The organism is Brevibacillus sp. HB1.3, from assembly GCF_013186635.1.
Lineage (GTDB): Bacteria > Bacillota > Bacilli > Brevibacillales > Brevibacillaceae > Brevibacillus > Brevibacillus brevis_D.
The window spans coordinates 286,670-344,340 of the sequence record NZ_JABMIT010000005.1; the positions used below are offsets into that span (position 1 = coordinate 286,670).

Here is a 57,671-nt window from a genome sequence, read left to right on the forward strand (position 1 = left end):
TTGCGCAAATCGAGGCCGCTTGTCTGCCAAATTTGGCGTAGCTCTTCTTTGGACGGTGGTGCATCCACGATCGGAATTTCTTCGAAGCCAATATTTTGATCCGTGAGCCATTTTTTCGCTTTGCGGCATGTATCACATTTGTTGTATAGGTAGGCTTTCATCGTCATATTCATTTCCTCACTTTTGGTTTATGTCGTCGTTTCTTTCATTGTAAAAGAAGTACACCTAGCGGACAACGTTTACCGTATTGTAAAACGTCACGCCAGATTCTGCAGTTTCCGGCACTTCAATCAGCAAGTAATGATTAAGTATGGAACGATCTGCCCCTTCTCCAAATTCATACGTTTGATAATGGACGAGCATTTCTTCCATCCAGATTCTAATTCCCTCAATCTCCACCGAATCTGTTTCGCTCTGGGATGTTTTGATCAGGAGATAGGTTTTGCCGTTTAGAGCGGTGTTAAATGACTGGCCCTGACTGTTTTGAATAAGCGGCTTCGCCCACGCTTGAATTTGCAAATCGGCTTCGGCTAGCTCCATCACACGATAGGTTGGATACATATCTTGTGGCAGCAGGTCTTGCTCTTGCTCCACATCCGTCCTATACCCAGCTGTCATGTTGTACCCTTCTACTGTCCACATTTGCCGATGATTACTCCTTTTTTTCATCGTCACCTCGAATAGCATGCCGTCTGTAGTCGCTACAAGGATTCTCCTGGGATTTAATTGACTGCCTATCGTTTGAAAGCTCTCGATTTCCGTTTTCAACTCACTCTGCACAAAACGACGGAGAACTTTTTTGTAGTTATGGTTGTCCGGATCTTTTTGCATTTGTAACAGCTCAGCTTCGTTATATACGAGGCCTGCACCCTTGTCGTCTGTCCAATCAAATGCTTCAACAACGGCGTCACGGTCCACCAACTTCTGACTCACTTGTGTGGAAGCAACCGTCGTTTCAAGTGCTGCTTTTTTCGTGTTCATATTTCCAATCTGCTTTGCCCCGATTTCGTACATCCCCCACATACAGCCGATCAGCACCATCGCTACCAAAAAAGAATGCAGCCAGACTCGCATACCTCTGCCTCCTTACGTATTCACCGTGCTAAACAAAAACGACAGCCATCACGTTCTTCTGGCTGTCGTTCATAAGTAAGCTGCTATTGCGGCAAGTTGCTTTCATTGCTCCTGCGATCCGCAGTCTCTACTTCATTGGTCTGAACATCAGGATTTACCTGCCACATTTGCGAAAGCGGCGAGAAGGGCACCCCTAGTTGCTTGACATCCTGATCTTCCACGGCCTCAGCCAGTGTCCCGGTTAAAGGCATGGTGTACTCAATGTGCTCATCCATCTGCCATCCTCCTTCACATGTCCTAGTGTGAGGAGTTTGCAGGGCATTATGCAGACGGTTTTGCTTTGATCTCGACTTGGTAGCCAGCGTGCTTCCTGACCTGGAATACACCTGTTTCAAAAATCAAATACTGTGCTTTCACACCGATCAATCGCCCGCCGAGTTGTTCTTCTTTATCGAGCGTCTTGGAATTAATTTTATCCAGTGACTCCAAGATCGGATAAGCAATATCTACCCATTCGTCCTCGCGATATTGGAATGCTTTAAACTGTTCAGGAAAATGACCGTACACTTCGTCACGCATGGCGAGCAAGTCGATTTCCTTCACATCTCCCTTGAGCATTTTGCGCCAGTTGGTCTTGTCCGGCAAAAACTGACTCAAGTGGAATTCAAGCTCCCCAGCCATCCGACGAGTAGGAACCTCCGCAATCGGAATCGCGCGAATTGCGCCTTGATCCACCCAGCGTCTCAATTCATTATGCTTGCGAGTCAATCCTACCTTTATATCACTCGACACTGCCAGATAGACAAAATGTGGAATCATGCAATATCTCTCGCCAAAGCTCTCGTCCCGGCAAGTCCCCAAGTCAAAATGACATTCATGCGGCTTGACGATGCATAAGTCATTTTCCGGCAGCTTGGTAAAACAGGGATAGCAATACCCGCTGTTAAACGTCTTGTTTGTCTTGCGGCCACAGGCAATACAGTTTTTTTCGCCTAAAAACGAAATCGTCAATTCACTGCCCAGCCATTCATTAAGCGGAAGGCGATCGTCACCGATATTCAAATAGTAGTCTACCGGCTTGTCCCCTCCATGGTACTCGTGTGTTAGTCCTTGCAACATACCGCGGAGTTCCACCAAACTCTCTCCTCTCCTATGTACGGTTCTTCCATTTTAACATAACCGCCACCTACTCTGACCGCTGTTTTCTTTTGGTAGCATGTTTTCCCTGGCAGGAGGTGAACCTAATCACATCCCAGAAGAAGGAGGCGATTGTTCATGCGCAACTACATACGGTACGCCTTGCTACTCGTCTGCCTTCTTGGCTACGGCACCCTACCTGCTTTTGCCCAGCAAACACTGCCTTCGTATGAGCCAATCCACAGAATCGACACAGAGAAAAAGGTCGTCGCTCTCACTTTTGATGATGGGCCAGATGCTATCTATACGCCCAAAATTCTTGAGGTGCTGCATCAGTACAACGTTCGGGCTACGTTTTTTGTCCTTGGCTCCCAAGTGGACAAGCATCCAAAGGTCATGCAGTGGATTTACAAGGCTGGGCACGAAATCGGAAACCACGGCTACCACCATTTTGATCTGAACAAGCTGACCGAGCATGAAGTGTACGAAGACATCAAGCATGCAGAACGCTCTATTTTGAAGACGACCGGCATTTTGGCGCAATACTACCGTCCACCCTACGGCATCCTGACACATGACGTCATGAGTGCGGTTCAATCCAGTGGCTACGACATCATTCACTGGTCGATTGATCCTCGTGATTGGTCTTTGGCACGCACGGCTAACGTCATTGCCAAAAGCGTCAAGAGCAATGTCTCCTCCGGGGATATCATCCTGTTTCATGACGGGGGCTTAAACCAACGGCAAACAGTCGCCGCTCTCCGGGAGCTTATCACTGATTTGCGTTCCCAGGGTTATCGATTTGTTACGGTCAGTCAATTGTTGGATGCAGCAAAATAATACGGCACCAGTGCCTCGTTTTCCTAATACGAAACGAAGCAACTGGTGCCTTTTTTCACGCCAATACTTTGCCCAAGAATGAACGCAAGCGGTCGTTGATTTTATTGCCAAAAACCTCACTGGGATGACCTTCTGCCATAATGATACCTTGATCCATAAAGATGATTCGGTCGCCCACTTCCTTGGCAAAATTCATTTCATGCGTCACGATCACCATTGTCATGCCTTCTTTGGCTAAATTTTTGATGACGGCAAGCACCTCTCCCACCAGCTCTGGGTCCAGGGCGGATGTCGGCTCGTCAAACAACATAACCTTTGGATTCATCGCGAGCGCCCTTGCGATTGCCACTCGTTGCATCTGCCCCCCAGAAAGCCGCTCGGGATACACATCGGCCTTGTCCTGAAGCCCTACCTTCTGCAAGAGAGCCAAGCCTTGCTTGCGGGCTTCTTCCTGAGACATCTTCTTTACTTTTACAGGGGCCAGCATGACGTTTTCCAGCACCGTTTTATGAGGAAAGAGATTAAAGCGCTGAAAGACCATCCCGACCTCTTCTCTCACTTTATTGATATCGGTCTTGGGGTCTGACAGATCATGTCCGTTGATGACAATCTTTCCGCTGCTCATTTCCTCCAGCTGATTCAAGCAACGTAGAAACGTGCTTTTGCCTGAGCCTGACGGACCAATGACACAGACTACTTCCTTTTCTGCTACCTGAGTCGTAATGCCCTTCAACACTTTCAGATCGCCGTAGTTCTTCGTCAAATTCGACACCTGTATAATCATTTGTCTGTCCCCCTATTGCGATAAAACAAGCTTGATTGTGGTTCATCCCCTCTCATTTTACCGCAATAGTCTAAAAATTGCATGAATTTGCTGTTTGGTGGGTGAACGCCAGCCTCATAGATGATCGACTCCATCCCATTTTTTCCAGTGCTTGTCGCATGCGTAACTATGCTCCCGGCGGCTCATGCTAAGTGTGAGGTGGTTTTCATGCATCGAAAAAAATGGGTCGCTCTTGTAATCGTACTGGCCGTTTTTCTATTAGGGCTTTTGGTGGAAGGTATTTACGGGACTTATACAGATCTCGTCGACCATCCTGGGTTCGCTTGGGAAGAAAATGTGGTATCCGGTTATGGGAACAGCAAAATTGTGCAGCTGTTTGTGAACGGCACTATTTCGGGGCAACAGAATAGTGCTGGGGTGCCTTCGATGACGGAGCTATTAACTGAACAGCTACGCCGAATTGAAGAGGATGAGCTGGTGAAAGCCGTGGTCCTTCGCATTGATAGTCCAGGTGGAGAGGTGGTCGCTACCGATGAACTACACAGACGCTTGCTACGGCTCAAGCAGGTTCGTAATCTTCCCATCGTTGTCAGCATGGGTTCCACAGCAGCCTCTGGCGGCTATTACCTGGCCACGACAGGCGATGCGATTTTTGCCAATCCCAACACACTAACTGGCAGTCTGGGCGTGATTTTCAATCTGTTTAACTATAGTGAAGCGGCGAACAAGCTGGGTGTGCATCAATACGCCATCAAAAGCGGACGCTTCAAAGACATCGGCAGTCCATCCCGGCCACTGACAGACCCAGAACGGCACATTTTCCAAACACTCGTCAACGAAAGCTACAACAATTTCGTCGACGTCATCGTTAAGGGTCGCAACCTCTCCCGTCAGCGCGTACTGGAAATAGCTGACGGCCGTGTCTATTCCGGTGAGCAAGCAAAACGCCTGGGACTCATCGATGAATTCGGTGATTTGGAGGAAGCGACACGCTACGCGCTCTCTTTGTCTGGAGAAAAAGAAGCTATGGTCATCCGCTATGCAGACCAGCTCTCCATCAGCAAGCTGTTATTCAGCATGAAGCAGTACTGGTCGAATCCTGATCCGCTTGGTCTCAATCGAATATGGGACCGCCAAAGCTCACCTCGCCTTCTGTATCAATTCATGCCTTAGCCTGTTATTACGGAAAGGAGTGGCTTATCATAAACCAGCTTCCCAACGAAGAAAAAGCACATGATCCTGATTCCTTTGATCCATATGCAGAAGCCCATCCACAACATTTGTATGCTGGCTTTTGGATTCGTGTGGTGGCATCGCTCCTTGATTCGATGTTCTTGATTGGGATTAGCTACCTCATTTTCAATCCGTTGCGCCGTGTTTTTGCCGTTCCTTACGCCTCTTTTCCATTCATTGATTTTTTGGAGGTGTTGTTTGATCTCCTCTATATGATCATACTGACCTGGTGGACTGGACAAACCTTGGGAAAGCTGATCACAGGTATCCGTGTCATCAGTGCCAGACAAGCGCGAGGCAATCTGACAGGCGGACAGGTATTATTGCGCGAAGTCATCGGTAAATTCCTCGCTTCACTCGTATTCGGACTGGGCTATCTATGGGTTGCCTGGCATCCACGCAAGCAAGGCTGGCATGATCTGATCGCCAAAACGTATGTCATCCGGGATCGTCGCCCGTAACCTCCGCTCTATAGCGGGGGTTTTATTTTTGCTTCCTTGGTCCCTATTTTTGTAGATGCTTCCTGCCGATACCATTACCAACAAGGCAGATTCTATCTCAACCGAGGAGGAAGATACATGCGTAAACACAAAGTAACCAGCATCCTCGCCCTGAGCCTTTCGCTGGCTCTGCTCGGCCACGTTGCCCCTGTCCTTCCTGTTTCAGCTGCAACGGCTGCCCCTCAAGCAGCAGCCGTTAAAACGAATAACGTCTATAATCTTCAACTAGGAATGAGCACAGCGCAGGTCGAACAAACATTAGGCAAGCCTGCCCGCATTGATCCTAGTCATACGGGTGTGGAATGGTGGATTTACAATCAAGATTTGAACAACTACATTCAAGTCGGCATCCAAAACGGCCAAGTTGTGACGTTGTTTACCAATGGAGCCAAGCTGAATTTGAAAGGCATCACGATTGGATCTACTACTAAAGACCTACAAAATAGCTGGGGTGCACCGCAAGACACGCTGACAATCATGCCGAGTCTGCGTATCCAAAAGAATACCCTTGCTCATCCGACCTATATCCAGAACAATCAAGCAATCACCTTCTCTATCGATCAACTGGGTGGAAACAAAGTCGCAGGAGTACGCATCTCTACTCCTGAGCATTTTGCCACCATTGCGATTGGCTTGATGTATCCCATTTCCTATACGAAATTACCGGAACTGCCGAAACTGACAGATGCACAGATGAAGCAGGCAACGCTTGCATACGAGAAACAAAATTTGGACTTGCTCAACGTGGCGAGACAACGTGCCAAACTGCCTGTTATCACTTGGGATGAACAAGTGGCAGCAGTAGCTAGAGCACACAGCCAAGACATGGGCCTACATAACTTTTTCAACCATACCTCCCCTTCTACGGGAAGTCCGTTTGATCGATTGAAGCAAGCCGGCATTCGTTACAGCACAGCTGGTGAAAATATTGCCTACGGACAGCTAGATGGGGTCGAAGCCCATATGAGCTGGATGAACTCCGCAGGCCATCGTCAAAACCTGCTCAATCCAAAATTCAAGCAGCTCGGTGTCGGTATCGTTATGAAAGATGGCCGCCCTTATTTCACGCAAAATTTTGTTACTCGCTAAGTTTCGCGGAACTGATACAAAAGACGACCCTGTCCTCAAATTTTTGGGATAGGGTCGTCTTTTGTATGTTTCACCCAATAGTTCTATCCAAGTACCTATAGATGCACGGTGCACTCGAGACTTTCTATCTATTGTTTGTGACCACTTCACATCCGATATCTCAATGCATGGGCATTATTCCCTTTATTTATATAGATTGGATATCAGTCATCATCTTTCAACACAAGCATCTTCCATCTGTATAGGAATCTGCCTGAGAGGAGGAGACTGCGTGCCCAATATTGAAGATATCACCGTCCAAAAGTCGAATGCAGAGCGCAAGAGTTACGTGGTTGTTGGTGCCATTCTATCATGTAGCAACGGCAGTAAGGTAAGTCGGTTAAAAATGCTATTCAGTCATGGTGTTTTTGTAAAAGGGAAGCCGCAAATGAATATTATGGATTTTATTCCCAACAAAAACATCATGCCCTTTGGAAATTGCAGTAGCTTGAAAAATCCCGCAGTCGCTTCTGCCACAGCAGCCAACAATGGTGTACTCACACCTATGCCGTGTACACCTCTGACGACAATGCCATGGATCGATGGCAAAGCAGACAAAGTGGTCGGCGGTCATCCGGCTTTGCTGAATAAATCAACCAATATGTGCTTCCATTGTGGACTGATCAAGATTGAAGATGACGGGCAAGATTTGGGTGGGGTAACGCTAGGAGTTCAGTCGCTAGCACAAAGTGGGCCGACAGAATCCGGTTTTGGACAAGGGCTAGCTTGCGAGAAGCCACAGGAAAAGCCAACTATGTGGGATAACTTCGTGAAAGGAATCTCCAAGTTGGGAGACGTTCCTGCTGCGATGCAAAAGGCGACAAGTGAGCTGCAGAGCGCTTTGGAGAAAGCGGCAGAGGATTTGCCCAAGGGTGTTGGAGTATTTGTAAGGGAAGGCTATATCGAGCCAATACAAGAGGACATCGATACGTTGCGGGATGATACTATCAATATCGCAGATGGAATTGCAATCGGTGGACTTGCCTTGCAAGCACTTACCTTGGGGAGAAGTAAAAACATAAAGGATTTAATCGATGCGGCAAAGAAAGGAAAGAAAGTACAGCCTAATATTCAACAAAATTTATACCGCCGAACCTCAAACACTGGAGAATTCAAAGACCTGTCTGAACCCATGCAATTAAGGCACGTTGAAAAAGTTGCAGAAGATGCAGGTATTGGATTAAAAGGAATTAAAATAGAAATAAATCGAGACGCTGAATTAGTTGGTAAGGACTTATATGGGTGGGCTGACCCAAAAGGAAACAGGATAATTTTATACCCTGATGCTTTTAGCAATAAGGAAAATTTAGTTAAAACATTAGGACACGAGAGGATTCATATTTACCAAACAAAAACTTTTGGGAAGCCCGAAGACCATGAAATGTTACTTGAATTTGAAAAAGGGGCATATGGTTCAGAAGACTCTTGGTGGGAGTATTATAAACGAAAGAGGAGATAGCAATTGAGTAACTCACAATTTAAGGATTGGATTAAGCTAACCACTATCATCGCTGAAATTGACCAAGAAGTTCCTGAAATGGAATGCCCTAATTGCCATCAATTAAAAATTGATTATCAATATGTCGGAGATTTAAAATCCAGAGCAGGATTTTTAGATATCTGGTGTAATTCTTGTCTGCACGGCATTCATTTATCTCGAACAAAAGCACCCGAAAATGTTAGCTTGCTTTCATTTGATGCTGCTGAAGAATACAAAAAGAAAGTGCCTAATTTTACTCCAATAGAACCATAATGAAAGATGTTTGCTTACTTTCACTTTGTTGAGACTATCCGGTATTGGATAAAATCTGAGGTAGGAAATTAATATTTATCCATCCAAATCGAATCAATCGCATTTTTTGTAAAGAAAAAGGTACAGTCTCCTCATCTTTTGCGAGTGACTGTACCTTTCTCAGATCAACGGTCTTTTTTGTAGCCTCTTTGTCAGTTGCTATGGCTGCGAAGTTGAATTTGTAGTAGCAGGTGCAGGTGCAGACGGTTTCGGAGCCTGGCCGTCATCTGAGAAAAACGGGATGATTACCAGACTGAGCACGAAAAATAAGATCCAGGCAATGCCTCTTCTGAAAATGCATGGTGTCAGCATCGGGTAACCCCTTCCAATCATGCTGTTCTACTTACTATTCATACGCTTCCCTCCTTGATGCCCGTTTATGCTTTTTTGGGCAAAAAATAAAAGCCTCGCCAAAAACTTGGCGAAGCTTATCCTCCTTGTTTTTACCCCTGTTTTTGCAGCGGCATTGAATACGTCTGTTCCTGGGTTGCTTTTTGCTTGAAAAACAGGCAAGCTGCCGCGAACACAATGAGCAGCGATCCCATCAGCCAGAAGATCGTCCACGGCTCCCACACGTCCATCAGCAGACCATTCACATTGGGAGCCAAAATGCTGGCGACACCAAAATTGACGCCCGCGATAATTCCTGCGGTAGGGACCATCGAGGCTGGTAATATATCTGCCGAAAAAGCCAAGCCCAGTGAGTAAAATGAGCCGACAGCCGCTCCTGCTATGGCCAACAACAGCATCATCAGCCATACGTTTTCGCCTGCAAACGGGAACAGAAAGAAGGCCAATCCCCCTACAAGCGCACACACGAGCATGACCTGCTTGCGTCCGACTCGGTCACTCAATGCCCCCAGCGGCATCTGCAAGATAATGCTTCCCACGACAAACGACGGAAGGATCAAGGAAACCCATTCAACGGACAAACCGGTACGCAAGGCGTAAACGGGAAAACTGCCGTTGAGTGACGTCTCCATGAATCCGTACAAAAACGAAGGAATCAGCGCCAGCCAGGCAAGTCGCAAGACAAATGCATATTTGTTTTGCTTCTTTTCCGTTTGTTCAATCTGTGCGGGGAATTCATTTTTGATTCGGGATAATAATAAGAAGGCAATCAGATACAGAACGAGCAAGCCGCCAAAAGGTACCCAAATCCCCAAATGCAGCACGCTTAAGCCTAGCGGACCAACACTAAAGCCCACTCCATATGCCAACCCGTAAATGGAAAGATCACGCCCACGATTCTCGGGAGCTGCAATTTTGGTCACCCACATTTGGCTGGCGTAATGTAAACCGCTATCGCCCACACCCATCAGCAAGCGTAATACGAACCAGACTGCCAAATGACTGAACATCGGGATGAGCGCTGTTGCGATCGTCACTAACAGCAATCCCCATAATATCGTGGATCGGTATCCAATGCGCCGCAGTGGGATTTCCAAAAATGGATTGACCATGACCATCCCAATATACAAGGCAGCAGCGTTGAGCCCGTTCATCACGGATGAAACCCCTTGTTTTTCCAATAAAACTGTCAGCATCGGGATCGTCAAGCCTTGGCTTACCCCCGCAATACCGACAGCCAAAATCAACACCCAAAAGGTGTAACGTGACTGTGACATGGTGTTGTTTCTCCTCCCTAGCCTCCTATTAAGCACTCTCTACGGAAGCACTCCCCTGCTGAAGCTGATACATTTTTTGATAAAGACCATTTTTCGCCATGAGTTCATCATGGGTACCTCGCTCCATGATCTCTCCTCGGGACAAGACAAGAATCTGGTCGGCGTGTTGAATCGTCGACAAGCGATGTGCAATGATGAATGTCGTCCTACCTTTTGATAGTACATGCAACGCTTCCTGAATGGCTAGCTCTGTTTCACTGTCAATGCTTGCCGTTGCTTCATCCAGGATCAGCATCGCAGGATCAGCAGCCAATGCCCGTGCAAAAGAGATCAATTGACGTTGACCTGCAGATAGTGTCATGCCTCGCTCGACGACTGGTTCGTCATATGCGCCCGGCAGTTTGGAAATGAATTCGTCAGCACGTACCGCTTTTGCAGCCCGCTTCACTTCTTCATCCGAAATCGTATCCTTGTACATACGAATGTTGAATCCAATGCTTCCCGTAAACAAGAACGGGTCCTGCAAAACGAGACCAATATGACTGCGCAAGGAGTGCGTATCAATCTGTCTCATATCTTGCCCGTCGATCAAAATGCTCCCTTTCGTCACCGGATAGAACCCGAGTAGCAAATTCATCAAGGAGCTTTTTCCCGATCCGGTGTGCCCTACCAGCGCAATCGTTTGACCAGGCTGCGCCGTAAAAGAGACGTTTTTCAAAACGTACTCATCACCCTGATAGGCAAAAGAAACGTTATCAAAGACAACCTCACCACGCGGGCGCTCGATTTGCGCACCAGCTTCTTTTTTCTCCGGCAGCTCATCCATAATTTCAAAGACGCGTCCCGCCGAAATAGTCGCCTGCTGCATTTGCGACAACCGATTCATGATCATGTTGATCGGTTCGAAAAAACGCCCCATATAATCGACAAATGCAAAAAGCGCACCGAAGGAAATCGCACTATGGAAAGATGTAGAGCTGTAATACCAGACGATCAGGGTCAAGGAAACTTTCCAGATCAAATCTACCGCTGGGCGCAAAAGCAAGGATTCCAGATTGATTTCTTTCATCCGCACCTTGAAGTAGTCCTCGTTTACATCAGCAAACTCCTTTTGTACACCTTTCTCCCGACGAAAAGCCTGCACAATCGTCATATTCTGGATCATTTCATTGATCGTTGTGTTCATATCACTGAGCTTCGCGCGAATCACTGCATAGTAGCGAGAGCTGTACCTTTGATACACATAGACTAACAGTACGAGCACTGGTACCGTCAAAAAGCAGAAGAAAGCGAGCTCAGGCTGCAAGAGGTAGAGCGCGATCAAGATTCCAATCAAATAAAGACCGTTCTGTACAAATGTGGCGAGCACACTTACATACAGCTCACGGATGGCTTCTGTATCATTGCTCACACGGGAGACAAGCGCACCTACTGGCGTTTTGTCAAAAAAGGCAACCGGGAGCTTTTGCAAATGGATAAACAGCTTCATCCGCATTTGCTGAATGATGCGCTGGGCGATCTTTTGCAGCCACAAAATCTGGACGTAGTTGAAACCAGCTGAGAGCAAGATCAGTGCCCCATAACCTACAGACAGCCAGACGATGGGCAGAACATCCCCTTGGTACATCGCCTTGACTTCCTCTGCGGTTAGCCGAATCCCTGTGGAGGTCATCTTTTGACCTGATTGATCCTTCGTTGTTACCGCGAAGCGTTCCCTGCCGTTTTCTGGCGCAATCGGGGTGAATTGCTTCTCCGTATTTGGATTCACCTTGCCTGATACCAAGTAATAAGTCGTGCCTTCTGTCAGCACAGTTACTTCTTTTTGATTGCTCCTGTCCAAAGCAAGGCCCGTCTTTGCAGCGACATCTTCACGAATATAACTCGTACCGTTCACTGTGGCGACTTGCCCCGCTGCTTGTGGTGGCACCTCGTCCAGTTGATACCACGGCTTTTGGATCGCCAGGATGTGATTATCAATCATGACCTTGGCTAAAAAAGGCCCTGCCAGCTCTGCACTCGTTCCCAGCAAGAGCAGGAACAATGCGCCTAGTATTTGCTTTTGAAATGGCCTGGCGTACTCGGTCAAACGCCCCCATACATTTTGTTTGCTCATGAAACGTTTTCCCCCTCTCTCAACCAGCCACATCCTGCTCCATTTGCTGACGACGGTACTGCTCTGCATACCAGCCGTTGCGCTGCATCAGCTCGTCATGTGTCCCCCGCTCGACGATCTGCCCCTCATCTAGCACGAGAATCAGTTGAGCGTGCTGGACCGCAGACAGACGATGAGCAGTAATAATGGTCGTTTTATCCGCGCGCTCCTGTCGCAGATGACGAAGGATACTCTCCTCCGTCCGCGCATCCACTGCCGATAGTGAATCGTCGAGAATCAGAATACCTGCATCCATTAAGAGAGCACGTGCAATGGAAATGCGCTGTTTTTGCCCCCCGGAGAGGGTGACCCCCTTCTCCCCAACCATGGTTTGCAATCCCTCTCTGAATTGGGCCAAATCTCTCTTCATCTCCGCAAGCTCCAGCGCATGCATCACTTCCTCGGTCGTCGCTTGTGGTTTCCCGAATGACACATTTTCGGCAATCGTCCGTGAAAACAGCAAATGCTCCTGAGGCACATAGCCGATTTTTTCCCGCAGCGTATCAAAAGCGAGTCCTTCGATTGGGATGCCCCCGATAAACAGGACTTGTTCCTTCATTTGATATTGATGCAACAAGGCACGGCACAACGTCGACTTGCCGCTTCCCGTCCTCCCGACAATCCCAAGCGTCTCTCCTTCACCCAAACGGAACGAGATGTCGGTGAGTGCTGGCTTGTCAGTGCCCGGATATGTAAAGGAAAAATGGCGTGCTTCTACGGTATTGGCGATTTGGCTCGTGACTGGATTCGCTGCTTCCGTCACATCTGGCTGCTCCACCATTAGCTCTGTAAAGCGTTTGTGGGATGCGCCACCCCGCTGCAACACATTAACCAGCCAACCAAAAGCGAACATCGGCCAAATTAAAAGTCCCAAGTACAAATTTAACGCAACCAAATCCCCTAAGGAGATAGCGCTAGTGAACACCAAATACGTGCCATAGCCCAGCCCGATCAAAAAGCTGAACCCAATAATAATCGCGATCGTCGGCTCAAACAGCGCGTCGATCCGCGAAACGCTCACATTTCGCTCCAACGTTTTTTCACTGACCCGGCGATATGCCTCGATATCGGCCTTTTCCTGAACAAATGCTCTCAACACCCGAACACCCGATACGGATTGTTGAACATGATCATTCATCTCTCCGAAGGCTTCCTGTGCCAAGTAAAAGCGCTCATGCAGCAGCTTTCCATAATACGCCGTTGACCAAGCCAAAAACGGCATCGGGATCAGCGCAGCCAGCGTCAGCTTCCAATCAATCGCGGTTACCATGACACCTAGCGTTAACACGGTCATGAACAACGCATCGACAAGCGTAAGCACCCCTGTACTCGCCGTTTGTTCAATGGCAGGGATGTCGTTGGTAGCCACGGCCATCAGATCACCACTGCGTTTGCGATGAAAAAACGACGGGGTCATTTTGGTCAAATGGGCAAATAGTCGCTCGCGTAGCGTTCGCTCCAGAATCAAGGCTCCCCCATTTAACAAGTACCGCCAGAGAAACCGCAATCCATACAAACTCACACCCAATACGAGCAAGATGACCACTGTTTGCGTCAAGTCGGCGTCCGTAAGGGAACTGTTACGAATTGAATCTACCGTGTCCCCGATTAATTTCGGCGGCCATAGCATGAGGACATCGATGACAAACAGCACAGAAATTCCAATGACGTATCGCTTCCAATAGGCACGAAAAAACCAAGATAATTGCCGAAGTGTCTGCATGTAAATCACCTCTATTTATTTAGACCTAACAGCACGACTAAAAAAGGGCTTGCGAATCACGCGCAGCCCTCTTGATCTGTCTTCACCATCGTAATTTACAGAATTTTCATTGTCAATCGAAGCATACAGTTCAATCTAAGATTTTTTATCGGTTTTCCAGTCAAGCCATTCCTCTTTTAGCAGGCTGTAAGTGGCATGATCCACGTAATGATCGTAAAGAAATTCATTCCGGCGCAGTACCCCTTCCAGTTGAAACCCTAATCGTTCCGGGATCGATCTGCTCTTGTGGTTTTCCGTAGCAGCCTGAATCGTTACTTTTTCCAAATCCCATGAACCGAAGATCAACACGTCCAAGTAGGTCGCCACTGCTTCTGTCATCAGGCCCTTTCCCTGAAATTGCGCACCCAGCCAATAGCCAATGGACGTCTTTTTGTTGATCCAATCCACTGTATGTACGCCGACTGTGCCAGCCAGACGTCCTTGGTACCAAATGCCGTAGTTAATGCCACGATTATCGTTGTACTGATGAATCGTCGCTTGGATGAATTGGCGAGAATCCTCTACCTTCTTCGTATAATTCAGCCACGGCAGCCATTCCATAAGATTCTCCCGGTTTGAATCCGTAAGCAAAAATAACTCCTCAGCATCAGCTAATTCTAATTGTTTCAGGTACGTATCTTCATTGATGGCTATCTGTTGGATCGTTTGCATTACGAATCTCCCCTTTTCTTGGATATGTTACTGGAAAACGCCAAAATGAGCAAAAAGCGCCCGCCAGCAACAATAGGCGAACGCATATAAAAGTATCTTTTATTTTTTGCTATTGCCGATCTCTTCCGGCTTAAAAATGCCAGTCTCCGTAACAATCGCAGTAATGTACTTCGCTGGCGTTACATCGAACGCAGGATTGTACACCTTGATATCGTCTGGAGCTACCTGTTTGCCCAAGCCATGGGTAATTTCCTCGGCTGGACGCTCTTCAATCGGAATATCTGCGCCTGTCGGTGTCTCCAAATCGACGGAGGACAAGGGAGCTGCCACGTAAAACGGAATGCCGTGAGCTTTTGCCAATACCGCTACCCCATACGTACCGATTTTGTTGGCGACATCGCCGTTCGCTGCTACGCGGTCTGTCCCCACGATGACAGCCTCTACTTTTCCTTGGGACATGACCATCGCCGCCATGTTGTCGCAGATCAGCGTCACATCAATTCCTGCTTGCTGCAATTCGAATGCAGTAAGACGAGCGCCTTGAAGAACAGGACGGGTTTCATCCGCGTACACCTTCAGGTTCCAACCGCGTTCCTTTGCCAAATAAAAGGGAGCAGTAGCCGTTCCGTACGCTGCTGTAGCCAATGCCCCTGGGTTACAGTGCGTGAGAATTCCCATACCGTCATGCAACAGAGTGAGCAGATGCTCCCCGATGGTCCGGCATACTTCAGCGTCTTCCTTTTGAATCGCCAATGCTTCATCGAGCACTGCCACCTTCAACTCGGCAATCGGCGCACCGCTTTCTTTTTCAACACGAGCCTTGATGCGATCCAACGCCCAGAACAGATTCACCGCTGTCGGACGGGAAGAGCCCAGGTAGTCTGCCTGCTGGTTCAGTTCCTGCCAAAACTCGTCGTAGTTACTCGCTTCACTACCACGAATGCCCAGGTAGAGCCCGTAAGCCGCCGCCATGCCAATGGCTGGTGCGCCACGTACTTCCAAGCGTCGGATGGAACCCCATACTTGCTCGGAGGTGGTCAAGTTTAAATAGATCGTTTCTACTGGCAGACGCGTCTGGTCAAGCAGGACCAATGCATCATTCTCCCACTTTACAGGTGCCAATTGAGTGCTGGTTGTCATACTGTTGTAGCCTCCTGGTAGTAGCGTTCAGTTACTGTGCGTACAATGTCCGTAATATCTGTCGATTCGTCGATGCCGCCGCGACCGAGAATCAGCGCTTCTCCAATCGAGAGAGCCAGACGCTCTGCTTCTGCGCGAGTCTGGTCGTCTTCGATAGCATTTAGGTCCGCTACGCCTGCCAAGCCAATGACGCGACGCAAAATTTTGCATCCGGCATAGCCTGCTGTATCCTGAATTAAGCGCTTCACGTAGCTTTGCCACAGTCCTTCGACATGGGCGCTGCGCTCTTTGGCGTGCTTGTGCCAGAGTTGAACGAATTGCGAAACGAATTCATTCCAGACATCCTCGACCGTTTCCAGTAAGTATTCGCGGTACGCTTCCCGTTCTCCTTGATCTTTTTGCAGACCGTGCTGTCCTGCGTAGTTGAGCAGCAGATTGGCTATAATCGCCCCAATGTCAAAGCCGATTGGACCGTAGTAAGCGAACTCTGGATCGATTGCTTTTAGGCTGTTTTCCGTGATAAAAATACTTCCGGTATGCAAGTCACCATGCAGCAACGCCTCCGAGCGCGTAAGGAAATCGTATTTCAGCTTGGCGATTTCCAGCTTCAGCGGCCTGTTGTTCCAGATCGCCTCGACTTCGCGGCGGATCAACGGGTTGAAGTCGTTGGTAGGCGCATTTTCATACGGATCGGTAAAGACGAGATCTTCTGTAATTTTGCATAATTCTGGATTTATGAATGTTCCGACTAGCGCTTTTTTATCGTATGGATGTGCGCCCAGATCGGATGTGAAGAACAACGTTTGCGCGAGAAAACGGCCAATTTGCTTCGCGAATAGTGGGTACCGCTTTCCTTCGATCAGCCCTTTGCGCATGATGATGTGGTCACCGACGTTTTCCATAACTGTCAAGGCAAGTTCCCCATCGAAATGATACACCTGTGGCACCAGGTCTGGAACGTATTTGTGCTGAATGCGGAGTGCCTCGCTCTCGATGCGAGCCCGATCAATCGTAAGCGGCCAAGATTCCCCCACAACGCGGGCAAAAGGCAGTGCTTGCTTGACAATGACGCTCTTACCGGTTGCTGGCTCTTGAATGTCAAAAACCAGATTGAGGTTGCCATCCCCGATTTCTCGGCTGGTCAGCTCTGCTCCTTCGCTAAAAAGACCCGGTATTCCCTTTACGTACTCCACTGCTTCCTGTTCAGTCAATGCGCGATATGCCATGATTCCAAAACTCCCCTCTACGTATTTTTCCTCTATCTCTACTTGTTTTGTTTGTGTCATGAGAGCAAAAAAGACCTCTTTTCCCGAAGAAAAGAGGTCGCTGTCGTCACGTGTAAGAAACGTGTTGATGTCCCCCTTATCTTCCAGACCACTTTTGTTTCTGCAGGAATTAGCACCGTGCATGTCGCCTGTCAATCGTTCGCTTCCTCGCGTCTGAATGGCGTCATGTCGGTTGCCGGGTATCATCGGGCCAGTCCCTCCACCTTCTCTGGATAAGGTATCCAAAACGTATTCGGTTTTTGATTTAGTTTGAATCATACAACCAACGCTTCCACGATGTCAACACCCTTTTGTGCAAAAATTCGCACCCTGCTATCAGTAGCTGTATTGTGTTCCGGATGCCGCAGGTCTCTCCCAATTCCACCAGTCTACCTTGCCTAAAAACGCTGCTGTTATCGACACCACGAAGGAATTGTAAAAAGGTTTCATCTTCGTCTCATTTTTCTAATAACCTGCTGCACATTCTCTGAAAAAACAAGATTGACTCCTGACAATGAACGTCATATCATGGGGGAAACGAATAACTCTTATCGCGAGCTGGCTGAGGGACTGGCCCTATGATGCCCGGCAACCGGCGCTATACCATGAATCGTACGCTCATCATGCGTACCTTGGATAGCGAAACGGTGCTAATTCCAACGGATAAGAGTCGAGATCGAGCACTTTTGGCTCGTTTCGGCTACTGACCCGAGAGATGAGAGGAGACGAGACGCTTTCATAGTCGACAACCGCCTCCCCGCTCAATGGGGAGGCTTTTTTTATTAATTCAAGGAGGATTTGACGTACCATGAGTGAACAACGTATCCTCGTCACCTATCTCACACAAGCAAAAGACTTGAACAAAAAAGCGCAAGCCATTGCTGTCGGCATGACAGTCGGTTCCTGGACGGACCTGCCGCTTGCCAAGCAAGCTGAGCTAGCGCCATATCTCGGTGAAGCTGTGAGCGCGACACCGATTACGACACTGGAAAACGGAGAAACACGCGGTCTGATTACCGTTAGCTATCCGACTCGCAATTTTACAGCGGACATTCCTTCCTTGTTAACCGGAATATTCGGCAAACTGTCGATGGACGGCAAAATCAAGCTCGTCGACATTGTTTTCCCTGAATCATTCCTCCAGGCTTTCCCTGGACCGAAGTTCGGCATTGATGGTCTGCGCGAACGTTTAGGTGCACATAACCGCCCGCTCTTGATGAGCATTTTCAAATCGTGTCTGGGTCTTCCTTTCGACGATCTGAAGACGCAATTCCGCGCACAAGCCTTGGGCGGAGTCGATCTCGTGAAAGATGACGAAATCTTCTTTGCAGATGACCGTGCTCCTTTTATCGAACGGATCAAAGCGTTCAAGCAGATCGCACAAGAGACCGAAGCCGAAACTGGCAAGCCCGTCCTCTATGCAGCCAACCTGACTGGACCTGTGCATGAGCTGAACGAAAAAGCGAAGCGTGCGGTAGAGGCGGGTGCTGACTGCCTCTTGTTCAACGTGCTGGCCTTTGGCTTCGATGCCCTGCACCGTTTGGCAGCCGATCCTGACGTACACGTACCAATCATGGCGCATCCAGCTTTAGCAGGCGCATACTATCCATCACCTGACTACGGCATCTCCACCCCGCTCCTACTCGGTACGTTGATGCGTGTAGCTGGGGCAGATTTGGTGCTCTTCCCATCCCCATATGGCAATGTCGCTCTGGACAAAACAGAAGCGTTGCAGCTCGCGAAGCATTTGACAGATCCACTGAATGGTGTACGCCGTTCCTTCCCGGTTCCGTCTGCCGGCATTCATCCGGGGCTGGTTCCACAGCTTTTTCAAGACTTCGGACTCGATCAAATCGTCAATGCAGGAGGCGGAATCCACGGTCATCCCGGTGGAGCAACCGCAGGAGCGAAAGCATTCGTTGCTGCGATTGATGCAGTCACCGCAGGCCGAACCTTGGAAGAAGCCGCCTCGGAATCACAAGAACTGGCGGTCGCCCTGGAAAAGTGGGGTGGCGCACGATGAGTAAGAAGCTCGTCCTGTTCTGCGATTTCGACGGAACGATTACCGAAAAAGACAACATTGTCGCGATTGTCCGCAAGTTCGCTCCCCCTGAGTGGGAAGCCTTGACGGAGCAAATCCTTTCGCAAAAAATAAGCGTTCAGGAAGGGGTTGGCAAGCTGTTTCAACTCTTGCCCTCCTCCTTGCGCCAGGACATTATTGATTTTATTGTCCATGAAGCGACCATTCGCCCGGGATTTGCTGACTTCGTGAGCTATTGCCGCGAAGAAGGCATCGAGCTGTTGATCACAAGTGGCGGCATCGACTTTTTCTTGGAGCCTATCCTGGCACCCTTCGATCTTACCGATGTACCGATCTACTGCAATGGCAGTGATTTCAGCGGAGAGCGCATCACCATTACGTGGCCAAACGCTTGCGATGAACATTGCACAAACGGCTGCGGCATGTGCAAGACGACCATCATCCGCCGTTACGATCCAGCAACCCATTTCCGAATCGTCATCGGCGACTCCATCACTGATTTGGCTGGAGCCAGAATTGCTGATTATGTGATTGCCCGTTCCTTCCTCGCTGACAAGTCGGAAGAGCTACAATTGCCACATAGCAAGTTTGCCACATTCCACGATGTGATTCGCATTTTACAGCAAGTCCAACAGGAGGTCGTCTAATTCATGACTGCAACACTCGAACAACGTCTGGATGCCTTTCGCCGTCTGGATGACGCCAAGCTGACATTTGCCCGCCGGGACTGGTTTCCCGGCACCAGTGGCAATCTCTCTATTAAAATACAAAACGATCCCTTGCAATTTGCCGTAACGGCAAGCGGCAAAGACAAAACAAAGCTGTCCCCCGAAGATTATCTGGTCGTGGATCAAGATTCGCGTCCAGTGGATGAAACTGCTCTCAAGCCTTCCGCGGAAACGCTCATCCACGCCGTCGTCTACAAAACGTTCCCGAAGGCAGGGGCTTGCTTCCACGTCCATACCGTATGGAACAATCTCATTTCCGAGCTGTACTTTGGACAACGCGCTTTCTCCATCCAAGGACAAGAGCTGATTAAGGGACTCGGAATCTGGGAAGAAAACGCGCGGATTACTGTTCCGATTGTTGAGAACTTTGCCGATATTCCGACCTTGGCTGCCGCCATTGAAAAAGTAATCACACCAGAAGTTCCCGGCGTACTCATCCGTAACCACGGTATCTACACGTGGGGCGGCAATGACTTCGAGGCCAAGCGCCATCTGGAAGCTTTTGAATTCCTATTCGAGTATCACGCCCGCTGGCTGCAATTGAGCCAAGCAGTCGTGTCCACTACAACCACCAATTAAGGAGGAATAAACGATGGCACAAATTCGTTTTCACGACAACAATGAGTACATCTCCGCACCCGAGGAAGTTGTCTCCTTCCTGGATACCCAAGAGATCATTTACGAAAAATGGGGCGTGGATCGCCTTGATCCCAAGCACCGTGATAACTACAGCCCGACAGACGAGGAAAAACAAGAGATTCTCGACACCTTTAAGCCGGAAATCGATGCGATTAGCCAACGTCGCGGTTACTTGACAGCGGACATTATCGTTCTCTCTGACAAAACGCCTAACCTCGACGAGCTGTTGGTAAAATTCAAGGGCGAGCATCATCACACCGACGATGAATGCCGCTTCTGCGTCGATGGTCATGGTATTTTCGCCATCAAGGGAAAAGACGGGCGCTACTTCGATGTCGAGCTGGAGCCAGGCGATCTGATCTCCGTACCACCGAACTACCGCCACTACTTCACCCTGATGGACGACCGCAAAATCAAGGCGATTCGCCTGTTCGTCACACCGGCAGGCTGGGAAGCGATCTATTAATAACGAACCCCCTTGGCATTTACTGATTGCCAGGGGGTTTTGTCTTTCTCCCTTCACTTTATGACGCCATTCCCCTTGATCGATACGTCTGGCTTGAGTTCAACTATGGCATTGGAAAACGCCTTCGTCCAATCATCCTCTACCTTTTTGTATTCCTTATATTCATAGGCACGCGCATAGAGACCAAACCCAAACGGGTCTACACCGATTTCCTGGCATTTCTTGATTAACCTCATGTAATCCTTCTGTAACTCGTCGCTGATCATTCGCTCCATCTTTTTGTAGTCCTTTTGCATGTCGTACGGAAACATTCGCTCTGATATGGACACTCGCAACCTGAAATGAACGTCAAAATGAAACCGACCGTTCTGATAGGATGTTTTTACTTTTTTTTGGACGCCCTTGATAAAAAAGCTGATCCTGTCTTTCGTAATTTGTTTTTGATCGTTCTGCTCCTTAATCGGGATGGTGACAGACAATTCCCCTTGTTTTTCATGGAGCAGCGTTTGCAAAAGAATCGTATCCCGCGGTTCTATCGAGCTTGCGTACGTTCCATTTTCTTTTAACAAAGCCGTCCCCATTACCTTGACTGCCCGCTTTTCTTTCTTCAACTCAGTCAAGCTAGGTGTCATCCCTTTTTCATACATTTGCCGATGGAGCTCCTGCGCCCTCGTCTTTACCGTCAGATTTCTTTTATTGGCTGTGTCAATCAGCGTTGTTACATGAATGGACAGACGAGGTTTGTCCTTTGGTTTATAATCAAACAGCTCATGCAACGGACCATCAAGCATAGCCATGCGGGCGTTGACACTGAACTTTGCATCCCGAAAAACGACATCCAGCAACCGAAACCAGTCCGGGTGAGCCAGCAGCTTTTTCCCGAACACAAGCACCTGGATTTTGCCTGCTTGGGTCAAGCCTGTTACTCGCTCATCAAAGCCCATTCTCGACTCTCTAATCGTAGATGACCGGATACCGTATTCCTCAGATTTTTCCTTTGCCTCCCGACTGAACACCGGGCTTGAGATATAAAAGAGAAGCTCGTTTTTTTCGCTCAAATCAATTCCGACCATCAGCGATAAAGTGGCATCTTCCAAATTGATTTGATCCTTGCAACCTGCCAACATGGTTACCAGCAAGCTCAATAACAGAATCTGAGCAAATGCCCTCATGCTTTTTTCCCCCCTGCTGCTCGTTTCGATAGCCTGATCGGCCCCCAAGCCAATAAAGGAAGTGCATAAGCAAATACCACGCCTGCATAGCTCCAAATTTGTATCGCTTTCTTCAGATCGATAAAGGATGGCGTATAAAACCATAGCGCCACTGGAATCAGAAGAAGGAACAGGCGCAAATGCTTGCGATGATCCTTCATGCCGAATAACTGACTGGATGAAAAGACACAGAAATAGATGTACGGTATTGCAGTCGTTGACAATATAAACATATAAGTAGAGAGAAAAAGAATATCGACACGTTCCAAAAAGCGGAACTCAATGGCTTTCCATAAATTGAGCGTAGGCCATGTATACTGCGTGATTTCATCGGGGCTAAAGTAAGCAAAGCAAACGATGATGACAGACATATACACGAGCATCGTCAATGTATTCGCAATGATAATGCCAAGAGGCGCATATTGCTTTTTTTGAAGAAAAGGGTAGGCGAAATAACCAAACTCAAATCCAAGAAAGGAGAGTACCGTGGATTTGCTCGCCTCCCAGATCGGATGCCAGCCCTCCTTGATTACTGGCAGCAAGTTTAACCAATGAACCTCTCGATAAGCCGTCGTGATAACAAAAGGTATCCAAAGTGTAAGATAGAATACAAGCTCGGCATACCTTCCTATTGCGCGAACCCCTCCCTGGAGAACAAAATAAGTCGGCAGCGTAAAAAGGAACACGACGACATAGGCGGGTGTTTGAGACAGGAGCCACACATTAATGATTCCCGTGGCATTCATCAGCAAAACGAACGCAGCAACCGCACAATAAATGGACATCAAAGCAATAGCAACACGACCGAGCCACTTGCCCAGGATCAATGGAAATATATCAATGATCGTCTTCTCCGGGTACTGCTTCATCATGTTCGTGATGACGAGACTGACTAGCGTTGCTACAAGCCATCCGATCAAAAGCGATATCCACCCGTCGGTGCTCGCTTTCTCCGCCAATTCTCTGGGAATCGTCAATACGCCGATCCCTACTTGTGCCCCATGAATGAGGAGAATGTACTGAAGGACGCTCAATTGGTTGTATGTATACTTTTTCATCACCCGTCCTCCCTCGGCCGATTATCTCCTTGTCTTTGGTCCTCAATCGTATGGGCTGACAGGGGACGCTCTTTCATTTTCCATAGTGGCAGGCGGATAAACAAATCTTTCCAGTCCCCGAAGCGCACAGGGGCAAGAGGACCTCCATAAGGAACGCCTAATGATTCCAGCGTAATCAAATGGCCGATCAATGCCATCAGCCCGACAATAATGCCAACAAAACCAAACATCGCAGCGAGGATCATCATGAGAAATCGAATAAGCCTGACGGCCGAGGCCATATCGTAGTTCGGAATAATAAAGGATGAGATCGCTGTAAATGCAACGACGATCACCATAATATTGCTCACAATCCCCGCTTGTACGACCGCTTGACCAATCACGATACCTCCCACGATACCAACTGTTTGTCCAATTGGAGCCGGCAAGCGAATTCCCGATTCCCGTAGCATCTCCAGTGTGAGCTCCATAATGAATGCCTCTAACAAGGGGGGAAATGGAACCCTTTCGCGGGACTCTCCGACTGACAAAATCAAATCGAGTGGGATAACCTCATAATTGAAAGAAATCAACGCAATATAAATCGCGGGTAAAAAAGTAGCTATCAAGAAAGCCAAGTACCGAAGCAAGCGAATAAACGTGGCAACAGGCCAACGCGTACCGTAATCGTCAACGTTTTGAAAAAAGGAAGCGAAAGTAGCCGGTCCGATTAATACACTTGGGGAGCGATCGACAACGACAGCAATCTTCCCTTGCAAGATGTGAGAGGAGACTGAATCTGGACGTTCTGAAGTCAAAAACTGCGGAAACATCGAGTAAGGATTATCCTCGATATACTCCTCCAGCTCAGACGCATTGAGAATCGAGTCAACCTTGATCATCTTGAGCCGATCTTCCAGCTCCTGTAATACTTCCGGATTCGCCACATCAGCCAAAAAGATGATCGAGAGCTTTGTAAGGCCTCGTTCTCCCAACCACATTTCTTTTATTTTCAATTCACGGTTGGGAATATAGCGGCGAATGAGGGCAATGTTCTGCGAGTCCGTTTCGACAAACCCTTGGTGTCCTCCCTTTAGCGCAGCCTCCATCTGCGGATCTTCTATCGCCCGCTGCGGCCATCCATTCGTTTGCATCACAAGCACTTCTTTTCGACCCTCGATAAACAAAAGACTACTTCCAAGCAAAATCTCGGTTTCTACTTTCCGAAAGTCGTAGGCAACGGATATCTTTCCCACAGATAACAGGTCCAAAATACTCGATTTCTCACCCTCTGGGTGTGACAAAAGCGGACGAAGCACATTGTTGTTAATCGAGTTTTTGTCAACCAAGCCATCCAGGTAGACGAGGGTAACCATGCCCTCTATATGCTGGCACGCAAACGTCCGAATGACCAAATCGGGTGTCAGCGTAAAGATTGCATTCAGCTCCGCAACGTTATCACTTAATCGCTCACTGATCTCACGGACACGGATAGGCTCACTTGAGTGGCTCATCCTGTCTTTGACAGATGTCTTTTTTCTTCTCAGCCACCCTCTCATCGCCATCTTCTACAGCTCCCGCCCTTTTCCGAAGTATCTTCCATTAGCGTTCGTGAGAGCTTCCCAAAATATGCATGGAACTTGGCACATTCTGCCGCTGAATCGAATAAATCCCAAAGCCTTCGCAAATCGCAAATATCCGCAAGAATGGAAACGTGCGTTACATGCAAAAGGAGCAAAGCTCAATGCTTTGCTCCTTTTCCCATCTACTGTTTGGAACTACACCACATATGCTCCCGCTTCGATCACACGGTCTGCAATCGAACGTTTGAGTGCCACTGTGTTGATCGGCGTGCGGCGGGTCAGCTTTTTCAAGATCGACAGGCGCAGACGAAGCTCGTCGCCCTCTTCCATCGCCGCCAATGCTTCCTTCGCCCAGCCTTCGATACGATCGAATGCCTCATGTACATAGACAGCGGTCATTTCCAGCTTTTGCTGCTCAGCTTCGATGCCATTTGCCTCCATTGCTTTCTCTGTCCGCTTCACGATGCTATCCATTGCGTAAAGCTCGATCAGCATGTCAGCCGCGAATGCCAAGAGTTCCTGTTCTTTGGACATTTCCTGTTGATATTTCATCAACGCAGAACCAGCCACCATCAAAATGATTTTGCGCGTGATGTTGATCAGATGCTTCTCCATAGCCAGGGGTGCATCCTCAATCTCTTCTGGATAATAGCTCATCAGATCTGCTTGCAAACTGCTTGCTGCTTGCATGAGCGGCAATTCACCTTTCATCGCCTTTTTCACGAGCGTATCCGGGATGAGCATGCGATTGATTTCGTTCGTTCCTTCAAAAATGCGGTTAATCCGCGAGTCACGGTACATATTCTCGATCTCATATTCGGACATAAAGCCGTATCCACCGTGGATTTGCACGCCTTCGTCCACGCAGTAATCCAAAACCTCAGTGGCAAATACTTTATTGATCGAGCATTCGATCGCATAATCTGCAATCGCTTTCGCAACCTCTGCGCCATCATCCGCTTTTTCACCCAAGCGAGTCAGCGCTGTATCGAACAGACCCACTGTGCGATAGACGGAGCTTTCAGCCGCATACGTTTTCACTGCCATGTTTGCCAGTTTGTTTTTGATTAAAGGAAAGTTGGCAATTGGCGTTTTGAACTGCTTGCGTTCTTTTGCGTAGTTCGTCGCGAGTTCCACTGCTTTTTTCGAGGAGCCGACTGCGCCCACCGCGAGCTTGTAACGACCAACGTTCAAGATGTTAAACGCGATCACGTGACCTCTTCCAGGCTCACCGAGCAGATTATTTACTGGCACAGGTACATCTTGCAAAATGACCGTGCGTGTCGAGGAGCATTTGATTCCCATCTTCTTCTCTTCCGGTCCAAACGAAACACCTGGGAATGTGCGTTCAACGATAAAGGCAGTAAATTTCTCGCCATCAATTTTCGCGTATACGATAAACACATCAGCAAAGCCAGCATTCGTGATCCATTGCTTCTCTCCGTTGAGAATATAGTGCGTGCCATCTGCGGAGAGAGTCGCTGTCGTTTTCGCACCCAACGCATCTGAGCCAGAGCCTGGCTCTGTCAGGCAGTAAGCTGCGATTCGTTTTCCAGATGCCAGATCAGGCAGGTAGCGCTGTTTTTGCTCCTCGTTTCCAAAGTACACGATCGGCAGTGAACCGATACCGACATGGGCGCCGTAGCTGAGCGCAAAGCCGCGAGCCAGCGAGAACTTCTCTGTTACGAGTGCCGTGCTGACTTTATCCAGCCCCAGTCCCTCGTACTTTTCAGGAACGTCTCCAGCCAACAGACCGAGCTCCCCTGCTTCCTTCAACAGACGAACCGAAATATCAAATTGATGGTTTTCAAGCTCTTCCAGATGAGGACGAACTTCCTTGTTGACGAAATCCTCTGTCGTCTTGGCAATCATCTTCTGCTCTTCGGTGTACTCTTCTGGCACGAATACATCATCAGCTGAACCTGCATCGATCAAAAAGCTTCCACCGCGGATCAAATCTTTTGTTTCTGCCATTACTATCCCTCTCCTTATATTAAAATTAGATCATTTCAAAAACGCCAGCGGCTCCCATTCCACCACCGATACACATCGTAACGACTCCGTATTTGCCGCCTCTGCGCTTCATTTCATTCAAAAGCTGAACGGTCAGCTTGGCACCACTGCAACCGAGTGGATGCCCTAATGCGATTGCCCCACCATTTACATTGACCTTTTCTGGATCGAGTCCCAGCTCGCGAATGACGGCAATCGATTGGGAGGCGAACGCTTCGTTTAACTCAAACAGATCGACATCCTCCAAGCTGATTCCCGCCAGCTTCAATGCTTTTGGAATCGCAACAACCGGACCAATCCCCATGACATCAGGGTCTACGCCGCCAACCGTAAAGGAACGGAACTTGGCAATCGGCTCGACACCCAGCTCGGCTGCCTTTTCGGCAGACATCACGAGAACTGCCGCCGCGCCATCGCTCGTTTGCGAGGAGTTTCCTGCTGTTACGCTGCCTTGCACATGGAAGACCGGTCTGAGCTTGGCGAGTGCCTCCATCGTCGTGTCCGAGCGCGCTCCTTCATCCTTGTCGAAAACACGTTCCTGGACGTGAACCTTGCCAGCTTCATCGACAAAATGCTGCTTAACTGTCAAAGGTACGATTTCATCTTGGAACTTCCCTGAAGCAATTGCCGCCGTCGCACGCTGATGGCTTTGCAGAGCAAAAGCATCCTGATCCTCACGAGAAATGTTGTACCTCTTCGCCACTTCCTCAGCCGTATGACCCATGCTCATGTAAGCTTCCGGCTTCGTTTCTACCAGAGTCGGATTGAGTGCGATTTTGTGACCGAGCATTGGCACCAGACTCATGCTCTCCACCCCGCCAGCGACAACTACATCGGAGCTGCCGACCATGATTTGCTGAGCAGCGTAAGCAATCGTCTGCAAACCGGAGGAGCAAAAGCGATTGATCGTGATCCCCGATACATTCGTCGGCAATCCGGCGCGCAGTCCGATCAAGCGAGCCATATTCATGCCTTGCTCAGCTTCCGGTACAGCTGTCCCTATGATGATATCCTCGATATCAGCCGGATCGAGTTGTGGTACGCGGCGCAACAGGTCGCTTACAACTGCAGCTCCCATATCGACTGGGTGAAAATCCTTGAGACTTCCTTTTTTTGATTTACCGATAGCGGTGCGGGCGCCCGCGACAATAACTGCTTCTCTCATCGTTATCCCTCCCTCTCCCTAGTTACGCAAAGGCTTGTTCTTGGTCAGCATGTGCTGCATCCGTTGCTGGCTTTTCGGCGTCTTGATCAGTTCGAGGAACGCTTGCTTTTCCAGCTCCAGAATGTAGTTCTCTGTCACTTCTGTACCCGCTGGCACGTTACCACCGGACATGACATAAGCCACTTTGCTTGCGATCAGCTCATCATGCTCGGAAATATATCCACTCTTCTTCATGGCATAAATATTTTGGCGGAGGTTCGCATAACCCGTTTCACCGATGACGCGAATTTTGCGTGGCGCTGGCGGCGTGTAGCCTTCTTTATCCATCGTAAGCACCAGCTGCTTCGCATCATATAGCTGATGATCAGCATTCACGCTGATGCGGTCAGTCGGTCTCAGGTACCCCAGATTGATGGCTTCCTGACCACTCGTAGATACCTTTGCCATGGCAATGGCTTCAAACGCCTTCGCAACGAATGGGAACGGATCAATCGGCACACTGCCTCCCTCTGGAACGTTTTCCATTGCTCGGAACAGCATCTCCTTCGTTCCACCGCCACCTGGCAGAAGTCCTACTCCCACCTCTACCAGTCCGAGGTACGTCTCTGCCGATACCTGCGCGCGATCCGCGAGATAGACCACCTCGACACCGCCGCCCAGCGTCATGCCGAATGGTGCTGCGACGACTGGACGATGCATGTAGCGTAGTGCCCGTGCTGTTTTGTGGAAGTTCGTGACGAGCATGTCGAGCTCGAGCCAGTTCTCATCCTGCGCTTCCATCAATGCCATTGCGAGATTCATCCCGACGCAGAAGTTCTTGCCTTGATTACCGATGACCAGACCTGCGAAATTCTTCTGTACTTCCTCTGCGGCCTGACTTGCCATGTGCAAGACATCCATCCCGAGTGCATTGTGCGGAGAGGTGAATTCCAGACATGCGACTCCATCACCCAAATCGATCAAGGCTGCACCCGCATTTTTCTTGATCAGCTTGCCTTGTTCCTTAAGGGCTGCCAGGTTGATGTTTTCCTTGCTCTCTTCAACGTCCTTGTATGTGCCTCCGATGGAAAACACGCTGCGCTTCCCTTGCTCTTTTTGATAAAAGGAGGTTTTCCCACTCGCGAGCAGCTCTTCGACGAGTGCCGGAATCTTCTCGTTTTCCTCACGCATTCTTGCCACTGACTTTTCGAGACCGATGGCATCCCATGTTTCGAATGGCCCCATCTCCCAGCCGAAACCCCACTTCATAGCCTGATCAACCGAGACGATATCGTCTGCGATCTCATGAGCCTTTTCCGCAGAGTAAAGCAGTACCTTTTTGAAAACACTCCAGACGAACTCACTGCCCTTGTCCTTGCCGTATGCGAGCGCTCTCAACTTCTCAGGCAATGTCTTGGCTGTTTTGGCTGCTTCGAGGGAAGCAAACTTCGGCCTCACACTTGGACGGTATTCCAGTGTGTCAACCGACAGTGCCAAAATCTCTTTGCCTTTCTCCGACTTCACCTGCTTGAAAAAACCTTGACCAGCTTTTTGCCCGATCCATCTTTTCTCCACCATTTGCAGAACGAACTCCGGCACTTCAAAAACAGAGCGCTCCTGCTCATCCGTGCTTTTGTTCCTGACGTTACCCGCCACATGCACGTACGTATCCAGTCCGACGACATCGAGTGTGCGGAACGTCGCGCTCTTCGGACGGCCGATAACCGGACCTGTCAACGCGTCTACTTCATCTACCCCAAGCCCCAGTCGCACCATTTCGTGGATCGACACCTGCAATCCATATGTACCGATGCGATTGGCGATGAAATTAGGTGTATCCTTGCAAACGACCATTCCTTTTCCGAGCACATGCTCACCAAAATGCTTCATGAAAGAGATGACCTGCGGGTCTGTATCAAGACCTGGGATCAGCTCCAACAGCTTCAAGTAGCGCGGTGGGTTAAAAAAGTGTGTGCCGAGGAAATGCTTGCGGAAGTCATCCGAGCGTCCCTCTGCCATTTCATTAATAGAAACCCCAGACGTATTGGAAGACACGATGGTCCCTGGCTTACGATGTGCTTCTACCATAGCGAAGACGCTTTTCTTCACTTCGATGTTCTCGACAACCACCTCAATAATCCAGTCGACCTCGCTCAAGCAAGAGAGATGATCCTCGAAGTTACCAACTGTAATCAAGTCAATGTTCTTTTTATCGTAGAGCGGCGCCGGCTTCTCCTTCAATAGTCGGTCACGGCCCGCTTGTGCTATCCGGTTTTTCACCACGCTATCAGACAAAGAAAGTCCTTTATTACTCTCATCTGCTGTCAATTCACGCGGCACGATGTCCAGTAAATAAGTGGGAATACCGACGTTGGCTAAATGTGCTGCGATCCCGGCGCCCATGACGCCTGAACCGAGAACTGCCGCCTTGCGAATTTTGCGTTCCATCTCCAAATCCTCCTTTTTAAAAAACCTAGTCATGACTGATCCATGGTCAAAAAGAATGGGCTCGCAACATTGAATACCTAATATTCAGACTAGCAGAGTATTTTTAAAACTTCTACTTTCTCCATAGATATTCCTGTGTGCGTCAGCACATGTCTTATGTTGAATGAATGCTCATTCAGTATGTGGGTTAAAAAATGACATCCCACGTTTTGGCTGTTTTACACGCCCGGAGATGCTACGCTCCCACCAACTGAATCACCGTTCAGTTTTTATTGTAATCGAAAATTCTGTCAGTTGCAATCGTCACTTCATGAAAGAAAAGAAAAGGGGCACACTGTTGTCCGGTCCCCCTTTTCTGAGCTATTTTTGTGTGTAAATCAGCGCAGTGATCTTGCGTCCATATGCGTTGGACGCGTCTTCTTCCAATCGGTATTCAATCTGGAAGTCTCCATTTTTCGGGTCTAGATAATGAGCAATCACCCAAAGGATTTTCGAATTGTTTTCGTCTGCCTTGACCGTTACTTTTACCGGCCCGTTGTACGTAGGCACTTGCTCCAGCTTGGCCATGCTTTTTATCGCATCGTCTGTAAAAAGCGCAGACAGCTGCTTTTGATTTTTTGTTTCGTACGCCAAATTCGCTGCTCGTAAATACACCTGCGCGATGTGCTGCTGATTCGCAGGTGAACCCCGGAACTGCGAAGCTACATCCATCCGGTAATAATCAATCAGTCGATCCATCACAACGATGTATTCTGCACGCGTCAGGATTTTGTTCGGAGAAAAGGTCTTATCTGCGCGAAACAGATTGAATTCCCGGATCGCCAGTGGATATGGTGAATATGTATCCCGATAGAATCGGTCGCGCTTCCATTCGTAATAGCTGTTAAAGAAAGAGACTGTATCTTGTGGTTTAATATTGGCCGTACGAAATTTTTGTGGGGCCATCATATGAAACAATATCAAGCTGGCCTCTTCTCTCGTCAATGGCCACTGCATCCCGGCACTGGACATCCACCACTCTGGATTTTCCTTTTCTTGCTTTTTCATCAAGTGCCCGGTTTCAGCCAAATATAGATAGTACAGCATCCGGTCTCCTGGATCGAACTTGCCCAGATCGTCTGTTTCGATTTTCATCATGGTCTTTAGGTTGCTCAGCAGTTGATCTACTTCCCCCCGGAGTAGATAGCGCTGATCCAGGTTTGGCTTGCGTTCTGGCTTTTCTATCGGTCCGTATATTGTCTCGAATACGCGATTCAGCATAACCAGAGCTTCGCCTCGAGTAACCGGCTTGTTTGGGTAAAAAGGCTGATATCCCGTTCTTTTTACGATGCCGAGATCCGCCATTTTTTCGATCTGCTCACTTGCCCAATGTCCCTGTATGTCGGTATACATGCCAGGCGCAGCCGCATTCGCACTCCCTGAAAAAACGCTTTGCACCACTAGCAGTGCCAAGAGAAAAACGATAGCAAAACGCTTTACCATGACTTACGATAACTCCTTTCTTTTCATGATCGTTTCCTTACTCCCTTTTTTTGGTAATTCTTCCCCAGTAGCATCCATTCCTGCCATATTGGTCTATTTTCCTGGGTCTGATCTCTCCCTTTCTTGTATCGGGATGAAAACGGAACTTTGTTATACTTTTTCAGAAGAAATGAAAAAGAGCCGCACTTTGTATGAGCGGCCCAATTATATCCTTCTTCTCTACGCGCTGACTATCCTTCAATCTGCTCTAACCAGCCTGGTCCCCTGGTCACAAGGATCCGATATAAGAAAATGTTGATGAGAGTGAACAGGACAATAACCCCAGATCGGTCCCTAACATGGATGTCCACAACGAAAAACTCGCTATAATTTCTAGGTCCTCCTGCCATAAGACCTAAACCCAACAAGAAAAGAAAAAGAGCCGTCGGATATCCCAACGGCTCTCATGATTAGTTTTGTGGCACAAAGCTGCCATCACGCAGCATCGTCAACTCGCCCATCATGAATGCTAAATCTTCGTTTCCGTCAAACTTTCCGCTTTCCTCCAAAGCTTCCAAACGACGCAGAAGCATGTTAGCAAAGTCTTGAATCTGTACTGGATGTCCCTCCGTATCCGCATCATCCAAAATGTCAAAACCAGTCAAGGCTTCCAAGTGGGTCACGATACGGAAACCGCCGATTTCCCCCAGGAACTCCGGCTTGTTCATTTTTGATTTCTCCAATTTTTGCAGCATGGACAAAATATCATTCGCTACCACGCTAGGAAAAGCAACCTGATAAAAGTTGCGAGTTTTCGCTTCATCGGTTTTGATAATCAACACATCAATCCCGTCTGGTTTTTTTGCTTTTTTGCCAAACCCAAACATATATTCCACCTCAATCGTTCGATCTGTCCAACTCTCTCCATGATAGACATAATCCGAGAGTCAGACAACCCCTATCCATATATTTACTGGGCTATTTGTCTTTTTTGACACACACGCTAACGTTAAACGACTGCTCCCAAGTGAGGTGCGCCATGAAGGTTAACTGGAAAAATTGGATGTTCATTCTCGCTCTCTCTTTGCTCGTTACAGGATGCATGACGCAAGTAAAGCAGGAGCATGCAAAAAACAAGGCCAAAACACAGAGTAAGCCTGCCACGCAGTCTGCCATCCAAAAGCTTGGGGATAACAAAGTGGATGTCGTCCTCTTTTTGAAACAAGCCGAGCATCAACTGGAAAATGTATATTACGCTGCCGCGGACAATGCGAAGGGCAAATCTGTAGTTGAGGATGGTCTCGTCTTTCGAGAATTGCCTAAGCGCTTCGACAGTAAAGACAAGATAACGGGGTACTTCAGTCGCTTTTGGAGCCGTCCACTGGCAGAAGCCATGTACGACAACATGACAACCAAGTTGGTGAAGGAAAAGGTATACGTAGCAATCCCACGCGTCGACTATCCGACTTTGATCTCGGTACGAAACACGACTGTTCAAAAAAACAATGGGGAACTCAATGTGACCGTGGAAGAGGTAACCGATTCCTCCTTTGCTTCTGACCGCACGCTGCGCTACCGACTCGTGCGCGATCAAAAGACGAAACGGTTCGAAATCAAATCACGGATGGGCGCTTATGGGAATGAACAATTTCAATAAGCCTCTTGACATTTCTTGCGGACCCAGCGAATAATAGTGAATTAATAAGCACATAGTGAGCGGCAATGACGGGGAATAGTAAAACCGCCCTTCAGGTCCAGAGAGCGAAATCCACCGGCTGAGAGGTTTCGTCCTTGAATCGGTTTGAACCCACCCCAGAGCATCCAGGGAAGACCTGGACAGGTTTCTTTCACCTGTTATCAAAGAAAGAGAGCCGGGCGTTTCTTGGCTGAAGTATGCCTTCAGTCCAAAACGTCAAATAAGGTGGTACCGCGTGAGGTTTCAAGCCCTTTCGTCCTTATCAAAGAGACGAGAGGGCTTTTTTCTGTGAAAAACGTCTCGACGTTTTTCATAAAGGTGGATGCGACCGCTTGCGGTCAACAAAAGGGTCATGACCGTTTTGTATGCAAGAAGGGGGTTTTGAGCATGAAAAAGGGTAAATTGCGTTTGGTAGTAAAGGTGGGGAGCAGTTCGATTGCAGCAGCTACAGGCGGTGTTGATCCGGCGAAAATGTCTCTGCTTGTCTCCGCTATCAGCCAATTGCGCGAAGCGGGTCATCAGGTTGTCCTAGTCTCCTCAGGAGCTGTCGCCAGTGGGTATCAAAGTCTCGGCTATCAGCAGCGACCGCGATCTTTGGCAGCCAAGCAAGCAGCAGCAGCCATCGGGCAAAGCCTGTTGATGCAAACCTATACACAAATGTTCGGCGCGCATAACTTCAGCGTGGCGCAAATCTTGCTCACACGCGGAGACTTTTCTCACAAGGAACGATATCAACACGCATTCTCCACGCTGTCACTGCTTTTAGATAAAAACATTTTGCCAATCATCAATGAAAACGACACGGTATCCGTAGCGGAATTGACCTTCGGAGACAATGATATGCTGGGCGCACTCGTCGCTGGTCTCATCCATGCCGATTTGTACATGATCCTGACTGATACGAATGGCCTGTATGACAAAGACCCGCGTTATCATGCTGATGCCAAACACATGGGCTGGCTCGAATGTGTGACGGACGAAATCGAGGCACTTGCAGGCGGAGCTTCCCAACTGGGAACAGGTGGTATGCGCTCCAAGCTGATCGCAGCAAAAACCGCCCAATCATTAGGAATTCCCGGCTTTATCGGAAAATTGACGAATCCCACTGATTTGCTCGATGTCCTTACTGGCAACGGGAATGGCACCTACGTCAACTATCATCCAGAAGCATCTGCAACAAACAGCGTTCCTACTCGCAAGCAATGGATTGCGCTTCACTCCCCTATCCGTGGAAAAATCATGGTTGATAGCGGTGCAGCGGAAGCGATTTTGGAAAACAGCAAAAGCTTGCTCCTGGCAGGTGTCCGCGATGTATCCGGCATGTTCGAGCAAGGTGAGGTTATCGAGGTTTACTGTGAGGGGACGTTGATCGGACGTGGTATCAGCAGATTTACTGCAGCACAGTTAAGTGATTTTCTTTCCCCTGACAACGTAACGCGACACAGCGGTACTGTTATACATCGAGATGAATGGGCGCCTGTCATCTAAACGAATCCATGTAAATAGAAAAAGGAGTTGGAGAAACCATGGAAAGCTTGAAAGAAAAAGTGCATACACAATTGAGCCTGGCCAAACAGGCTTCACGAAAAATGGCTATACTCTCACGCAAACAAAAAGACGAGGTGCTCGTCGCAATCGGCAACCAGCTGCTGGAAGATGAGGCTGTTATTCTCTCCGAAAACGCCAAAGACATCGCCATCGCGAGAGCAGACGGTCAGCCTGCCTCCTATCTAGATCGTCTCTTGTTGACGCCGGAGCGAATAACACAACTCGTGGATAGCCTTGCACAGCTGGTATCCCTCGATGATCCTGTAGGGGAACGGATCGACTCGTGGACACGGCCAAACGGACTTTTCATCGAACAAATCCGCGTCCCTCTCGGCGTCATTGGAATGGTGTATGAAGCCAGACCGAACGTCACCGTTGACGCAGCAGCAATCGCCATCAAAACGGGCAATGCGATCGTCTTGCGCGGCAGCCACAGCGCTGTTCATAGCAATCTCGCGTTGGTGACTAGCATTCGTCAAGCGCTCACTGCGACCGGACTTGACGCGGAAGCGGTGCAGTACTTGCCTTTTGCCGAACATGCTTCTGTCGATTACTTGTGCACCGCCAATGGTCTCGTCGATGTCATCATCCCACGGGGTGGCGCAGGACTGATCCAGCGCGTTCTGCAAATCGCAAGCGTTCCTGTACTCGAAACTGGCGTTGGCAATTGCCACATTTATGTAGATGAAGCGGCTCACTATGACATGGCTGAAAGCATCGTGATCAATGCCAAAACAAGTCGTCCTGCCGTATGCAATGCTGCCGAAACACTACTCGTGCACCGCAGTTGGCCACAGGAAAATCAACGTGCCTTGCTTCAAAAGCTCTTGGCGATGGGCGTTGAGCTCCGCGCTTGTGAGCGTACGATAGAGCTGCATACTGACCTCGCCGCTCAACTGCACCAAGCAACCTTAGAAGACTGGGATACAGAATACTCTGCCCTGATTCTGGCGGTTCGCACGGTCGATAGCCAGAGCGAGGCCATTGAACATATTACAGCGCATACTTCCGGCCATTCCGAGGCAATCGTAACGGAAGATGAAATCGCAGCCCGTCAGTTTTTGACTGCGATCGATGCCACAGCGGTTTATCACAACGCCTCTACCCGCTTTACCGATGGTGGAGAATTCGGCTTCGGTGCTGAAATCGGCATCAGCACGCAAAAATTACATGCTCGTGGGCCAATGGGCTTGCCAGCGCTCACTTCTTACAAGTATGTCGTACGCGGAAACGGTCAAATCCGATAGTCCAAAAGGGAGGGAATCATCATGAGCAACCAAGCAACAGCGATTACAGAAGGGCAGATCGGTTTTCTCGGTGCAGGCTCGATCGTGGAGGCTATGCTTTCCGGTATCGTAAAGAAAGGGTTACTCCCTTCTGAGCGTATTTCCGTCACGAACCGCAACAATATGGAGCGTTTGGAGCAGTTGGCAAATGACTACGGAGTAACCGCTACCCAGGACAAATTTGACATAGTCCGTTCTTCCGATATTTTGATTTTGGCTATCAAGCCGAAGGATGCCGCTGAGGCTTTGCTGGATTTGCGCGGGGTCGTTCGTTCTGACCAATTGATTATCTCGGTAATCGCTGGCGTCTCCACCAGCTTGATCGGCGAGTGGCTCGGTGCAGAGTGCCCGATCATCCGCACGATGCCCAATACATCGTCTGCGGTTGGTTTGTCTGCTACCGGACTGTGCGCGAATCCTTTTGTCCAGGAAGAGCACCGCGCGCTGGCTACCAAACTTTTCGAAGCAATTGGCACCGTATATGAAGTTGCCGAGGAAGAGCTGGACATCATTACTGGATTGTCTGGAAGCGGCCCTGCTTATATTTACTATTTGGTAGAGGCCATGATGGGGGCAGGTGCCACAGCGGGACTGGATCGGGAAATGGCGCGCCAATTAACGCTGCAAACCGTGATTGGCGCGGCACATATGCTGCTCGATACACGCGAAGAGCCTTCGATTCTCCGCCAAAAAGTAACGAGTCCGGGGGGAACGACCCAGGCAGGGCTGGAAGTATTGGAAGCCTATCAGTTTCAGGAGGCTGTCACGGCAGCCATCCTGCGTGCTGCCGAAAGATCGCGGGAGATGGGGGCACAATACCAGTAAAGTCGTTTTGTCCCTCCTTCTTGTCATGTATAATAAAAAAGATCAAGCATAGTCGAGAAAAATGACGAAGGAGGTCCCATGGAAATTTACGCCTTGTACGGCACCAGTGGAACAGGAAAAAGCACCAGTGCGTTAGAACTTGCTCACCGAATGAACATCGACGCCATTATTGATGATGGCATCCTGATTTACCAGGGACGCAAGGTGGCCGGAACCTCTGCCAAATATGAGAAGACAAAAATTCAGGCGGTAAAACGAGCTATTTTTCATTATAAGGAGCACGCTGAAGAAGTACGGCGAAGTCTTGGCGAGATTCAACCAAGCCGACTACTCGTGTTAGGAACTTCGCAACGGATGATCGGTCGTATTATCGAAGCGTTACATTTGCCTTTTCAGGTGGAATTCATCCCGATTGAATCCATCAAGCCTCCGCAGGAAATCGAGGCTGCCCGCTACGTGCGGGAAACAATGGGCAAGCACACGATACCGATTCCGCGTGTGGAGGTAGAAAAAGATTTCCTCCAGCGTCTCATTTCTTCAGCCCAACAGATTTTCAGCTCGAAAAAAGAAGTCATTGGGGAATCAACCGTGGTTCATCCTCCGTTTTCAGGTGGACGCATCATGATTCATCCCCAGGTGTTGCGAAAAATCGTGCAAGCGACCTGCGACCAGTTTGACGAGGTCCATCATGTTGTCAAGATCGTCTCCAGCTTTGAGGATTTGCCTCGGTTCCAGGTTTCGATTGCTCTTCAATTGCCTTACATGACAAATATTCCAGCACTTATCCATGCCCTTCAATCTACGTTGTACAAAGAAGCTCACTATTGTCTCAATATCGCTCCGGCCAGCATCGACATCGTCGTTTCATCTCTGGAGCTAACCTAATCCGGTCCTTTGCGACCGGATTTTTTTTGGCTGCAATCCTCAGGGGTTACATCCTGACTTGTTGCTCATCCTATACATGATTCCATCTGAAAGGAGCAACCTTATGCCATCCATCCTGTCTTCCAAGCCCTTTGCTCAAGCTCCGATTCCCGAACCGCCTAAGGTCATTTCTACAAAGGACTTGAGCTATCTCAAGGATGCTTTGTCATGGGAACTGATCGCTTTCAAAAAGCTGCATGCTTTTGCACAGCAAGCTACTGATCCCCAAGTCAAGCAATGTCTAGAACAGCAAGGACAGATGCACCAGCGACACTACCAAAAGCTGCTGAGTCACCTGCAAAACAACAACACCGCAGTGATGGCGACCATTCCTCAGATGCAGTCCCAGCAACAGCAATCACAACAGCAACATCAAATGCAGTAAGGGAGGAATCGGGATGCCAAACCAAAACCAGATCGCCAATCCGCAATCCGGTCAGCTGCCACAAGTAAAAGGGCCGCAAATGAATGATCGTGATTATCTCAACGATTGTTTAGCTACCTGCAAATACTTGACAGATAACTTTAACATCGCTGTTCGTGAAGCAAGCCACCAGCAGCTTTATGATGACATGCTGCAAATTTTGAATGAAACCCATCAATCAGCCCGCGATGCTTTCAATCTCATGTTCCAAAAGGGATGGTACAAGCTGGAGACTGCCGAGCAACAAAAACTCCAGCAAGCTTATCAGCAGTTTAGCGGGTACTCCACACAGTTCCCTTATCATTGATAGAGCAGTAGACACCTGACCCTAGCAGGTGTCTTCTTTTCGTTACCCCCTACCACGTAGGAGCTGCGCTATTACATATAACGCCTTTTCCATGTCGGCTTCTTCTGCATATACGTAGGACAAGCGAAGATGATGACTATCCGTCTGATCATAAACAAAACCCGGATTTAACAGGACCCCTTTTGCCAGTGCTTCCGTAAAAAGCTTGCGCATAGAGACTGCCTGATGCAGACGAAGCCAAATATAAAAACCGCCATGAGGAATACGCCAATCTGCCAAATCGCCAAACCAGCGAGTAAGGCATTCGCACATCCTGTCCCTCCTGTATCGCAGAGCTGCTCGAAGCTGATCCAGATGCCGGGAATATCTATCGCTTGTGAGCCATTCTGTCGCCACCCATTGGGAAATCGCACTCGCTCCGTAGTCCGTCTGCATTTTCACATCCGCGAGGCGTTCTATGACAGGCTCAGGACCTACAATCCAGCCGATCCGCAGCCCTGGACTGAGCGTTTTGGACAAGCTGCCCAAATATAAGACCAATCCGCTCTGATCCCTCGCCTTTAACGGCAATGGCCCCGGTTCGTCTAACCACAATTCTCCATAAACATCGTCTTCCAATACAGGCAGCCTCTCCCGCTCGCATGCAGCCAGCACTTGCTCCCTTCGGTTCTCTGACATACTAATCCCAGTCGGATTGTGGTAAGCCGAAATCGTATAAAGGAGTGCTGCGTTATGCGCCTGTTTTTGTCTCGTTAACACCTGGGGAGAGATTCCTTCCGCATCCATCGGTACACCAACCAGACGCATTCCCGATGATGGAAACAAAGGCAAAGAGAATAAATACGAAGGCTGCTCGAGCAAGATGGCAGATCCACGGTGAAGGATGCCAATCGATATCAACTGCAAGGCTTGAAGGGCCCCCGATACGACCAAAATAGACGCTGGTGAAGCCTCGATCCCCCTGCTCCGTAAATGATCGCTGATCGCCTGGCGCAAAGGCAACAGCCCTTTTGGCTCCGAATATCCGAGATGAGTCATTTTGCCCTGCAAGCTAGCCATGACCGCTTCCATCTCCGCAACAGGAATCAAGCTCGGCGACAGCTCACCCGTCCCTAAACGAATGTACCTCGGGTCTGGCTCATAACGATTGATATCCTGAATCGTTGGCGAATTGGGGAGATGCGCTCCTGCTTGCACGTAGCCCAGCCAATTGGGTGGTGGCGCGGTCGTCAATAAGGACCATGTATTGTTACTAACGACGGAGCCACTGCCTACGGTTGCTTCAATGAAACCATCCGCTTTTAGCTCTTCCAACGCCGTCACCACCGTACTGCGGTTTACCTCAAAGGCTTGCGCCAACGCTCTTTGTGTTGGCAATTTACTATTGATCGGCCACTCTCCCCCTGCGATTTTCCCCTTCATATAAGCTACGATCTGCGCGTAGATCGGTATGTCAGATGATTTGTCAGGCTTCCAGTCTATCGTTAGCACAGGCACATTCCTCCTCGTCTGATCATTGTACAAATTGGTTGGTTTGGCTGTAAACCAATTGGCTGGAGACAACGGATTCACAACCGTGAATAATGACAGTAATGCAAATGGCCTTTGCATCGAGAGAGAAATGGGGAGGAAACGATCATGCTGGAAGCGATTTTGCACGGTTTTGTGCTTGCTTTTGGACTTATTTTACCGCTCGGCGCACAAAATGTTTTCGTTTTTAATCAGGGGGCTCTACAACCTACATTACTTCGCGCCATGCCCGTCGTACTGACTGCGGCACTCTGCGATACTCTGCTCATTTTATTGGCGGTATTGGGAGTCTCTTTGGTTGTGTTGACAGTCACATGGCTGAAAACGGTGCTATATGTCGTCGGCTTCTTCTTTTTAGTGTACATGGGATATTTAACGTGGCGTAGCCGTCCAGATACTGAGGCTGGAGAGAAAGAGCGCTTTTCGGCCAAAAAGCAAATCATGTTTGCTGCCTCTGTCTCTTTGCTGAACCCGCATGCGATTCTCGACACGATCGGGGTGATCGGCACCAGCTCACTCAGCTATTCGGGAACAGAAAAGTGGGGCTTTACTGTTGCTTGCATCCTTGTATCCTGCTTCTGGTTTTTCGGCCTTTCTGTAGCTGGTCGTACAGCAGGACGATTGGACCGGTCCGGAAAATTGCAGCGTGGCCTGAATATGGTTTCGGCTGTGATTATGTGGGGAGTGGCCTTCTATATGGCAGCCCAATTACTCATCTCGTAAAGAGTTCATGAAAAAGTGAATAATCCCCATCCCCTCCACTCAAAATACTCCTATTCGGGTTTTCGAAGTGGAGGTTTGTTTAATGCTTTTTACCAAATCGGATGCACTCTTGGATGACTTGTATGAGATTGCGAAAAATGTGCATCAGACGGCGATCTATTTTAATGAATACAAAATCACTTCATTAGAGACAGTCAAAACCTTTGCTACAGAGATGAAGGAGTACGAAACAAAGGGCGACAAGCTCATCCATGAAATCATCGTGCAAATCAACAAGACATTTATTACCGCAATCGAGCGTGAGGACGTTCTGGACCTTGCCGTCAAGCTGGATGATGTGCTGGACGGATTGGAGTTTTGCGCTTCACGACTCTATATGTACGATATCATGGAACCAGATCAAACGATGGTGCGATTCGGTCAACTCATCGAAGAAGCTACCAAGCAAATTCTTCTCGCCATCGAACTGCTTCAAAAGCAAAAGTTGTCCGCCATGAAGGAGTACATCATCCGCATTAACGATTTGGAAAGCGAAGGGGATGAATTGGTGCGTAGCAGCATTCGGCAATTGTTCAAAACCTCAAGCGATCCCATTCACATTATGCAGCTCAAAGAGGTTTACGAAGTGCTCGAAGATGTCATGGATCATTGCGAGGATGTCGCGGATGCGATGGAATCCGTGATCATGGGCAATTCTTAAACAAGGAGACCTACTTTCATGTATACGAGCCTTCCCCTTGTGATTGCCGTTATCATTTTGGCTGTTTTCTTTGATTTCATCAACGGGTTTCACGACACTGCCAATGCCATCGCAACCACCGTATCCACCAAGGCTCTCCCGCCTAAGATTGCCATTGGCCTAGCGGCTATCATGAACTTTATCGGTGCCCTGACATTTACCGGGGTCGCCAAAACGATCGGTGGAGATATCGCCGATCCTACCAAGCTGGAATTCGGTGTGCTTGTGGTCATGGCTGCTCTCTTGGCTGCGATTCTTTGGAATTTGGTTACGTGGTGGTACGGTATCCCCAGCAGTTCGTCTCACGCTCTCATCGGCTCACTCGTAGGGGCAGTCCTCGCTTCCGCCGGGAGTACGCAAATCAACTGGACTGGTTTTTCAAAAATATTCGAGGCACTTATTGTGTCACCGGTTATTGCGCTCGTTGCCGCTTACCTCATGATGAATTTGGTTTATTTCATTTTCAGTCGGATCATGGTTCCTCCTTCCAAGGTCAACCGGGGATTTCGCTTCTTTCAGATTTTCACGGCGGCCCTGCAATCCTTTACACATGGAACGAATGACGCACAAAAAGCGATGGGCATTATCGTGTTCGCTCTCGTTGCCGCTGACCTGCATACAGATACCAGCACGATTCCTTTCTGGGTGCAGTTCATTTGTGCCCTCGCGATGGGCTTGGGAACCTCTATCGGAGGCTGGAAAATCATCAAGACGGTCGGGGGCAAAATCACCAAGATTGAACCGATTAATGGAGCCACTGCCGATCTCACCTCGTCTTCGATCATTTTTACCTTTACGCAGTTAGGCTTGCCTGTGAGCTCTACCCATGTCATCTCTTCCGGGATCATGGGGGTCGGAGCAGCCAAACGGCTAAAAAGCGTTAATTGGGGGGTTGCCAAACGAATCGTGATCACCTGGTTTATTACGCTGCCGATCTCTGCCTTGCTCGCAGCAGCCATTTATTTGTTGTTACATGTATTTATCTAGAAGCAAAAGGGACGAGTAACAGGCTCGCCCCTTTTTTCTGTTATCCGAATGAAAAAACCAAGTAAGACTAGCCCGATATACTAAGGTTTACATCAAAATGAAAGGCCATTCCGGAAAGGATGGCCTTAAAACTTCCGTTACAGACAGCGTGGTGAAACGTTAGCTGCTTTGCATTGCTTTTGTCTTACTCTTTTATAAGCTGTTTCATACCCTCTTCAACAAATTGATCATCCCGTAACTTGTCCTGCACACTTTTCCGCCACTTTTCTTTCGTCAATAGCGATGCCAAATTTTCACCGAAGAGACCTTGCATAGCAACTCTTGTGGCAACAATCGTGGTGTCTGAAAAGCGATATTCGATTGTCTGCAAATTGTCGACCAGAGCAAAGGCTGACACGGTGTTGTACAGCATCGCTTGCTTGAATAATTTCGCCTCGATGTCGGTCGTCTTATCCTCGTAATGAATCTCAATCGTAAACTTCTCCGGACGGAGCTGAAAGGTACGCTTGCGATCACTTAACGGCAAATGATTGAACATAACCAGATTCGATGTAGCGCCCATGTACTTGTTTTTGTATGGCAAAATGGATTCCAAATCGTGAGTCAGCGGGCTTTGCTGAGCCAATTGATACTGCTCCGATTGCGCTTCGTTCTTCGGTATTATGATGATCTGAATAGCCATGAATAGGACAACCCCGATGAGAACCAAAGCAAGTATGATTTTATTTCGCAATGCCGTCACCTTCCCCTGCATCATATTTTAAAATTAGTCGCGGAAAGGCGTGGAGCCACAGCGGAATCAGGATCGAGAGAAAAGGCAGCGCATACCCTACAGCAATGTTAGCGAATTGATAGGGTCCAGTAAGATTCACTGGCGTTGAAAACCATAGATTGCTACCAAAATAGAGCGCTGTCGTAAACACAAGTGTCCCGACAATATAAAGCGCCCAAAGCATCCAGCCCGTTTTTCGCAACAAAAAGGCAGATCGCACATTCATGCGGGTCAATTGATGGGAAGAAGCAGGTCGGTTGATCCCTAACAAGACCAAATAGACGATACTGATGAGAATGCAAATCGCAAGCAGACCATAGTTCAAAAAGATACCCATTCCCCAAATTCGCAAGGGCATAGTCACAATCCAGGCAATGAGTCCGTACAGCAATCCGAGCTGCAACAACTCTTGCAGGAGTGGAAGTATGTATATCTTACGGCGTTCTCCGACAATCGAATCAATTGAAGGGAGATTGGCCTTTGCTTTTTTCACAGCTTCATCCAACGATAGCCCTTCTGCGACCAAGTCGGCGACCTTTGCCTCCAAATTGCTCAATACTTCCCACTTGAGCTCTTCGATTTGTTTACTTCCCCTGTAATTTTGAAACAACTGATCGACATGGTGCTGTAAACTCTCCATCACATTTCATCCCGCCTTTCGATGAGCTGGTCAATCAATTCTTTGGCGACCTTCCAAGATACCAAGGCTCTTTCGTACGCCTCTCTCCCCGCTTCTGTCACCTGATAATATTTGCGTCTCCCCCCCTGGCTCTCATTTCCCCAGTACGAAGCGATCAGCTTGTGTGACTCTAATCTTTTCAGACTGGTATACAAAGAGGGCTCTTTCAGTTCGTAGCGACCGTCGCTGTTTTTGAAAATGGCTTTGATGATTTCGTACCCATAGTTATCGCCGTCACACAGGACACGAAGAATAATCGTATCGATATGACCGCGGATAATTTCACTGCTAATACTGCTGTCACTCATCTCGTTCACCTCTCAGATATAGCATAACACATATTACTATGTATAACGAAGTAATATGTGTCAAATTGTTCTACTCACAAAAAAACAAGACCACTCAAAAAGTTGAGATAGTCTTGAACAAATAGGCAGCCCGGTCGTTTTATTGTTTCACCTGGTACACCAGATAGGGTGATGGCGTCCGTTTTCCGTTTAATTCCGGCCAAACATAAAGCAGTTCCAATGAAGGACTATTCCCCTTGTTAGGTTCTGTAGATGCTTTCCCTATTTCTGAAAAATTCCCTTCCAGGCCTACTACCTGTCTGCTGGTGCTATCCACCCAAACCTTATACTTGTGACTCTCCACTCTTGCTCCTTGTGTAATGGCAATGAAGTCTAGCCTGATTGCTGAATCTTCCACCGCCGCGCCCTCCATTGCAAGCTGTGTGATTTGTATTGGCAAATAGTACGCCAGTTTTTTGACACCAATTTGGGCTGCTTCTGCATGGGACAGCTTCGGGGAAGTATGTGACTCCGTATTTGTTTTCATCCGATACGCCAGCAGTTGACCAGATTTCTTGGCAAAACTCGCAGTGAGATAAGTAGCATCTGTCATTTTCCACGTATATTCCTTGTACGATTCGTGTTCTTCTCTTGATAATGGACGGTTATCCTCTTCGATACGTACACCGAACTCTTTCTGGATCAAAGTGGCTATCTCCTCATCTGAGTTGGCCATGAGCAGCTTACCTTGTGCCTGAATCGGGATGAGGCTATAGCTACCAGTTGCTGCCACGCTCTGAAAGCGATGATCGAGGACATCCCCGTTCAATGCGTTGATATAGCCTGCAAAAGCCGCTACTTCTTCTTGCTTCAAACTGGCTGTCAGCCTTTGTACTGCTTCCTCTTTGGAAATTGCTTTTTCTGGATTGGGAAATAGCGAGAGATCTGCTTCTGCATCGAGATTCTCTTCCATGACCATACCCGCTGGTGTTCCATCTGACTCCAAGTGGACCTTCACGACACTGTCGACGAACGGTATACCGTTAATGACGCGTAGAAAAACAGCCGTATCTTTTTCCAGATGGTTTGAAGCGAGTTGATATTGCTTACTTTTATCGCCTAATTTCTGTTTCATATATTGCTCGACAGACAGCGTTGGCGTATTGCTTGTTGTGGCTGCCGTTTTTGGCAGTGCTTGGCTTTTTGGGAGCGATTGTGATTGCGTAATGACACTCTGTTCTTTCTGTTTGGGCTGTTCTTTCACTTGGCTTATTTTCCGCTGCTCGGCAACAGGAGGAATATTCCTTTGCTCCGGTATGTCCTTCTCTTTTGCCAGTGAAGGCGCATTCTCTGCACGCTGCTCCGTACGTACACTGCTGATCCCATTTGGTGCTTCTTTTCCGTCAGGCACAGCTACCATGAGAGCCAGTACGATAGTTGCAGCTGCACCTCCTGTCATCGACAAGATACGGCCCACTTTTTTCCTCTGCTTCATCTGCCTTGCCTGTTTAACCAGCGTCTGATCCAAATAGGTGACAAATTCCTGACGTGGGGGTGGGTCCTGCCTTCTTAACCCTCGCAGCTGGACCGTCAGCTTCTCATCCTCTAGCCCACTCATTTAGAAAGCCCCCTTCCTCCGTATCATCCATCATTTCTTTGACCAGCTTTAATGCCCGATGGGTGTTTACTTTCACCTTGGATTCCGATACACCCAGGATTTCTGCCGTCTCCTTGACGCTGTATTCCTCGATGCAACGCAAAATCAGAACCAGACGATAATGAGGCGCTAGCTTTTGGATCGCTTGCTTCAGCTCACGAACGTTTTCCCGCTTGGTCAGGACGTTTTCCGGACTCCCCTCCTTGGTCGCCAGCTTCATCAGCCAGTTTTCTGAGAAAAAGGACTTGACCTTCTGCTTGCGATGCTGGTCGATCGCCGCATGCTTGGCAATGGAGAAGAGCCATGTTTTCAGAGTGACTCTGCCATCAAATCCGGCGAGCCCTTTTAACACTCTCGTAAAAACCTCCTGCGTCAAATCCTCGGCATCATTCTGGTTGCCCGTAAAATGGAGCAGAAAGTAGTAAACGTCCTGATAGTGAGCATGATAGATCGCGCTGATCCGCTGCTCGATATCCTCCTGCACGGGTTAGCCTCCTGTCTTAGTTCGGACTTAATGAAATTCACCTGTAGTAGTAAATTTGCCGGTTAGGGCATCAATTTCTCGGTGGTCTTGAGATATGGCTGTTCTGTACACCAAAATGGGTTGATAACTTGGGTTATCCGACAAAATATCGGTATCCGGTGTGAGATATTGCAGCTCCAGTGGACGCACTTTCAAGTATTCCTTTACCGCCTGCTCATGTGATACAGCCTTTTTGGGGTCAGGCAGAATGAGAGGTTCCCAAGATACATCCGTCATACGCAGACTTATCACCTCTCCCGTGATACGGTCTATTCTGATAGAAATCTCATCATCCAGAACGGGAATCCCTTCGTGCACATTTACAAACCTGAAGCCCTGCTCAGCGCCTCTCTGTCGAAACTCTGCTGTTCCAATCGGCATCACTTCTTTTACATGCTTGGGTCCGTACTTTTCCAGCGCAGCAATAGCTAGTTTCATCGATTCTTCTGGCGTTAGCCATTTTTTTCCATTTGGATCTTCTTCAGGGTATTCTCTTTCTTTCTTTTTCTTGTCAACCATACCGTAGCTCATGAATCGTCCTGTTTCTTCCTCCGTTATAATGATAGCCTCAAAGTCTTTATTGATTTCAAGTATATATTCCTTACCTTTCGTATCTTCAGAAATGCCTTCTTTTATTTTTTCAGCTTTGCTCTCGATCCCGAAAGCAGCGAACATAGCTGCTGCTTCCTCTGTCGTCTTTACGGTTACTTCCTTACCGACAGGATTCACTCTGACAATGGGGTTATAGGCACTCCCCGAACCTTCATAAACACTCCCCGAACCCTCATCATCAGGAACTTCCATGCCTGTTTTGGCATCGATAAATTCCGAGAATTCCGATTTGTAGCGTAAGGTAGGAGAGCCATACAAGTATTCCTTCGTTTTCTCGTTCCATCCCTCTACTGGCTGTTTCAAATAAAAGAGCTTCAGGTGTTTGGCGAAGGCTTTTTCAGCCTGATCCTTGGATATGGCTTCCTTAGGATCAGCAAACTTCAAATCTTCGAGGGCTGGTGCATCATCGCCCCCGAGATTATATAAGCCTGACCCTTTCGATATGACTTCCCCCTTGCTGTTTACGGTTAGACGAACATTGATATTCAGATACGGAAGTCCGTTTACCAGTTTTGTAAAATAGGCCTCGTTGTCCCTTGAATAGTTAGGGTTATAGGCAAAGCCACCCATATCTGCACCGTACCATTGCTTCATAAAATCTGTTGCTTTGCTGACTACCTTGTCATGCTCAATCTCCGGTCTGCCTTCTTCGGGAAATTCCTCCTCGTAGTGAAAAGTATCGGGATTCCCTTGTTTATCCAAACTGAATTCAAAAGACGGCTTCTTCTTCTCCTTGGACGTTTGCAAGATGACGGTTATACGATTCGTTCCATCCTTTTTTTCTAAAATCTCAAGCGTACTGTAAGAAAAATCGGTTAAATATGGCAGCCTTTCCTTTACCTTTTGGATTGCAAGCTCTACCTTCACTTTCCATTCAGGTGTAAGCTCCTTTGCCTTGCTCTCCTCCGCCAGCACTTGACCATTATTTGTCAGATAGATTGGCGTAGTAGCAAGTAGAGTAGCAGTTGTTACCGAAAAAATCACTTTATTCAGCTTTTTCATCATTTACATCCTCCCGTATTTTTTTCAACATGAATTAATCGTAAGAAATAGCAAAAGGTTACAAAAAATACAAAATAAAAAAAGGCTGTTGAACGTTTTCCCACTTGGTCAGGACATTTTCCGGACTCCCTTCCTTGGTCGCCAGCTTCATCAGCCAGTTTTCTGAGAAAAGGGACTTGACCTTCTGCTTGCGATGCTGGTCAATCGCGTCAAATCCTCGGCATCATTCTGGTTGCCGGTAAAATGGAGCAGAAGGAGCAGAAAGTAGTAAACGTCTTGATAGTGAGTATGATAGATCGCGCTAATCCGCTGCTCGATATCCTCCTGCACGGGTTAGCCTCCTGTCTTAGTACGGACTGTAATGAATTTCACCTGTAGTAGTAAATTTACCGGTTAGGGCATCAATTTCTCGGTGGTCGAGAGATATGGCTGTTCTGTACACCAGAATGGGTTGATAGTTTCGGTTATCCGACTCAATATCGACATTTGATGTGAAATATTGCAGCTCCAGTGGACGCACTTTCAAGTATTCCTTTAGCGCCTGCTCATGTGATACAGCCTTTTTGGGGTCAGGCAGAATGAGTGGTTCCCAAGATACATCCTCCATATGCAGACCTACCACCTCTCCCGTGATACGGTCTATTCTGATAAAAATCTTATCATCCAGAACGGGAATCCCTTCGTGCACATTTACAAACTTGAAGCCCAGCGCAGCGCCTCTCTGTTGAAACTCTGCTGTCCCAATCGGCATTACTTCTTTTAAATGCTTGGGTCCGTACTTTTCCAGCGCAGCAATAGCTAGTTTCATCGATTCTTCTGGCGTTATCCATTTCTTTCTATTTGGATCTTCTTTAGGGAATTTTATTTCTTTCTTTCTCTTGTCAACCACACGGTAGCTCATGAATCGTCCTGTTTCTTCCTCCGTTTCAATTTCAGCATCAAAGTCTTTATTGATTTCATGTGTATATTTCTTACCTTTCGTATCTTCAGAAATGCCTTCATTTATTTTTTCAGCTTTGCTCTCGATCCCAAAAGCAGCGAACATAGCTGCTGCTTCCTCTGTCGTCTTTACGGTTACTTCCTTACCGACAGGATTCACTTTGACAATGGGATTATATGCACTCCCCGAACCGTCATAAGCAGGAACTTCCTCGCCTGTTTTGGCATCGATAAATTCCGAGAATTCCGATTTGTAGCGTAAGGTAGGAGGGCCATACAAGTTTTTCTTCGTTTTCTCGTCCCATCTCTCTACTGGCTGTTTCAAATAAAAGAGCTTCAGGTGTTTGGCGAAGGCTTTTTCAGCCTGATTCTTGGATATGGCTTCCTTAGGGTCAGCAAAGTTCATATTTTCCAAGGCGGGTGCATCGTCTCCAAGATTATATTTATGTAAACCTGATCCTTTCGAAATAATTTCTCCTTTGCTGTTTACGGTTAGACGAACATTGATATTCAGATAGGGAAGTCCGTTTACCAGTTTTGTAAAATGGGCCTCGTTGTCCCTTGAATAATTAGGGTTATAGGCAAAGCCGCCCATATCTGGACCATACCATTGCTTCATAAAATCTGTTGTTTTACTGACTACCTTGTCATGCTCAATCTTCGGCCTTCCTTCTTCGGGAAATTCCTCGTCGTAGCTAAACCCCTTGGGATTCCCTTGTTTATCCAAGCTGAATTCAAAAGACGGTTTCTTCTTCTCCTTGGACGTTTGCAAGATGATGATTATACGATTCGTTCCATCATCATTTTCTAAAATCTCAAGCGTACTGTAAGAAAAATCGGCTAAATATGGAAGCCTTTCCTTTACCTTTTGGATTGCAAGCTCTACCTTCACTTTCCATTCAGGTGCGAGCTCCTTTGCCTTGCTCTCCTCCGCCAGCACTTGACCATTATTCGTCAGATAGATTGGCGTAGTAGCAAGTAGAGTTGCAGTTGTTAGAGAAAAAATCACTTTATTCAGCTTTTTCATCATTTACATCCTCCCGTATTTTTTCAATGTTAATTAATCGCAAGAAATAGCAAAAGGTTACAAAAAATACAAAATAAAAAAAGGCTGTTGAATCAATTATCAACAGTCTTTTTATTTTGCATGACAGGGAAAGATACGTTTTTCCACCCCTTCTTCAATCGAATAGGGAAAAAGTGTTTATCCCCATCACTCCGAGGACAGGATAATAGTAACTTCCCATGCTATTGTCCTCAAAGGAGTTGAAAACAAAATGTCTCGTCACTGGTATCGGCAGCTTCGTTATCCAATCATCGCTCTGGCTGTGACATTAACGCTACTTTGGACACATCATCACCATCGCCTGCCCGCTTCGTACGCGATCGCCACACGGACACATACCGTTACGATTTCTAGCGCTGGCTTTTTGCCCAATCAATTGACTGCACACGAAGGAGAGCGAGTCTCGTTGATGATCGTCAACACCGATACTCGCCCTCACAATCTATCCATTCGTGATCTGAACCTTACATCCACAGAATTGAAGCCGACTCAATCGACTCTCTTACAGTTTTCAGCCGCCAAACGTGGTCGGTATCATTTCGTATCAGACGCACCTGGCTATCCGGAAACAGGCTTCCAAGGCATGCTCGTCATTGACTAGCTTGCACTTCTTCGTCTGGTGAGATTTGCTTCCACCGTCCGAATTTTATCATGAGCAGAGGAATGATCCCGATCGCGGTGATGATTCCAAAAAACAAATAAATGGCGAGCACCGAAAACGAATCTTTGATCCACCCTGCTACCAAATTGCAAAACATCGAACCAAGCCCGCCTCCCACTGAAAAGAAGATGGCCAGCGCCGTCACCTGAAGGGATGCGGGCGTATTTTCGCGCACAAATTGGGCTGCCGTTGCCAAATAAAAGCCTACTGAAATTCCCTGCACAAAGAACATCGTAATCACGGCAGTCGTACTTGGAGCGGAGCTATACCAAAACCAGCGCATCGCGCAAAAAATCGCTGATAGAAGTAACGTCAACTCCAGTCCCCACCTGCGGACCATATAACCCGCCAGCTTCATAAAAGGAGCCTCACTGCCTGCAAACAACAAGAAGGCCAGACCGATCCCGGCAATGGTCCCTCCGATATCCTGATAAAACAGGGAAAACCAAATATTATTGGCGTTCACAGAGCCCATCATGCAGAACGATGAAATCAAAAACAACGCAAATCGCGGAATTCGTGCCAAATCCCTTATCCCCGCAAGCATACTGACGCGAAACCGCGAAGCCTCTGTCACTTCTTCCGGAACCTTCCGAAGAAACAGAATAGCAATCAGAAACGCCAAGCAAAACGAGTAAAAAAGAACATGTGGCCCCCACTGCTCAACGAGAAGACCCGTGATGAATGCCGCTAGTGCAAAGCCGATTGCTCCCCACAAGCGAATGTCGCCGAACTGAATGCCATGTCCCTTGGCATAGCCAAGAGCCAAGCTATCAGAGATGGGAACAACGGCACTTTGAAAAAACGACAACAATATGTAGAGCAAAAAGACGTAGACAAAGGTGGAGACACCCGTAAAGAGGAGTCCCACCAACCCGGTGATGATCAATGTCAGAATCAGCACAGTTTTGCGAATTTGATAGCGATCACAGATCATCCCCCACATCGGCTGTGCCACGATGGAAACGATCGGCGCGACTGCACTGATAAGACCAATTTGGGTCCCAGTTAGATGGATGGATTCGTAGTATTGCGTAATAAGCGGAGCAAAAGCGCCAAACCCGTAGTAAATAAAAAGATAAAGGGCGCAAAGACTTACGTATCTGCCTTTTGCGCCCCCCAGCCCGAAACCGGAAAGTGATTCTGGCATATAACTCTCCTATTTTAAGGTTCATTAACCGTGTAAGAAAACATAACACAGAGTATGCCTACATGATTTATTTTACCGTTGGCAATATTTTCGCCATGTTGACAGTCCGTTTTTTCTCCCATGTAGCCGGGTTGAACTCATCGAACTGCTCCAGGAAGGTGATGACTTCCTTCGTCAATGGAGTCGGCGTCGAAGCGCCAGAAGTAACTGCCACATTTTTCTTTCCACGCAGCCATTCAATGTCCAGCTCAGACAAATCAGCGATACGATACGACGGAACATCCGCGATTTCTTCTGAGACCTGTGCCAAACGATTGGAGTTGTTGCTGCGCGGATCGCCTACGACGATGCACAAATCTGCCTCTCCTACTTGCTCCGCTACAGCTTCCTGACGAACCTGCGTAGCGAGACAAATTTCATTATGCACTTCCACGCCAGGAAAACGCTTAAGAATGGCGTCCATCAGATGTTTGACGTCCCATTGACTCATGGTCGTCTGGTTCGTAACGATCAGCTTGTCTGTTGGCAGATCGAGTGCGTCCAGCTCTTCCAGCTTTTGAACCAAATGCACGTGATCCGGCGCGATCCCCATTGCGCCCTCTGGCTCAGGATGTCCTTTTTTCCCAATGTAGAGCACATGATAGCCTTCCGCTACTTTTTCACGGATCAAATCATGTGTCTTCGTTACATCTGGGCAAGTCGCGTCGACAACGGTCAAGCCTTTATCGCGCGCTTTCTTGCGCACCTCAGGAGACACGCCATGGGCAGTGAAGATTACCGTTCCCTCCTGAACCTGATCCAAGAGAGCCAGCCGATCCTCTCCATCCAATGTTTTTATCCCTTGTTTTTCAAACGCCTCGACGACGTGAGCATTGTGTACGATCATGCCCAAAATATGAATCGGGCGGGGCAAGTCAAAGTTTTGCGCTGTTCGCAGTGCCAATACCATGGCATCTACCACACCGTAGCAATATCCACGGGGGGAAATCTTGATGACTTCCATCTTTACCCCTCCTACTTTTTATAATGCGTAAGCGAAAGACATTTCACCCAATATTATACCTTATTTGTCTCCTGCACGCTTCTGTTCGTAAACCTTCAGATTATTGTAGACAACTTTTAAAAGCGGTGTGGACACGCCTTTTTGTTCTGCTCGCTCCAAGAGGTAGCCTTGAAGATGATCCGCCTCCACCGGAAGACCTTTTTCCATATCGCGCAGCATGGATGATTTCGTTTGAGGACGCTGATTTTGGAAAGTCTCCATTTGTTTGTCAACGATATCCGGCTTGATTGGTGCCTCCAAAGCGTTCATGACAGAAGCGATTTCGTCTGCAAGCTGACGTGTCAGCTCTACACCCCAAGCCGATTCCCGAATCGGTCCAACAGCGGAGTTCATCAGTGTGGTAATACCGGAAAACGTCGCAATAAACAAGTATTTGTGCCAGGCTTCCCGTTGAATATTTGTACTAGCACGCATCGTTCCGTTGATCTTGGAAAAAGCTTGCTCCATTCGCTCTACACGCTCACTTTTGCCGCCTTCCCACTCACCGAAAACCGCATCATGAATAGGACTTGTCTGCACAACATCGCCATCAGCATTCAGCGTCGTTTCAATGAAACAAAGACCCCCGAGCACGCGCTCCCGCCCAAAGCGATCCCACAACACTTCCATATGCGCAATTCCGTTCAGCAGCGGAATGACGACTGTGTCCTCGCCTACGTACGGAGCGATGGCATCCACGCTTTCTTCCAGCGTGTAAGCTTTGTTGGATAACAGCACAACATCAAATGGTCCTGCTTCCTCCCCTGCTTGAATCAGTTGTGGCTGCTCCAAAAGTAAATCTCCATGGATACTCTGAATGCGCAAGCCTCGCTCCTGTAACTGTTTGTACCTACGCTCGCGCACAAGAAACGTTACATCTACTCCCGATTCAACCAGCCTGCCACCAAAATAACCGCCAATGCCCCCTGCTCCCAGTACGAGAACCTTCATCTATACCGCCTCCGCGTTTATAAGTCTTGGTTTGTCTACATTTTATTAGAAAGTAACCATTTTCTAAACCCCACAATATAATGTTAGAAAACCTCACAACAAACGTAAGAAAACCTCTTGACGAACAATGATAACTGTCGATATAATTCAGAATATAGAAACCGAGTAAAAACCGAACATTGATAGTTAATTCATAATTTTAATTCGTGAATGGAGTGAATCTTGTTGGATATGAAAACAGTCCTGTCCACAATTGACGCGGAAAAAGTGGAATATGTAGATTTTCGCATCGTTGACCTGCTCGGCCGCCAACACCATGTCACCGTTCCTGCCTACGCAGTAGATGAAGGAACATTCCGCAATGGCGTCGCATTTGACGGCTCCAGTCTAATCGGCTACAAGTCCATTGAAGAAAGCGACATGGTAGCCATGCCCGATCCGGCAACCGCCTTCATCGATCCTTTCGTAGAAGCCAAAACCATGAATATCATCTGCAACATCGTCAACCCAGACAACACCGTCTACACACGCGATCCTCGCGGCATTGCCCTCAAGGCGGAAGCCTATCTACAACAATCCGGCCTCGCTACCGCTGCTTACTTTGGCCCTGAATCCGAATTCTTCCTCTTTGACAACGTACGCTATGCCTCTGGTCCGTCCGGTTCCTTCTTCCACATCGATTCAGAAGAAGCTTTCTGGAACACGGGTAAAGAAGGACAAAACCTCGGCTACAAGGTACGCAACAAGGGCGGATACTTCCCTGTTCAACCAACCGACTCCCAAATGGATATCCGCAATGAAATGTGCACGCTGATGACGAAATGCGGCCTGCATGTTGAGCGTCATCACCATGAGGTGGCAACAGCCGGTCAAGGTGAGATCAATTTCCGCTTTGATACATTAACTCGTACAGCAGACAATTTATTGCTGTTCAAATACATCGTGCGCAATGTAGCTGCCAAACACGGCAAAACGGCTACTTTCATGCCAAAACCAATCGTTGGAGACAACGGATCTGGCATGCACGTTCACCAAAGCTTGTTTAACGGTGATACCCCATTGTTTTATGAGCAAGGCGGCTACGCAAACCTGAGTGAGACTGCGCTGCACTACATTGGTGGTATTTTGCACCACGCCCCTGCGTTGATTGCCCTGACTAACCCGAGCACCAACTCGTTCAAGCGACTGGTTCCCGGCTACGAAGCACCAGTGAATCTGGTCTTCTCCAAAGGAAATCGCTCCGCTGCCGTTCGAATTCCGATTGCTGCCGTTACGCCAAAAGCGTCCCGCATTGAGTTCCGTACACCGGACTCTACCGCTAACCCGTACTTGGCTTTTGCCGCCATGCTGATGGCTGGCCTCGATGGCATCAAACGCAAGCTCAACCCGCGTGAACTGGGCTTTGGGCCAATGGATAAAAACATCTACGACTTGTCCGATGCGGAAAAGCACGAGATCAAGAGCGCTCCCGCCTCTCTCGCAGAAGCACTGGTCGCACTTGAACAAGACCATGATTTCTTGCTCGAAGGGAATGTTTTCACAAAAGAAGTAATAGAAGGCTGGATTGCACAAAAACGGGGTGAGATTGAACAAGTCGAGCGGACAGTGAATCCAAAAGAGTATGAGCTGTATTACGACCTATAAACAAAGAAACAGCCCTTCTCTGATGAGGAGGGCTTTCACTTTGTCCCGAATAAAATGCTGTTTCCATTCACAAATTAAAGTTGTACTGTGAAAAAAACAGATGATCGGATGAACATAGACAATGGTGAATCGAACGATAACCCTCTTGCTCATTTGTTTTGCTGCCATTCTTTTCTTAACCGTTAGCTTTCCTATAGAAATTGAAATCGGTCAAAAAATTGTTTACGCCGAGCATTCGTTACCAATCATTAGCGACCAAGGGATTTTTACGATTGAGGTTTATCCCAGGAAACACAAGTTAATTGTCAAAAAGCATGGGAAAACAGTAAAAACGTATCCCGTTGCCGTTGGTAATCCTTCTACACCTACACCAGTTGGAGAATACAAAGTCATATACAAAGGAAAAGATTGGGGACCCTCATTCGGTCCACGATGGTTAGGCTTAAACGTCCCTTGGGGAATTTATGGCATCCACGGCACAAACAAGCCATATTCCATCGGACAGCATTTGAGCCATGGTTGTATCCGCATGCGAAACAACGACGTCATCGAACTGTTCAAGATGATTCCACTCGGAACAAAAGTAACGATTTATGGTCATGTATTAGGGGACCCGAGCCACGATCCTAGAGATCTAGCCGAGGGCGACGTTGGTGGAGATGTACAGCTCATTCAATCTCGATTGAAGAGCGCTGGTTATTATCACGGAGTATGCGATGGCAAGTTTCGATCCTCGACAACTGCTGCTCTAAAGAAATTTCAACGGGATCGAAAATTAATACCAAACGGTGTCGTGTCCAGCAAGGTTTACCAAGAGCTGGGATTGCTGGAATAGATCTAAACAAACTTCATGATCCACTACATGAACCTTCTAAACATACTTCCAAGCCCATTTGCTCCTTGGAACGTTCTGAATACCTCGTTTGCTATGCGTACACCATTTAAAATGGTACCCATATCAAGGTTTAGATTGGAAGAAACCCTTGGCGGTCGAGACTCTTTTCTCGTCCTACGGCTTGTTTTTGCCCACTCTTGATAATACTGACCAAGGGATTCAGGATTTTTTTGCAGCTTTCTGACCGAAACCTTATTTGACTTGAGCCAGTCAGAGAACTCTGGGGTAAAACCATTGATTTTTCTAGCCAATTTTCATCCTCACCTCCATTCGTAAATGAATAATGCAAAGGGATTGTATGTCCCTTTGCATTACTTTGTTACCCTAACAATCACAACCGACAATTACCAACAAAATGAAAAGGACCAGGATCAGAGCAAAGTCATCGAAGCCATCAAAGAAACCCATTCTGTCTCCCCCTTTCCTTAGACACACTACTCTATGCGCTTTTCTCATGATTTGCCTGTACACTCACCTAATAGCAAAAGGACGCAAGCATTTGCCTACGCCCTTTTTCGTTCTATTGCAGTCCGATTTGCGATTTTACTTGCAGAATTCCGGCCCGGAAAGAATAACACCCTGACAATTCTCGACACAAAAAGAGCCTCGTACAAGGCTCCCTTTGCGTTGTCATTACTCTTTTACATAAAGCTGGTACATCTCGGTTTCTTCATCAGTTGCTTTTGCGATTCGAAAAGCTTCTTCCACGCTTTTCTTGTTTTGAATTACCTCGTAGAAAAAGCGCAGGGCGAACATCAGCGCAGAACTTCCGTCCGGGTAATCATCTGGCCCTATATACGTATGGCAACCACTGTCCAGAAAGGCCTTCGCTAATTCGGGATCACCAAGCGAGCATCCGTTACCTAACACGATTTTTCCATCCAGCTTGGCAAAACGTCTAACCTCGTCAGGACCAAAATCACC

The 57,671-nt window shown here is 48.1% G+C and carries 57 protein-coding genes and 2 riboswitches (2 of these 59 running past the window's edge); of the genes, 23 read left to right on the top strand and 34 right to left on the bottom strand.

All coding sequences use genetic code 11. The annotated features are described in order from the left end of the window. The 4 genes from HPY31_RS14285 to HPY31_RS14300 all read right to left on the bottom strand — a co-directional run. A protein-coding gene (locus HPY31_RS14285; RefSeq protein WP_371811710.1) for an arsenate reductase family protein crosses the window boundary here: on the bottom strand, window positions 1–173 show its beginning. It extends 199 nt beyond the left edge of the window; 173 of the gene's 372 nt are visible here — the first part of the coding sequence; its start codon is at window positions 171–173; the stop codon falls past the left edge of the window. 52 nt (window positions 174–225) lie between these two features. Further along, complete coding sequence (locus tag HPY31_RS14290; RefSeq protein WP_172141257.1) at window positions 226–1,074, bottom strand: hypothetical protein; 849 nt, start codon at window positions 1,072–1,074, stop codon at window positions 226–228. Between the two features lie 83 nt (window positions 1,075–1,157). After that, complete coding sequence (locus HPY31_RS14295) at window positions 1,158–1,349, bottom strand: hypothetical protein (protein ID WP_016742959.1); 192 nt, start codon at window positions 1,347–1,349, stop codon at window positions 1,158–1,160. 46 nt (window positions 1,350–1,395) lie between these two features. After that, on the bottom strand, window positions 1,396–2,208 hold the full coding sequence (locus HPY31_RS14300; RefSeq protein ID WP_016742958.1) for a DUF2797 domain-containing protein: 813 nt from the start codon (window positions 2,206–2,208) through the stop codon (window positions 1,396–1,398). Between the two features lie 141 nt (window positions 2,209–2,349). On the opposite strand from HPY31_RS14300, the gene HPY31_RS14305 reads away from it, so the two are divergent. Continuing rightward, on the top strand, window positions 2,350–3,051 hold the full coding sequence (locus HPY31_RS14305; RefSeq protein WP_172141258.1) for a polysaccharide deacetylase family protein: 702 nt from the start codon (window positions 2,350–2,352) through the stop codon (window positions 3,049–3,051). A gap of 55 nt (window positions 3,052–3,106) precedes the next feature. Here HPY31_RS14305 and HPY31_RS14310 read toward each other — a convergent pair whose 3' ends face one another. Next, window positions 3,107–3,835, bottom strand: coding sequence for an amino acid ABC transporter ATP-binding protein (locus HPY31_RS14310; RefSeq protein ID WP_216675626.1), 729 nt, complete (start codon window positions 3,833–3,835; stop codon window positions 3,107–3,109). Between the two features lie 207 nt (window positions 3,836–4,042). Between HPY31_RS14310 and sppA the strand changes: the two genes are divergently transcribed. The 5 genes from sppA to HPY31_RS14335 all read left to right on the top strand — a co-directional run bounded on the left by sppA (window position 4,043) and on the right by HPY31_RS14335 (window position 8,449). Continuing rightward, window positions 4,043–5,008: a signal peptide peptidase SppA gene (gene sppA, locus HPY31_RS14315; RefSeq protein WP_064201516.1), complete on the top strand. Its 966-nt coding sequence runs from the start codon at window positions 4,043–4,045 to the stop codon at window positions 5,006–5,008. Beyond that, a complete protein-coding gene (locus HPY31_RS14320) occupies window positions 4,960–5,529 on the top strand; it encodes an RDD family protein (RefSeq protein ID WP_253901800.1) in 570 nt (189 codons plus the stop codon). Before sppA ends, HPY31_RS14320 begins: the two co-directional genes overlap by 49 nt. Window positions 5,530–5,646: 117 nt before the next feature. Then, window positions 5,647–6,657: a CAP domain-containing protein gene (locus tag HPY31_RS14325; RefSeq protein ID WP_253901801.1), complete on the top strand. Its 1,011-nt coding sequence runs from the start codon at window positions 5,647–5,649 to the stop codon at window positions 6,655–6,657. Window positions 6,658–6,928: 271 nt separating this feature from the next. After that, a complete protein-coding gene (locus HPY31_RS14330; protein WP_172141260.1) occupies window positions 6,929–8,155 on the top strand; it encodes a DUF4280 domain-containing protein in 1,227 nt (408 codons plus the stop codon). 3 nt (window positions 8,156–8,158) lie between these two features. After that, the gene (locus HPY31_RS14335; protein WP_172141261.1) at window positions 8,159–8,449 is read left to right on the top strand and encodes a hypothetical protein; all 291 of its coding nucleotides are present in this window, start codon (window positions 8,159–8,161) and stop codon (window positions 8,447–8,449) included. A gap of 198 nt (window positions 8,450–8,647) precedes the next feature. Here the strand turns inward: HPY31_RS14335 and HPY31_RS14340 are convergent, their stop codons facing one another. From HPY31_RS14340 to mtnK, 7 genes are all read right to left on the bottom strand, one after another. Beyond that, entirely contained in the window at window positions 8,648–8,821 is a 174-nt protein-coding gene (locus tag HPY31_RS14340) for a hypothetical protein (protein ID WP_172141262.1), read from the bottom strand. A 110-nt stretch (window positions 8,822–8,931) separates the two neighbouring features. Further along, on the bottom strand, window positions 8,932–10,116 hold the full coding sequence (locus HPY31_RS14345) for an MFS transporter (RefSeq protein WP_172141263.1): 1,185 nt from the start codon (window positions 10,114–10,116) through the stop codon (window positions 8,932–8,934). A 28-nt stretch (window positions 10,117–10,144) separates the two neighbouring features. After that, window positions 10,145–12,229, bottom strand: a complete 2,085-nt coding sequence (locus HPY31_RS14350; protein WP_172141264.1) for an ABC transporter ATP-binding protein — start codon at window positions 12,227–12,229, stop codon at window positions 10,145–10,147. Window positions 12,230–12,248: 19 nt separating this feature from the next. Beyond that, window positions 12,249–13,991, bottom strand: coding sequence for an ABC transporter ATP-binding protein (locus tag HPY31_RS14355; protein ID WP_172141265.1), 1,743 nt, complete (start codon window positions 13,989–13,991; stop codon window positions 12,249–12,251). A gap of 135 nt (window positions 13,992–14,126) precedes the next feature. After that, complete coding sequence (locus HPY31_RS14360; protein WP_172141266.1) at window positions 14,127–14,702, bottom strand: GNAT family N-acetyltransferase; 576 nt, start codon at window positions 14,700–14,702, stop codon at window positions 14,127–14,129. Between the two features lie 99 nt (window positions 14,703–14,801). Further along, window positions 14,802–15,842 carry an S-methyl-5-thioribose-1-phosphate isomerase gene (mtnA, locus tag HPY31_RS14365; protein ID WP_172141267.1) on the bottom strand — a complete coding sequence of 347 codons (1,041 nt, stop codon included), beginning with the start codon at window positions 15,840–15,842 and terminating at the stop codon, window positions 14,802–14,804. Then, window positions 15,839–17,068: an S-methyl-5-thioribose kinase gene (gene mtnK, locus HPY31_RS14370; protein WP_172141268.1), complete on the bottom strand. Its 1,230-nt coding sequence runs from the start codon at window positions 17,066–17,068 to the stop codon at window positions 15,839–15,841. Before mtnK ends, mtnA begins: the two co-directional genes overlap by 4 nt. A 133-nt stretch (window positions 17,069–17,201) precedes the next feature. Further along, window positions 17,202–17,347, bottom strand: a riboswitch (SAM riboswitch). Window positions 17,348–17,652: 305 nt separating this feature from the next. Continuing rightward, a riboswitch (SAM riboswitch) is annotated at window positions 17,653–17,829 on the top strand. Window positions 17,830–17,915: 86 nt separating this feature from the next. Here mtnK and HPY31_RS14375 point away from each other — a divergent pair. From HPY31_RS14375 to HPY31_RS14390, 4 genes are read left to right on the top strand one after another with little or no spacing between them, the layout of a single operon-like run. Then, complete coding sequence (locus tag HPY31_RS14375) at window positions 17,916–19,130, top strand: 2,3-diketo-5-methylthiopentyl-1-phosphate enolase (RefSeq protein WP_172141269.1); 1,215 nt, start codon at window positions 17,916–17,918, stop codon at window positions 19,128–19,130. Then, window positions 19,127–19,795 carry a 2-hydroxy-3-keto-5-methylthiopentenyl-1-phosphate phosphatase gene (locus HPY31_RS14380; protein WP_172141270.1) on the top strand — a complete coding sequence of 223 codons (669 nt, stop codon included), beginning with the start codon at window positions 19,127–19,129 and terminating at the stop codon, window positions 19,793–19,795. The genes HPY31_RS14375 and HPY31_RS14380 overlap by 4 nt, the downstream gene beginning before the upstream one ends. A 3-nt stretch (window positions 19,796–19,798) precedes the next feature. Further along, window positions 19,799–20,455: a methylthioribulose 1-phosphate dehydratase gene (locus HPY31_RS14385; protein WP_172141271.1), complete on the top strand. Its 657-nt coding sequence runs from the start codon at window positions 19,799–19,801 to the stop codon at window positions 20,453–20,455. 13 nt (window positions 20,456–20,468) lie between these two features. Beyond that, window positions 20,469–20,981, top strand: a complete 513-nt coding sequence (locus HPY31_RS14390) for a 1,2-dihydroxy-3-keto-5-methylthiopentene dioxygenase (RefSeq protein WP_015893125.1) — start codon at window positions 20,469–20,471, stop codon at window positions 20,979–20,981. A 53-nt stretch (window positions 20,982–21,034) separates the two neighbouring features. Here HPY31_RS14390 and HPY31_RS14395 read toward each other — a convergent pair whose 3' ends face one another. From HPY31_RS14395 to HPY31_RS14430, 8 genes are all read right to left on the bottom strand, one after another. Continuing rightward, a complete protein-coding gene (locus tag HPY31_RS14395; RefSeq protein WP_172141272.1) occupies window positions 21,035–22,153 on the bottom strand; it encodes a Ger(x)C family spore germination protein in 1,119 nt (372 codons plus the stop codon). Next, complete coding sequence (locus HPY31_RS14400) at window positions 22,150–23,250, bottom strand: GerAB/ArcD/ProY family transporter (RefSeq protein WP_172141273.1); 1,101 nt, start codon at window positions 23,248–23,250, stop codon at window positions 22,150–22,152. The genes HPY31_RS14395 and HPY31_RS14400 overlap by 4 nt, the downstream gene beginning before the upstream one ends. Next, window positions 23,250–24,794: a spore germination protein gene (locus tag HPY31_RS14405; RefSeq protein ID WP_172141274.1), complete on the bottom strand. Its 1,545-nt coding sequence runs from the start codon at window positions 24,792–24,794 to the stop codon at window positions 23,250–23,252. The genes HPY31_RS14400 and HPY31_RS14405 overlap by 1 nt, the downstream gene beginning before the upstream one ends. A gap of 213 nt (window positions 24,795–25,007) precedes the next feature. Beyond that, on the bottom strand, window positions 25,008–26,786 hold the full coding sequence (locus HPY31_RS14410; protein WP_172141275.1) for an acyl-CoA dehydrogenase family protein: 1,779 nt from the start codon (window positions 26,784–26,786) through the stop codon (window positions 25,008–25,010). Between the two features lie 25 nt (window positions 26,787–26,811). Next, complete coding sequence (locus HPY31_RS14415) at window positions 26,812–27,990, bottom strand: acetyl-CoA C-acetyltransferase (RefSeq protein ID WP_172141276.1); 1,179 nt, start codon at window positions 27,988–27,990, stop codon at window positions 26,812–26,814. An 18-nt stretch (window positions 27,991–28,008) separates the two neighbouring features. After that, window positions 28,009–30,417 (bottom strand): 3-hydroxyacyl-CoA dehydrogenase/enoyl-CoA hydratase family protein, encoded by a 2,409-nt coding sequence (locus HPY31_RS14420; protein WP_172141277.1) that lies wholly within the window; start codon window positions 30,415–30,417, stop codon window positions 28,009–28,011. 360 nt (window positions 30,418–30,777) lie between these two features. Then, a complete protein-coding gene (locus HPY31_RS14425) occupies window positions 30,778–31,899 on the bottom strand; it encodes an S-layer homology domain-containing protein (RefSeq protein WP_172141278.1) in 1,122 nt (373 codons plus the stop codon). Window positions 31,900–32,348: 449 nt separating this feature from the next. Next, window positions 32,349–32,765 carry a hypothetical protein gene (locus HPY31_RS14430; RefSeq protein WP_172141279.1) on the bottom strand — a complete coding sequence of 139 codons (417 nt, stop codon included), beginning with the start codon at window positions 32,763–32,765 and terminating at the stop codon, window positions 32,349–32,351. 152 nt (window positions 32,766–32,917) lie between these two features. Here HPY31_RS14430 and HPY31_RS14435 point away from each other — a divergent pair, with 152 nt between their 5' ends. The 7 genes from HPY31_RS14435 to HPY31_RS14465 all read left to right on the top strand — a co-directional run bounded on the left by HPY31_RS14435 (window position 32,918) and on the right by HPY31_RS14465 (window position 38,888). After that, the gene (locus HPY31_RS14435) at window positions 32,918–33,535 is read left to right on the top strand and encodes a hypothetical protein (protein ID WP_172141280.1); all 618 of its coding nucleotides are present in this window, start codon (window positions 32,918–32,920) and stop codon (window positions 33,533–33,535) included. Between the two features lie 426 nt (window positions 33,536–33,961). Continuing rightward, the gene (proB, locus tag HPY31_RS14440; protein WP_172141281.1) at window positions 33,962–35,062 is read left to right on the top strand and encodes a glutamate 5-kinase; all 1,101 of its coding nucleotides are present in this window, start codon (window positions 33,962–33,964) and stop codon (window positions 35,060–35,062) included. Window positions 35,063–35,100: 38 nt separating this feature from the next. Further along, a complete protein-coding gene (locus HPY31_RS14445; RefSeq protein WP_172141282.1) occupies window positions 35,101–36,369 on the top strand; it encodes a glutamate-5-semialdehyde dehydrogenase in 1,269 nt (422 codons plus the stop codon). 21 nt (window positions 36,370–36,390) lie between these two features. Beyond that, the gene (gene proC / locus HPY31_RS14450) at window positions 36,391–37,233 is read left to right on the top strand and encodes a pyrroline-5-carboxylate reductase (protein ID WP_172141283.1); all 843 of its coding nucleotides are present in this window, start codon (window positions 36,391–36,393) and stop codon (window positions 37,231–37,233) included. A 78-nt stretch (window positions 37,234–37,311) separates the two neighbouring features. Further along, window positions 37,312–38,118: a hypothetical protein gene (locus HPY31_RS14455; protein ID WP_172141284.1), complete on the top strand. Its 807-nt coding sequence runs from the start codon at window positions 37,312–37,314 to the stop codon at window positions 38,116–38,118. A gap of 103 nt (window positions 38,119–38,221) precedes the next feature. Then, window positions 38,222–38,542 (top strand): ferritin-like domain-containing protein, encoded by a 321-nt coding sequence (locus HPY31_RS14460; protein ID WP_016742928.1) that lies wholly within the window; start codon window positions 38,222–38,224, stop codon window positions 38,540–38,542. A gap of 13 nt (window positions 38,543–38,555) precedes the next feature. After that, the gene (locus HPY31_RS14465) at window positions 38,556–38,888 is read left to right on the top strand and encodes a spore coat protein (RefSeq protein WP_172141285.1); all 333 of its coding nucleotides are present in this window, start codon (window positions 38,556–38,558) and stop codon (window positions 38,886–38,888) included. A 42-nt stretch (window positions 38,889–38,930) separates the two neighbouring features. On the opposite strand, the gene HPY31_RS14470 is transcribed toward HPY31_RS14465, so the two are convergent. Then, window positions 38,931–40,379, bottom strand: coding sequence for an aminotransferase-like domain-containing protein (locus HPY31_RS14470; RefSeq protein ID WP_172141402.1), 1,449 nt, complete (start codon window positions 40,377–40,379; stop codon window positions 38,931–38,933). A 147-nt stretch (window positions 40,380–40,526) separates the two neighbouring features. Between HPY31_RS14470 and HPY31_RS14475 the strand changes: the two genes are divergently transcribed. The 3 genes from HPY31_RS14475 (at window position 40,527) to HPY31_RS14485 (ending at window position 42,867) form a co-directional block, all read left to right on the top strand. Further along, on the top strand, window positions 40,527–41,141 hold the full coding sequence (locus HPY31_RS14475) for a LysE/ArgO family amino acid transporter (RefSeq protein WP_142497012.1): 615 nt from the start codon (window positions 40,527–40,529) through the stop codon (window positions 41,139–41,141). A gap of 82 nt (window positions 41,142–41,223) precedes the next feature. Beyond that, entirely contained in the window at window positions 41,224–41,841 is a 618-nt protein-coding gene (locus HPY31_RS14480) for a DUF47 domain-containing protein (protein ID WP_016742924.1), read from the top strand. Between the two features lie 18 nt (window positions 41,842–41,859). After that, window positions 41,860–42,867, top strand: coding sequence for an inorganic phosphate transporter (locus HPY31_RS14485; RefSeq protein WP_172141286.1), 1,008 nt, complete (start codon window positions 41,860–41,862; stop codon window positions 42,865–42,867). Between the two features lie 184 nt (window positions 42,868–43,051). On the opposite strand, the gene HPY31_RS14490 is transcribed toward HPY31_RS14485, so the two are convergent. From HPY31_RS14490 to HPY31_RS14525, 8 genes are all read right to left on the bottom strand, one after another. After that, on the bottom strand, window positions 43,052–43,609 hold the full coding sequence (locus tag HPY31_RS14490) for a DUF4825 domain-containing protein (RefSeq protein WP_172141287.1): 558 nt from the start codon (window positions 43,607–43,609) through the stop codon (window positions 43,052–43,054). Further along, complete coding sequence (locus tag HPY31_RS14495) at window positions 43,590–44,279, bottom strand: permease prefix domain 1-containing protein (RefSeq protein WP_172141288.1); 690 nt, start codon at window positions 44,277–44,279, stop codon at window positions 43,590–43,592. The genes HPY31_RS14490 and HPY31_RS14495 overlap by 20 nt, the downstream gene beginning before the upstream one ends. After that, on the bottom strand, window positions 44,279–44,626 hold the full coding sequence (locus HPY31_RS14500; protein WP_172141289.1) for a PadR family transcriptional regulator: 348 nt from the start codon (window positions 44,624–44,626) through the stop codon (window positions 44,279–44,281). Before HPY31_RS14500 ends, HPY31_RS14495 begins: the two co-directional genes overlap by 1 nt. A gap of 139 nt (window positions 44,627–44,765) precedes the next feature. Beyond that, complete coding sequence (locus tag HPY31_RS14505; RefSeq protein WP_172141290.1) at window positions 44,766–46,223, bottom strand: YcdB/YcdC domain-containing protein; 1,458 nt, start codon at window positions 46,221–46,223, stop codon at window positions 44,766–44,768. Continuing rightward, window positions 46,204–46,746: an RNA polymerase sigma factor gene (locus HPY31_RS14510; protein WP_015893149.1), complete on the bottom strand. Its 543-nt coding sequence runs from the start codon at window positions 46,744–46,746 to the stop codon at window positions 46,204–46,206. Before HPY31_RS14510 ends, HPY31_RS14505 begins: the two co-directional genes overlap by 20 nt. 27 nt (window positions 46,747–46,773) lie before the next feature. After that, window positions 46,774–48,402, bottom strand: coding sequence for a YcdB/YcdC domain-containing protein (locus tag HPY31_RS14515; protein ID WP_172141291.1), 1,629 nt, complete (start codon window positions 48,400–48,402; stop codon window positions 46,774–46,776). Between the two features lie 147 nt (window positions 48,403–48,549). Further along, window positions 48,550–48,729, bottom strand: coding sequence for a hypothetical protein (locus tag HPY31_RS14520; RefSeq protein ID WP_253901803.1), 180 nt, complete (start codon window positions 48,727–48,729; stop codon window positions 48,550–48,552). A 16-nt stretch (window positions 48,730–48,745) separates the two neighbouring features. Continuing rightward, complete coding sequence (locus HPY31_RS14525) at window positions 48,746–50,368, bottom strand: hypothetical protein (protein ID WP_172141292.1); 1,623 nt, start codon at window positions 50,366–50,368, stop codon at window positions 48,746–48,748. A 247-nt stretch (window positions 50,369–50,615) separates the two neighbouring features. Between HPY31_RS14525 and HPY31_RS14530 the strand changes: the two genes are divergently transcribed. Continuing rightward, window positions 50,616–51,005, top strand: a complete 390-nt coding sequence (locus HPY31_RS14530) for a cupredoxin domain-containing protein (RefSeq protein WP_016742915.1) — start codon at window positions 50,616–50,618, stop codon at window positions 51,003–51,005. On the opposite strand, the gene HPY31_RS14535 is transcribed toward HPY31_RS14530, so the two are convergent. The 3 genes from HPY31_RS14535 to panE all read right to left on the bottom strand — a co-directional run bounded on the left by HPY31_RS14535 (window position 50,995) and on the right by panE (window position 54,208). Then, the gene (locus HPY31_RS14535) at window positions 50,995–52,215 is read right to left on the bottom strand and encodes an MFS transporter (RefSeq protein ID WP_172141293.1); all 1,221 of its coding nucleotides are present in this window, start codon (window positions 52,213–52,215) and stop codon (window positions 50,995–50,997) included. The genes HPY31_RS14530 and HPY31_RS14535 overlap by 11 nt on opposite strands. Before the next feature lie 67 nt (window positions 52,216–52,282). Further along, the gene (locus tag HPY31_RS14540; RefSeq protein ID WP_016742913.1) at window positions 52,283–53,218 is read right to left on the bottom strand and encodes a 4-hydroxy-3-methylbut-2-enyl diphosphate reductase; all 936 of its coding nucleotides are present in this window, start codon (window positions 53,216–53,218) and stop codon (window positions 52,283–52,285) included. Window positions 53,219–53,278: 60 nt separating this feature from the next. Continuing rightward, window positions 53,279–54,208, bottom strand: coding sequence for a 2-dehydropantoate 2-reductase (gene panE, locus HPY31_RS14545; protein WP_087343570.1), 930 nt, complete (start codon window positions 54,206–54,208; stop codon window positions 53,279–53,281). 225 nt (window positions 54,209–54,433) lie between these two features. On the opposite strand from panE, the gene glnA reads away from it, so the two are divergent. Both glnA and HPY31_RS14555 read left to right on the top strand, forming a co-directional pair. Beyond that, window positions 54,434–55,852: a type I glutamate--ammonia ligase gene (gene glnA, locus HPY31_RS14550; protein ID WP_142497002.1), complete on the top strand. Its 1,419-nt coding sequence runs from the start codon at window positions 54,434–54,436 to the stop codon at window positions 55,850–55,852. Window positions 55,853–55,973: 121 nt separating this feature from the next. Beyond that, on the top strand, window positions 55,974–56,687 hold the full coding sequence (locus tag HPY31_RS14555) for a L,D-transpeptidase family protein (protein WP_172141294.1): 714 nt from the start codon (window positions 55,974–55,976) through the stop codon (window positions 56,685–56,687). Between the two features lie 384 nt (window positions 56,688–57,071). On the opposite strand, the gene HPY31_RS29195 is transcribed toward HPY31_RS14555, so the two are convergent. Beyond that, a complete protein-coding gene (locus tag HPY31_RS29195; RefSeq protein ID WP_081437273.1) occupies window positions 57,072–57,203 on the bottom strand; it encodes a YjcZ family sporulation protein in 132 nt (43 codons plus the stop codon). Between the two features lie 177 nt (window positions 57,204–57,380). Further along, on the bottom strand, window positions 57,381–57,671 hold the 3' portion of the coding sequence (locus HPY31_RS14565; protein WP_172141295.1) for a delta-aminolevulinic acid dehydratase. Its footprint extends 264 nt past the window's final position; 291 of the gene's 555 nt are visible here — the last part of the coding sequence; its start codon lies off the right edge, out of view — the gene reads right to left on this strand; it ends in the stop codon at window positions 57,381–57,383.

Coding starts and splice junctions, on each gene's coding strand:
- HPY31_RS14290 (WP_172141257.1), bottom strand. CDS start 1,074: ATGCGAGTCTGGCTGCATTCTTTTTTGGTAGCGATGGTGCTGATCGGC.
- HPY31_RS14295 (WP_016742959.1), bottom strand. CDS start 1,349: ATGGATGAGCACATTGAGTACACCATGCCTTTAACCGGGACACTGGCT.
- HPY31_RS14305 (WP_172141258.1), top strand. CDS start 2,350: ATGCGCAACTACATACGGTACGCCTTGCTACTCGTCTGCCTTCTTGGC.
- HPY31_RS14310 (WP_216675626.1), bottom strand. CDS start 3,835: ATGATTATACAGGTGTCGAATTTGACGAAGAACTACGGCGATCTGAAA.
- sppA (WP_064201516.1), top strand. CDS start 4,043: ATGCATCGAAAAAAATGGGTCGCTCTTGTAATCGTACTGGCCGTTTTT.
- HPY31_RS14320 (WP_253901800.1), top strand. CDS start 4,960: ATGGGACCGCCAAAGCTCACCTCGCCTTCTGTATCAATTCATGCCTTA.
- HPY31_RS14325 (WP_253901801.1), top strand. CDS start 5,647: ATGCGTAAACACAAAGTAACCAGCATCCTCGCCCTGAGCCTTTCGCTG.
- HPY31_RS14340 (WP_172141262.1), bottom strand. CDS start 8,821: ATGATTGGAAGGGGTTACCCGATGCTGACACCATGCATTTTCAGAAGA.
- HPY31_RS14345 (WP_172141263.1), bottom strand. CDS start 10,116: ATGTCACAGTCACGTTACACCTTTTGGGTGTTGATTTTGGCTGTCGGT.
- HPY31_RS14350 (WP_172141264.1), bottom strand. CDS start 12,229: ATGAGCAAACAAAATGTATGGGGGCGTTTGACCGAGTACGCCAGGCCA.
- HPY31_RS14355 (WP_172141265.1), bottom strand. CDS start 13,991: ATGCAGACACTTCGGCAATTATCTTGGTTTTTTCGTGCCTATTGGAAG.
- HPY31_RS14360 (WP_172141266.1), bottom strand. CDS start 14,702: ATGCAAACGATCCAACAGATAGCCATCAATGAAGATACGTACCTGAAA.
- mtnA (WP_172141267.1), bottom strand. CDS start 15,842: ATGACAACCAGCACTCAATTGGCACCTGTAAAGTGGGAGAATGATGCA.
- mtnK (WP_172141268.1), bottom strand. CDS start 17,068: ATGGCATATCGCGCATTGACTGAACAGGAAGCAGTGGAGTACGTAAAG.
- HPY31_RS14375 (WP_172141269.1), top strand. CDS start 17,916: ATGAGTGAACAACGTATCCTCGTCACCTATCTCACACAAGCAAAAGAC.
- HPY31_RS14380 (WP_172141270.1), top strand. CDS start 19,127: ATGAGTAAGAAGCTCGTCCTGTTCTGCGATTTCGACGGAACGATTACC.
- HPY31_RS14385 (WP_172141271.1), top strand. CDS start 19,799: ATGACTGCAACACTCGAACAACGTCTGGATGCCTTTCGCCGTCTGGAT.
- HPY31_RS14390 (WP_015893125.1), top strand. CDS start 20,469: ATGGCACAAATTCGTTTTCACGACAACAATGAGTACATCTCCGCACCC.
- HPY31_RS14395 (WP_172141272.1), bottom strand. CDS start 22,153: ATGAGGGCATTTGCTCAGATTCTGTTATTGAGCTTGCTGGTAACCATG.
- HPY31_RS14400 (WP_172141273.1), bottom strand. CDS start 23,250: ATGAAAAAGTATACATACAACCAATTGAGCGTCCTTCAGTACATTCTC.
- HPY31_RS14405 (WP_172141274.1), bottom strand. CDS start 24,794: ATGGCGATGAGAGGGTGGCTGAGAAGAAAAAAGACATCTGTCAAAGAC.
- HPY31_RS14410 (WP_172141275.1), bottom strand. CDS start 26,786: ATGGCAGAAACAAAAGATTTGATCCGCGGTGGAAGCTTTTTGATCGAT.
- HPY31_RS14415 (WP_172141276.1), bottom strand. CDS start 27,990: ATGAGAGAAGCAGTTATTGTCGCGGGCGCCCGCACCGCTATCGGTAAA.
- HPY31_RS14420 (WP_172141277.1), bottom strand. CDS start 30,417: ATGGAACGCAAAATTCGCAAGGCGGCAGTTCTCGGTTCAGGCGTCATG.
- HPY31_RS14425 (WP_172141278.1), bottom strand. CDS start 31,899: ATGGTAAAGCGTTTTGCTATCGTTTTTCTCTTGGCACTGCTAGTGGTG.
- HPY31_RS14430 (WP_172141279.1), bottom strand. CDS start 32,765: ATGTTTGGGTTTGGCAAAAAAGCAAAAAAACCAGACGGGATTGATGTG.
- HPY31_RS14435 (WP_172141280.1), top strand. CDS start 32,918: ATGAAGGTTAACTGGAAAAATTGGATGTTCATTCTCGCTCTCTCTTTG.
- proB (WP_172141281.1), top strand. CDS start 33,962: ATGAAAAAGGGTAAATTGCGTTTGGTAGTAAAGGTGGGGAGCAGTTCG.
- HPY31_RS14445 (WP_172141282.1), top strand. CDS start 35,101: ATGGAAAGCTTGAAAGAAAAAGTGCATACACAATTGAGCCTGGCCAAA.
- proC (WP_172141283.1), top strand. CDS start 36,391: ATGAGCAACCAAGCAACAGCGATTACAGAAGGGCAGATCGGTTTTCTC.
- HPY31_RS14455 (WP_172141284.1), top strand. CDS start 37,312: ATGGAAATTTACGCCTTGTACGGCACCAGTGGAACAGGAAAAAGCACC.
- HPY31_RS14460 (WP_016742928.1), top strand. CDS start 38,222: ATGCCATCCATCCTGTCTTCCAAGCCCTTTGCTCAAGCTCCGATTCCC.
- HPY31_RS14465 (WP_172141285.1), top strand. CDS start 38,556: ATGCCAAACCAAAACCAGATCGCCAATCCGCAATCCGGTCAGCTGCCA.
- HPY31_RS14475 (WP_142497012.1), top strand. CDS start 40,527: ATGCTGGAAGCGATTTTGCACGGTTTTGTGCTTGCTTTTGGACTTATT.
- HPY31_RS14480 (WP_016742924.1), top strand. CDS start 41,224: ATGCTTTTTACCAAATCGGATGCACTCTTGGATGACTTGTATGAGATT.
- HPY31_RS14485 (WP_172141286.1), top strand. CDS start 41,860: ATGTATACGAGCCTTCCCCTTGTGATTGCCGTTATCATTTTGGCTGTT.
- HPY31_RS14495 (WP_172141288.1), bottom strand. CDS start 44,279: ATGGAGAGTTTACAGCACCATGTCGATCAGTTGTTTCAAAATTACAGG.
- HPY31_RS14500 (WP_172141289.1), bottom strand. CDS start 44,626: ATGAGTGACAGCAGTATTAGCAGTGAAATTATCCGCGGTCATATCGAT.
- HPY31_RS14505 (WP_172141290.1), bottom strand. CDS start 46,223: ATGAGTGGGCTAGAGGATGAGAAGCTGACGGTCCAGCTGCGAGGGTTA.
- HPY31_RS14515 (WP_172141291.1), bottom strand. CDS start 48,402: ATGATGAAAAAGCTGAATAAAGTGATTTTTTCGGTAACAACTGCTACT.
- HPY31_RS14525 (WP_172141292.1), bottom strand. CDS start 50,368: ATGATGAAAAAGCTGAATAAAGTGATTTTTTCTCTAACAACTGCAACT.
- HPY31_RS14530 (WP_016742915.1), top strand. CDS start 50,616: ATGTCTCGTCACTGGTATCGGCAGCTTCGTTATCCAATCATCGCTCTG.
- HPY31_RS14535 (WP_172141293.1), bottom strand. CDS start 52,215: ATGCCAGAATCACTTTCCGGTTTCGGGCTGGGGGGCGCAAAAGGCAGA.
- HPY31_RS14540 (WP_016742913.1), bottom strand. CDS start 53,218: ATGGAAGTCATCAAGATTTCCCCCCGTGGATATTGCTACGGTGTGGTA.
- panE (WP_087343570.1), bottom strand. CDS start 54,208: ATGAAGGTTCTCGTACTGGGAGCAGGGGGCATTGGCGGTTATTTTGGT.
- HPY31_RS14555 (WP_172141294.1), top strand. CDS start 55,974: ATGGTGAATCGAACGATAACCCTCTTGCTCATTTGTTTTGCTGCCATT.
- HPY31_RS29195 (WP_081437273.1), bottom strand. CDS start 57,203: ATGAGAAAAGCGCATAGAGTAGTGTGTCTAAGGAAAGGGGGAGACAGA.